Origin of the sequence: uncultured Sphingomonas sp., from assembly GCF_913777625.1 — a bacterium.
Taxonomy (GTDB): Bacteria; Pseudomonadota; Alphaproteobacteria; order Sphingomonadales; family Sphingomonadaceae; genus Sphingomonas.
Genome location: NZ_CAJYTI010000040.1, coordinates 1 through 56,275, shown reverse-complemented (window position 1 = coordinate 56,275; position 56,275 = coordinate 1). Strand labels below are relative to the sequence as shown.

The window sequence follows — 56,275 nt, the reverse complement described above, 5'->3', positions numbered from 1 at the left end:
CCGCTCTTGGTCTCGCGCTCGTCGCTCGCGCTTTCGGGCAGGCGATGGTCCTCGATGCCGAGCGTGCCGCCCTTCTTGAGCATCGCGTACATCTGCTTGAACGCTTCGGGCGAATAGTCCTTGCCGTCCTGCTGATAGCCCATCCGCCAATTGTGGACGTTGCGGAAGGTGAGCACCACATCGGCGCTGCCGTCCGGCACCTTGGCCTGACCGGCGGCGGCGGGGAAGCTGACGACGCGGATCGGGCCGTAGAGCGCCGCGTCCTTGGCCTTCAGCGCCTCGATGCCCTTGGCGTTGCCGCTCGGTACGGCGGCGTAGAGCGTGCCTTTGCCCTTGGTGAGCGGCGCCAGGATCTCGGTGTACCAGCCGCCGCTCGGCCAGATCTCGACCACCGTGTCGCTCGACTTCACGCCGAAAAAGGCGAGCGTGTCGGCAGGGTGGCGATATTTGTCGCGCGCGGTGTTGGCGGGCGTGCGGCTGGGCGCCGCGACCGCGTTCTCGATCGCCCGGCGTAGCGAGGCGGGCTGCTGCGCCGCCACGCTGGCGACGGCGGCGAGGGTAGTGACGGCGGCGACGGCGACAAGACGATGGCGCATTGACGATGGCTCCCTGCTATCGGTGCGCGACTGTGACGCAACAAGGTGACGATGCAACTAGAATTCTGGATCGGCGCAGGGGTTGCGCTGGGAATCGCGATCCTCGCGGGACTGGCCGAACATCGCCGCCGCAAGCGGCGCGACCTGGAGCGGGTGGGCTGGGTGCCGTGGATGGCGATCCAGATGGCCGGGCTGTTCGCCGCGCTGGTGCTGGTCAGCGTCGCGCTGCACCTGGGGTGAGGGGCCAATGATCCTCCCCCGGGAGGGGGGCGGGCTATCGCATATGCCAAAATACGCCGTCATCCCCGCGAAGGCGGGGATCCATTGGCGCTGATGTCGAGGTTCTTTCCCCAGCGCTCAGGGCAATGGATTCCTGCCTTCGCGGGAATGACGAAGGTTTTGAGATGCTGCTGGCCCGCGCTTCCTATCCGCTAGCCCGGTCCTTCGGGGGAGGATCTGGTTAGAGACACGCCTCGAGCAGCGCCTGGTCGAACCCGAACTGCCGCGCCTTGTCGAGCGTGTACGGGCGAAGCCCCATCGAGCGATATTCGCCGATGATCTTCCCGTCGGTGCCCTCGTCGAGATATTCGAACTTGAACAGCTCCTGGGTGACGATCACCGGGCCTTCCATGCCGATCACCTCGGTGATGTTGGTCACCCGGCGGCTGCCGTCGCGCAGGCGCTTCACCTGGATGATCAGGTCCACCGAATCGGCGATCTGGCGGCTGATCGCTTCCTTGGGCACCTTGATGTCCGACATCATCACCATGTTCTCCATGCGCGCCAGCGCCTCGCGGGGGCTGTTCGAGTGGAGGGTGCACATCGATCCGTCGTGACCGGTGTTCATCGCCGCGAGCATGTCGAAACACTCGGCGCCGCGGATTTCGCCGAGGATGATGCGGTCGGGCCGCATGCGCAGCGCGTTCTTGACCAGGTCGCGGATCGAGATCTCGCCCTGGCCTTCCAGGTTGGCGGGCCGGGTTTCCAGCGGCAGCCAGTGCGGCTGCTGCAGGCGAAGTTCGGCGGCGTCCTCGATCGTCAGCACGCGCTCGCCGGGGTCGATCATCTTCGAGATCGCGTTGAGCATCGTCGTCTTGCCCGAGCCGGTGCCGCCCGAGATGACGATGTTGAACCGGCTGGCGCCCGCGATCTTGAGCGCGGTCGCCATTTTCTCGGACATCGATCCGCCCTTGGCCATCATGTCGAGCGTGATCGGCTTGGCGGAAAACTTACGGATCGAGATGGCGGTACCGCGCAAGGAGAGCGGCGGCACGATCACGTTGACGCGGCTGCCGTCCTTGAGGCGGGCGTCGGCGAGCGGGGTGGTCTGGTCGACGCGGCGGCCGACCGAATTGCAGATCCGCTGGGCGATCTGGAACAGATGCTCCTCGTCGCGGAAATTGATGTTGGCGAGCTCGAGCTTGCCCTTGCGCTCGACATAGGTCTGCTCGGGGCCGTTGACCATGATGTCGCTGACTGCCGGATCGGCGAGCAGCTCTTCCAGCGGCCCGAGCCCCAGCAGTTCGTCGACCAGCACCTTTTCCAGCGCGAACTGCTCGCGCCGGTTGAGGGTGAGCTTGAGCTCGCCGAGCACCTCGCCGATGATCGGGCGGAATTCCTCGGCCAGCTCGTCCTTGGTCAGCGTCGCCGCGGCTTCGGGATCGACGCGCTCAAGCAGGCGCGGCAGCACCTGCTCCTTGATGCGGTGGATCGACGCCTCGAAGCCTTCGTTGCGCGCACCGCCAAAGTCGACCGGCGCCGCCTGGCGGTCGGCAAGCCGCTGCATCGCATCGGCGCTGGCGGCGCTGGGGCCCAGCGGGTCGCGCTCCAGCATCGGGTCGTAGGGGTCCTGGCCGGGGAGCGGCACCGAATCGAGCGGCGGGAACTGCTCGCCGCCCAGCGGCACGGGCTCGGCGCGCTGGAAGCCGCCGCCCTGCATCGGCCGCGCGACTCCGAAGGCCGGCCGGCCTCCGGTTCCGTTTCCTATGCCACCACGACGCCCGAACGCGCTCATCGAACCTTCAGTCCCCAAGGAAGTACCGAGGGGTAAAGGAAAAGCCTTGCGAATTGGCTAACTATGCGGGGGTGGAGCAGTGCTGCCTTGCCGCCAATCGTCATCCCAGCGCACGCTGGGATCTCCCGTTATACGCTATTCGGCGGCAGGGCGCTGCTACACGAGACCCCAGCTTTCGCTGGGGTGACGCATGCTGCGCGGTGCCGGGACTTCCGACGCCGGATCCGGCAACGCCAGCGCTCGAAACGCAAACAGCCCCGCATTCGCGAGGCTGTCTGACTAGCAGCGGCGCTTGCCGTTGGTTATTCGGCGCGTTCGGCCAGCACGGTGAGACCGAGCTCGTTGACCTCGGCGAAACCGCCCTCGACGCGGATGAGCTCCGGCGTGGTCGCGCCGGGCTTGTAGAGCTCGATATTGCCGTCGCGGATCGTCGACATGATCGGCGCATGGCCTTCGAGCACGCCGAAATCGCCCTCGCTGCCGGGGACGACGACCATATGGACCTCTTCCGAGCGGACGAGACGTTCCGGAGTGACGAGTTCGAAGTGCAGCATCTCGGTTCTTCCTAAGCCCCTCCCCTTTAGGGGAGGGGTTGGGGTGGGGGACACCGCCCCCGACGTCGGTATTCGCTGGGGTGATCGGACGCTCGCTTGCGCTCGCGCCCCACCCCGACCCCTCCCCTGAAGGGGAGGGGCTAGTAGTGGCTTACGCCTCGTCGGCGAGCTTCTTGGCCTTGGCGATCGCGTCGTCGATGCCGCCGACCATGTAGAAGGCCGCTTCCGGCAGATGGTCATACTCGCCGTCGACCACCGCCTTGAACGAGCGCACCGTGTCTTCCAGCTGCACGAAGGCGCCCGGAATGCCGGTGAACACTTCGGCGACGTGGAACGGCTGCGAAAGGAAGCGCTGGATCTTGCGGGCGCGGGCGACGGTCAGCTTATCCTCTTCGGAAAGCTCGTCCATGCCCAGGATCGCGATGATGTCCTGCAGCGACTTGTACTTCTGCAGAATGGCCTGCACCGCACGCGCCGTCTCGTAATGCTCCTGGCCGACAACGCGCGGCTCGAGCACGCGGCTGGTCGAGTCGAGCGGATCCACCGCCGGGTAGATGCCCAGCTCGGAGATGGCGCGGTTGAGCACGGTCGTCGCGTCGAGGTGGGCGAACGAGGTTGCCGGCGCCGGATCGGTAAGATCGTCGGCGGGCACGTACACGGCCTGCACCGAGGTGATCGACCCCTTGGTGGTCGAGGTGATGCGCTCCTGCAGCGCGCCCATGTCGGTCGACAGGGTCGGCTGATAGCCCACCGCCGACGGAATACGGCCGAGCAGTGCCGACACTTCCGCGCCTGCCTGGGTGAAGCGGAAGATGTTGTCGACGAAGAACAGCACGTCCTGGCCTTCGACGTCGCGGAAATATTCGGCGATCGTCAGGCCCGAGAGCGCGACGCGGGCACGGGCGCCCGGCGGCTCGTTCATCTGGCCGTAAACAAGGGCGACCTTCGAGCCTTCACTGATCGCGTTGCCGTCGGCGTCCTTGGCGATGACGCCGGCGTCGAGGAACTCGTGATAGAGATCGTTGCCCTCGCGGGTACGCTCACCGACGCCCGCGAACACCGAGGTGCCGCCATGGCCCTTCGCGATGTTGTTGATCAGCTCCTGGATGAGCACGGTCTTGCCCACGCCGGCGCCGCCGAACAGGCCGATCTTGCCGCCCTTCGCGTAGGGCGCGAGCAGGTCGATGACCTTGATGCCGGTGACGAGAATCGCGCTGTCGGTCGACTGCTCGATGAACTCGGGGGCCTTGGCGTGGATCGGCGCGCGCAGATCGGTGCTGACCGGGCCGCGCTCGTCGATCGGCTCGCCGACGACGTTGAGGATGCGGCCGAGCGTCGCCGGGCCGACGGGAACCTGGATCTGGTTGCCGGTGTCGGTGACGGTCTGGCCGCGGGTCAGGCCCTCGGTCGCGTCCATCGCGATCGTGCGGACGGTGTTCTCGCCCAGATGCTGCGCGACTTCCAGAACCAGGCGGTTGCCGTTGTTCTGCGTCTCGAGCGCCGAAAGGATCGCCGGCAGGTTGTTTTCGAACGTCACGTCGACGACCGCGCCGATCACCTGGCTGATGCGGCCGACATTGTTGGTGCCCGTGGTCGGGGTGGTGTCTACAGCGGCGGTTGCCATTGTTGCTTTCCTTGCTTCGTGCAGCTTTTAGAGCGCTTCGGCGCCCGAAATGATTTCCACCAGCTCGGTCGTGATCGCGGCCTGGCGGGAACGGTTATACTGGATCGTCAGACGGTTGATCAGGTCGCCGGCGTTGCGCGTGGCGTTGTCCATCGCGGTCATCGACGCGCCCTGCTCGCTGGCCTGGTTCTCCAGCAGCGCCTTGAAGATCTGCACCGTCAGGTTGCGCGGCAGCAGATCGGCGAGGATCGTCTCTTCGTCCGGCTCATATTCGACCGACGCACCCGCACTCGCCACCGTCGTCTCCGGCACAGAGACCGGGATCAGCTGCTGCTCGGTCGGCACCTGGGCCAGCGCCGAGCGGAAGTGCGAGTAGAACAGGGTCGCCACGTCGAACTCGCCCGCGAAGAAGCGGTCGGTCACGTCCTTGGCGATCGCACGCGCCTCGTCATAGCCCGGCGTCCGCACGGCAGTCGTGTCGAACTGGCCGACGATCATGCCGGGGAAGGTACGGGCGATCACCGCGCGGCCCTTGCGGCCGACGAGGTAGAACTTCACCGTCTTGCCCTCGGCGATCAGCGTGCGCGCCTTGAGGATCGCCGCCTTGACGATGTTGGCGTTGAACGCACCCGACAGGCCCTTGTCGCCATTGGCGACGATGAGCAGCTGGGTGTCCGCCTTGCCGGTGCTAGCGAGGAGACGCGGCGCATTGTCGCTGGCCCCTACCTTGCTGGCGAGGCTGGCGACCACGCCCTCAAGGCGCTGGGCATAGGGGCGCGCGGCTTCTGCGGCGGCTTGCGCCTTCCGCAGCTTCGCCGCCGCGACCATCTGCTTGGCCTTGGTGATCTTCTGGGTCGACTTGACCGAGGCGATCCGGCCCTTGAGTTCCTTGAGGTTGGCCATCCGGCGGCAGTCCCTTAGGCGAAGGTCTTGGTGAAGGCGTCGAGCACGGCCTTCACCTTGTCTCGCGTACCGTTCTCGAAGGCCTTGGTGTCGCGGATCTCGGCGAGCACCTCGGCATGCTGCGAACGGAAGTGCGCGAGCATCGCGGCTTCGAAGCGGACCACGTCCTTCACCGCGACATTGTCGAGATAGCCGTTGGTGCCGGCGAAGATCGAGATAGTCTGCTCTTCGAACGACAGCGGGCTGAACTGCGGCTGCTTGAGCAGCTCGGTCAGGCGCGCACCGCGGTTCAGCAGCTTCTGGGTCGAGGCGTCGAGGTCCGAACCGAACTGCGCGAACGCGGCCATTTCGCGATACTGCGCCAGCTCGAGCTTGATCGAGCCCGACACCTTCTTCATCGCCTTGGTCTGCGCCGACGAACCCACGCGCGACACCGACAGACCGACGTTGATCGCCGGACGGATGCCCTGATAGAACAGGTTCGTCTCGAGGAAGATCTGGCCGTCGGTGATCGAGATCACGTTGGTCGGAATGTAGGCCGAGACGTCGCCCGCCTGGGTTTCGATGATCGGAAGCGCGGTCAGCGAGCCCGAGCCGTTGGCGTCGTTCATCTTCGCGGCGCGCTCGAGCAGGCGGCTGTGGAGATAGAACACGTCGCCCGGATAGGCTTCGCGGCCCGGCGGGCGGCGGAGCAGCAGCGACATCTGACGATAGGCGACGGCCTGCTTCGAAAGATCGTCATACACGATCACGGCGTGCATGCCGTTGTCGCGGAAATACTCGCCCATCGCGCAGCCGGTGTACGGCGCGAGGAACTGGAGCGGGGCCGGCTCCGACGCGGTGGCGGCGACGACGATCGAATACTCCATCGCGCCATTCTCTTCGAGCTGGCGGACGATCTGCGCGACGGTCGAGCGCTTCTGGCCGATCGCGACGTAGATGCAGTAGAGCTTCTTGCCTTCGTCGCCCGAGCTGTTCGGGCCCTTCTGGTTGATGAAGGTGTCGATCGCGACGGCGGTCTTGCCGGTCTGGCGGTCGCCGATGATCAGCTCGCGCTGGCCACGGCCGATCGGCACCAGCGCGTCGATCGCCTTCAGGCCGGTCTGCACCGGCTCGTGCACCGACTTGCGCGGGATGATGCCCGGCGCCTTCACTTCGACGCGGCGACGCTCGGTATATTCGATCGGGCCCTTGCCATCGATCGGGTTGCCCAGGCCATCGACGACGCGGCCGAGCAGGCCCTTGCCGACGGGGACGTCCACGATCGTGCCGGTGCGCTTGACGGTGTCGCCTTCCTTGATCTCGGCGTCCGAGCCGAAGATCACGACGCCGACATTGTCGGCCTCGAGGTTGAGCGCCATGCCCTGCACGCCATTGGCGAATTCGACCATCTCACCGGCCTGGACATTGTCCAGCCCGTGGATGCGCGCGATGCCGTCGCCGACGGACAGCACCTGGCCGATTTCCGAAACCTGCGCTTCGGTGCCGAAATTGGCGATCTGGTCCTTGATGACCTTCGAGATTTCTGCGGCGCGGATATCCATCTTCTTAGCCTTCAGCCTTTCATCGCGTGCGCGAGGGAGTTCAGTCGGGTCTTGATCGACGAATCGATCATCTGGCTGCCGATCTTCACGACCAGGCCGCCGAGCAGCGAGGGGTCTACCGACAGGTCGACCGAGACCTCGCGGCCGATACGGGTGCGGAGCTGCTGCTTGAGCGCGTCGACCTGTTCGGCATCGAGCGGGTGTGCCGACGCCACTTCCGCGGTCGTCTCGCCGCGATGGCCGGTGGCCAGCATGCGGAACATGCGGATGATCGCCGGCAGCTGCGCGAGGCGACGGTTCTCGGCGAGCACGCCGAGGAACTTGGCCGTCGTCGCATCCAGCGCCATCACGCCGGCCGCCGCAGCGACGGCCTTGCCGGCGTCCTTGCGGCCGATCAGCGGGCTGGTGGTCAGCGCCTTGAACTCGGGCGATTCGTCGAGCGCCGCCCGCACGGTCGCAAGGCTGGCTTCGACGGCCTCGATGGCCTTGGCGTCACGTGCCAGCTCGAAGAGCGCGGTTGCGTAGCGTCCGCTTAGGCTGGCCTGAATACCGCCGGAATTCTCCACGCGATTCGTTTCCTCTCGGAGGGTCGGAAGTGACCCCATGCACAAAAGGGGGGCGACGCATACTGCGCCCCCGATGGGTTGCCGGGCTGCTAGCATCGCGGTTCGAGGGATGCAACCCGAGTCGCCGAAACGTCACACGTCCATTTCATCTTTGGATTTTCGGGCGCTGCGACGCACAAAAGAAAAAGGGCAGGCGAGCGACGCGCCTGCCCCGAAATCATGACGTTAGCTGCTGTCAGGCGACGCGATATGCCGCAGCGCGACGACGCCGGAACATGCCGCCGACCAGCGCGAAGCCGCCGATCATCGTCGCCCAGCTCGCCGGCTCGGGCACGGCGCTGAGGAAGACCTGGCTCTGCTGGTCGTTCGAGAACAGCACCTGCAGCTTGTGGCCGGCGATTGCGGTCCAGCCGCCGGTGGTGATCTGGGTCAGGTAGCTGTTGGCCAGGGCGCGCGCATCGTCGCTGTTGCCGCCGACGGTGTAGAACTGGCCGCTGGTGGTGTCGTAGCTGCCGCCATGCTCTTCGAGGATCTCCCACACCGCCAGCTGGGTGGCGGCGGAGATGGTCTTGCGGGCGAGCAGGTCGGTCTCGGCGCCGAGGAGCAGGTCCGAATGGGTGAGCAGGGTCAGCAGCTGCTGCTGGCGAGTGGTGTCGCTGAGCACCGACGCGATGTCGGCGCGCTCGAAGGTGCCGGTGTTCAGCTCGGTGAAGGCGGCGACGCAGTAGGTGAGGAACTCCACCGCCTTGCCATTCTCGGTGCCGGTGACGCGGAACCGGCTCATCCCGGGCCAATTGCCGACGAATCCGGTGGGGGTGTAGATCATCTGGTCCGCGGCGAGATAGCCGGGATCGTCATCGATGCCGGTGATGATCACCGAGGCATTGGCGGCGGCGGGCATCACGGCGCCGAGCGCCAGAGCAGCGGCCATCACAGCAGTACGCATCGTCATCCATTCCCACCCGTTGAGTGGGAAGAGCGCTACCGGACGCTCGCAGCGGCCGCTAGATTATTGAAATTGGTGAATGACCGGCTTTGGCACAGCCTGTGCCGGTGTGGGACGGGGCGGCATCGCCACCGTCCAAAAACCGTCATCCCCGCGCAGGCGGGGATCCATTTGCCAGGACGATTCAGCAAGCGCCGCGCCGTCTCCATCAATGGATCCCCGCCTGCGCGGGGATGACGATCGTAAAGGTGGACGCCGTCACCTGCAGCAGCAAGCGGTGGCGCCCGTTGTTCTCAGTTCAGCGCGCGCGCCCTGCGCCGCCGCCCTGGCCGCGATTGCCGCCGCCGGGGCGACCCTGGCCGCTGCCGGCGGGACGCGCGTTGAACTTGCGCTTCGGCGCACCCGGGCCGCGACCGGCGCCCGCACCGGCATGGCCGGCACCGTCCTGGCGACGCGGCTGGTCGCTGCGCGGACCGCCCTCGGCCCGGCGCTGCTCGCCACCACGCGGCGCATCGCTGCGCGGACCGCCGCGACCACGGCCGCCCGGCTGGCCGTCGCCACGACGGCCCGAGGCATGCTGCATCGCGCGGCCGTTGCGGCCGTTCTGCTCGTCGCGGCTCGCCGGCATCGGCGAGCGGGTCGACTTGATCTTGTCGGCCTCGGCCATGAAGTTCTCCGGCAGCGGCTGCACGGTGAGCTTCTGGCGGGTCAGCCGCTCGATGTCCTTCAGGTACGGACGCTCGTCATCGGCGCAGTAGCTGATCGCGATGCCGTCGGCGCCGGCGCGCGCGGTGCGGCCGATGCGGTGGACATATTGCTCCGGCACGTTCGGCAGCTCGAAGTTGAACACATGGCTCACCCCCGACACGTCGATGCCGCGCGCGGCGATGTCGGTCGCCACCATCAGCTTGACCTTGCCCGAGCGGAACTCGCCCAGCGCACGCTCGCGCTGCGGCTGGCTCTTGTTGCCGTGGATCGCGTTGGCGGCGATGCCGTTGCCGGCGAGCAGCCGCACGACGCGGTCGGCGCCATGCTTGGTGCGGGTGAAGATCAGCGCGCGATCGATCTCCGGGTTGCGCAGCTGCATGGTCAGCAGCGCCTGCTTCTCGGCCTGGGTCACATAGGTGACGAACTGCTCGACGCGCTCCGCCGTGGTGGCGACCGGGGTCACCTTCACTTCGACCGGATTGTGGATGAACTGGCTGGCCAGCTCGCGGATCGTCTTGGGCATGGTCGCCGAGAAGAACAGCGACTGGCGCTTGGCCGGCAGCTCCTTCACGATGCGGCGCAGCGCATGGATGAAGCCGAGGTCGAGCATCTGGTCGGCTTCGTCGAGCACCAGGATCTCGATGCCCAGCAGGATCATGTAGCACTGGTCGAGCAGGTCGACGAGGCGACCCGGCGTGGCGACGAGGATGTCGACGCCGCGGGCGAGGTCGGTCTTGTTCTTGTGGACCGAGGTGCCGCCGAACACGGTGGCGATGCGCAGGCCGGTGCCGCTGGCATAATGCTTGGCATTGTCGGCGATCTGCGCGGCGAGCTCGCGGGTCGGCGCGAGGACAAGCATGCGGCAGCCGCGCGGCTGGGCACGGCGGCCCGAGGCGACGAGTCGGTCGATCGACGGCAGCATGAACGCCGCGGTCTTGCCGGTGCCGGTCTGCGCGATGCCGAGCAGGTCGCGGCCTTCGAGCAGCGCGGGGATCGACTGCGCCTGAATCGGCGTGGCTTCAGTATAGCCCTTCGCCGCGAGCGCAGCGAGGACGGTCTCGGAAAGGCCGAGGTCTTTGAACAACATGGAAAACCCTTACAAATGGGCCGGCGCACGGCCGTCTTCGAAGGGCGCGTGCGTAGGCGGGGTCAACAAGTGACGCCCCGCGTGATTTGGGAAGCCGGTAAGGACGAGGCAGAGCCGAGCGGCGCTTTTTCCCCGGAAAGGGTGCGCGCCGCCGATCACGCTGCATGTAAATGCCTCGTCGTGGTGCGGCATATGGCAGCGATGCTGCGCCGCGTCAAGATCGGCACCGGCGTTGGTCCGGCGTTAACCCCGATTGTTCTACGGTCGTGTCTCTTGGGGCAAGGGAAGGTGCTGGTGCTCGTCGCGAGGCTGGAAGTGTGGGGAAGCATGGACGCGCGCGGCGCGGTGCGCTTCCTCGTGCAGAGCGAAACCACGGTGCGCGGCATGGACGGGCGGCCGTTCGACGCGGTGGTCGAGAATTTCTCGCGTACCGGCTTCCTGTTCAAGGCCGAGGTGGAACTGTCGCCGGGCACGCTGATCTGGATCGGCCTGTCGGGCGCCGGCGCGCGCGAGGCCAAGGTGGTCTGGCAGGACGGCCCGCGCCACGGCTGCGAATTCCTGATGCCGCTCGGCCGGCGCGACCTGCAGCATGCGTTCCGCAGTCGCGAGTCGATCGTCGAGGATCTGGAAGCCCGGCTGCGGCGGGCGAGCATGCTGCCGGAGGGGGAGTAGGCGGGGTCGGTGGCGAGCGACGGCTATCGCCCACTCGCGGACGTTCGCTTCCAGCTTAGAGTGCAGGGAAATGCACTTAGAGGATCAAACGGTGGAGCGATTTGAGCGAGACGCGCCGCTGCCAAACGAAATGCAAGGTCGTTGGCCTGAAATAGAGAACCCTTTTTCTGAGTTAATCATCGAAGGGGGCGAGGTCATTTGGTTCGGGCGGCCAGTCCTTTATGACTATAAGCTGATTGGTAATGATGATAACACTCTAACCGTCAGCCTTAAGGTCAATGACGAGGCGCTTGAGGACACGTTTCAAAGGTCTAACGAAACCGAGCTTGTCGTTACCCCGGAGGGTGAATTTCACGCTTACAACGTCAAGTTTGCCAGTCAGTTCGAAAGGGCTCGCACTCGGACGGACGGCAGCTAACCACCAGCTCTACCCATTGGTTAGGGGCCATTGATGCTGCCGTCGGACGGATCAGCCATGGTCTTGTGCGTTGCGCCGTGTTTCCTATATGTACCGCTCTACTGCCACGGGCGCGCGCTCTTTGACACCGTTCGGTACTGCGCCGACGCGCGCGATGCGATACGCTTCGCGCCTTCCCGATTCACCTCCGCTGGCCACGCGCGCGGCATTGCCGTATGCCTGATACGAGGTTGCGCTGATCCTGACTCATCCGCGGACTGCTTTGCCCAACCATCAGCCATCACCCCAGCGAACGCTGGGATCTCCTGAAGGCTGGGCAAAACGGAGGAGCGCTCCTGTCGGAGATGTCAGCGTTCGCTGGCCTGACGCTGGGCGGACCGATTTCCGATCACGCCGTACGGTATGAACTTCCTAAACTTCGCGTCCGTCCCGGGTCGCTTGCGATGGCTGCGGGAGACGCGCGAACGCCTAAACTTCCTAAACTTCGAGCCGCCACTTCCACCAGCGCGGCTATGCCCTGCCTGCGAAATTACCCCGCCGACGCGTCGGCCAAAAACGCCCGCTCGCGATAGTCGAACCAGTCGAAGTCCGCCGGTGTCCCCGTGCCGCCCATGTCCTGGCAGGCCATGCCGAGGAAGGCGCCGGTAAAGTTGGGCAGGCCCGGCGCGCTCGCCTCGTCGGAGAGGATCGAGGTGTCGAACAGTTCGGGGAGCCATTGCCACGCCTCGGTGCCGGCCATCCGCCAGCCGAAGCGCAGCCGCTCGTAATCGATCTCGCAGCGCAGCTCGACCGGGCCCGGCGGCAGCGGGATCGGCCCGGTGAACGCGTCGCCCTGCGGCGCGTCGGGCAGCGCGCTCATCACCCGCAGATGGCGCCCGACCGCCTCGTCGTGGCTGATGTGGAGATAGTGGAACTTGGCGCCGTTGTAATAGGCGACCAGCCCCGCCGCCTGCTGGAAGTCGGCGGGTTCGAAGTCGATGCGGCAGGACGCCGAGACGCAAAAGGCCTGCAGCCGCCGCGCGACCAGCGCCTGGGTGAAGACGCTACCGATCGTCTCGCGGCCATGGAGGCGGAGATGGCCGGGCCGGGCGGTGAGGCTGAAGATGCGCTCGGGCTCGGGGGTGCGCAGCCATTGCAGGTCGATCGGCAGGTCGGTGCCGTCGAAGTCGTAGCGCGCATGCGTGGCCCGCGCGGGCGAGGGCTCGCCGGGCAGCGCCCGCATTTCCAGCTCGGGCAGGCCCAGGCCGTTGCGGGTATAGAGCCAGCCATCCTCGCCCCAGCGCATAGGCTGGATCGCGGTCTCGCGGCCGAGCACGCAGCGCCCGCGGTTCGGCAGCGGGCGGCCGCAGAGATAGACCAGCCAGGGCTCGCCCTCGGGCGTATGCACCAGATCGGCGTGGCCGGCCCGCGCGAGCACCGCATCGGGCCGGGTGCGGCTGGAAAGGATGTAGGTGTCGGGGTGGAGTTCGTACGGGCCGGTGATCGCCCGCGATCGCGCCATGGTGACGGCATGGTTCCAGCCGGTGCCGCCCTCGGCGGTGAGCAGGTAATAATAGTCGCCGCGGCGATAGAGATGCGGTGCCTCGGTCAGCCCCAGCGCCGTGCCGGGGAAGATGGTGGTGCGCTCGCCGAGGAGCTGGCCTGTTGCCGCATCAACTTCCTGCAGCACGATGCCGGCGAAGCGGTTGCGCCCCGGGCGATGGTCCCAGAGCTGGTTGACCAGCCATTTGCGGCCATCGTCGTCGTGGAACAGCGAGGGGTCGAAGCCGCTGGAGTTGAGACGCACCGGATCGGACCAGGTGCCGTCGATCGTGTCGCAGGTGACGAGGTAGTTGTGGAAGTCGCGCAGCGACGCGCCGGAGGCGCCGCCCATCGTCGTGCGGCCATAGCGCTTCACGTCGGTGTAGCAGAGGTAGAAGCGGGTGCCGTCATGGGTGAGGCACGGCGCCCACACCCCGCAGCTGTCCGGATCGCCGCGCAGGTCGAGCTGGGAGGCGCGCACCAGCGGCCGGGCGACCAGCGTCCAGTGGGCGAGGTCGCGGCTGTGGTGGATCTGCACGCCGGGGAACCACTCGAAGGTCGAGGTCGCGATGTAATAATCGTCGCCGACGCGGCAGATCGACGGATCGGGGTTGAAGCCGGGCAGGATCGGATTGCGGATCATCGGGGGGCCTTGACGAGGGTCCAGAGCAGCAGGGCGGCGAGCAGGTCGAGCAGCCCGAGCGCCACGAAAAAGGGGCCATAGCCGAGCGAGGCGACCAGCCCGCCGATCAGCAGCGAGAAGATCAGGATGCTGGCATTGGCGCAGGTGCCGGCCAGCCCGGCGACGGTGCCGAGCTCGCTGCGGGGAAAGAGGTCGCTCGCCATGGTGATGACGGTGACCGAGAGGGTCTGGTGCGCGAAGCCGCCGAGGCAGAGCAGCGCCACCGCCGCCCAAGCGCTTTCGACGCGGGCGACGAAGATCATGCCGGTCATCAGCAGCGCGCCGACGGTAAAGGTCCAGCGGCGCGCGTTGATCAGGCTGATGCCCCGGCGCTGGAGGAACAGCGCCAGCGCCGGGCCGAACAGGCAGCCGAGATCGGCCGCGACAAAGGGCAGAAAGGCGGAGACGGCGATCTCGGTCAGGTTGAAGCCGCGCACCTTCACCAGATAGAGCGGCATCCAGAAGGTGAGCGTCCCCCAGGTCGGGTCGGCGAGGAAGCGGGGCAGGGCGATGCCCCAGAAATTGCGCTGGCCGAGCAGGCGAAGCAGCGACGGCCGCTCGGCGCGTTCCTGGATATGCGCTTCCTGGCCGCTGAGGATCAGGTCGCGTTCGCGTTCCGAGATGCCGGGATGCGTCTGGGGCGACCGATACTGGGCGAGCCAAAGCAGCGCCCAGAGCAGCGCCAGCACGCCGGTGACGACGAACGCCGCGCGCCAGTTCCACAAGGCGATCGATCCGGCGACCAGCGGCGCCGCGATCGCCGCCCCGGCCGAGGCGCCGAGATTGTAGATGCCCCCGGCCAGCCCCCGCTCGCGCGCCGGAAACCACTCGGAGACGACCTTCAACCCGCCGGTGTGCGAGGTCCCCTCGGCAAAGCCCAGCAGGCCGCGCAGCGCGAACAGCCATTGCCAGCTGAACGCCAGGCCGTGCGCCATGCTCAGCAGCCCCCAGCCGGCGGCGAACAGCGCCAGGCCCGAGCGCAGCCCGATCACGTCGAGAATATAGCCCACCACCGGCTGGAGCATGATGCCGCCCTGAAAGGCGGCGGTGATGTAGGAATATTGGCGCTCGTCGATATGGAGATCGGCCATGAAGCTGGGCGCGGCAACGGCCAGCGTGCTCCGCGTGAGATAGTTGAGCATCGTGCCGAGCATGACGATGCCGATGATCCACCAGCGCAGCGCGCCTGTGCGATGCCAGAAGGACATTCCCTCTCCCTTTCGCGCGCCACCACGCCTGTTAACGTTAACGGTGCCAGCAAAGCCTGCCGTCCGCAAGGTGGTAGACGGTTTTTGATCGCATGCGGCGGGATGTGAGGTGGCAGGAGGCGGCGTATAGCAGGGCCCATGAGCGATGCGCCTGCCCTGGAAGACCCCCGCTGGACCGCCTTCGTCGCCCGCGACCGGGCGCAGGACGGGCGGTTCGTCGTCGCGGTGACGACCACGGGCATCTACTGCAAGCCCAGCTGCCCGGCCCGCCGGCCGCGGCCGGAAAATGTCCGTTTCTTCGACGAGGGCGAAGAGGCAGCCGCCGCCGGGTTCCGCCCCTGCCTGCGCTGCAAGCCCGACGAAGCGGCGCGCGACGCGACGGCGGTGGCACAGGCCACGGCGCTGCTCGACGCGGCGGAGGAGACGATCGGTCTGGAAGCGCTGGCGGCGGCGGTCGGCTATGCGCCGCATCATTTCAACCGGCTGTTCAAGCGCGCGACCGGCGTGACCCCGGCCGCCTATGCCCGCGGCCTGCGCGCCCGGCGCGCGGCGGCGGCACTCGAGGAGGAGGCAAGCGTGACCCAGGCGATCTATGCGGCGGGCTATTCCGCCCCCAGCCGTTTCTATGCCGAGGCCGGTGCCCGGCTCGGCATGGCGCCGAGCGCGTGGCGCGCGGGCGGGGCAGGGGCGACGATCCGCTGGACGATCGCGGCGACCAGCCTCGGCCCGCTGCTGATCGCGGCGACGGATAAGGGCCTGTGCCGTATCGCCTTCGACGAGGATGCGGACATGCTCGCCCGCCGCTTCCCGGCAGCGACGGTGCTAGCCGGTGGCGAGGATTTCGCGGCGCTGGCGGCGGAGGTGGTGGCGCTGGTCGAGGATCCGAACCGCCAGCGCGACCTGCCGCTCGACGTGCAGGGCACCGCCTTCCAGGAGGCGGTGTGGCAGGCGCTGCGGACCATCCCGCCGGGCGAGACGCGCAGCTATGCCGAGCTGGCGGCGCTGGCCGGCAAGCCTGCGGCCGTCCGCGCCGCGGGCACCGCGTGCGGTGCCAATCCGGTCGCGCTCGCCATCCCCTGCCACCGCGCCCAGCGCGGCGACGGCAGCATGGGCGGCTACGCCTATGGACTGGACCGCAAGCGCGTGCTGCGGGCGCGGGAAGGCGTGCGCGAACGGAAATAGGCGCGGGCGCCGCCACCTCTGCGTCATCCCAGCGTACGCTGGGATCTCCATCCGTAACGCTGCGCCGGGTCAGCCCAGCCCCGGGGAGACCCCAGCTTCCGCTGGGGTGACGGCTATTTGGGAAGCCAAAGGAAGACCGCCTTACTGCCCCGAAGCCGGGGCGCAGTGATAGACCAGCTTCTCGTTATAGGCCGGCGGCAGGCTCGCCCGCATCAGCTGCTGCAGGCTGGCGAGGCTGGCGCGCTTGGCCTGGTCGGCGGTGCACTGGTTGACCGGCACCGGCGCCTTGGCGTCGCGCACCTTCTGCATGTCGGCGGCCGACAGATAATAGCGGGTGTCGGTGAGCGTCGCGCTGTCCGGGTCGAACTCGCGGACCGTCACGGTCTGTTCGTCGGCGGGCGCCAGCACGCGCTGCCAGCGGCGGCCGGATTCGGCGTACTGGGTGCCGCCGTCGAAACAGCCGTCCGGCCCCACGTTCAGCCGCACCGGCTCGCCCGGCGATACGGTGATCCGGCTGCGCTCGGGCTGGAGCGTGCAGAGCAGCGGCCCTTGCGCCGCATCGGCGGGCAGCTTGGCCTCGGCGGTGTCGTTGCCGGTGCCGGGTGCGGCGACGCTTGCCTCGTCGAAGCTCGGCCGCAACACGAACAGCGCGACCGCGCCGAGCAGCAGCACTCCGCCGCCCACCGCGCTCCAGATGCCCGGCCGCTGTTTGTCGCGCGAGAGCAGCAGCCCGGCCGCGCCCAGCGCCAGCGCGCCGAACACCAGCAGCACGGCGGCCCCTGCCATAAAGGTTTCGCGCGTCGATTCGTTCGCGGCGCGCGCCTTGTCGATCGCCGCTTCGCGGGCGCGGGCGGCGGCGCTTTCGGCCTGCGCGTTCCGGTTGGCCGCGTCGGCACGGTCCTTCTCCTCGGCCGCCTTGTCGAGCGCCATGCGCTGGTCGACGCTGATACAGGGGGCGGCGATCTGGACGAAAGGCTGCTTGGCCTGGGTGAGGAAGCCGGTCAGCTCGGTGTCCGAAATGGCGAAGGCGAAGGTCGCATCGCCTTCCTCGCTGTTGGTGATCGCGGAGTTGACGCCGAGCACCCGCCCGCAGGCATCGAGCAGCGGTCCACCCGAATTGCCGCGGGCGATGTTGGCGGTGTGGAGCAGCACCGAGATGCCCTCCAGCGTGCGGGTGCCGGCAAAGCCGCCCTGGGAGCGGACCGGCGACTGCGGCGTGATGAAGTCCGCCGCCGAGCGCGCCGTGGCGATGTCGACATTGCCCGGATAGCCGAGCGCGATCAGCATCTCGCCGTCGGTGACCGCGCCGTTGAACAGCGCGAGCGGCGCCAGCTTGGCGCCGCTGAATTCGATCAGCGCCAGGTCGCGCTTGGTGTCGATCGCGATCAGCTTGCCCTGGAAGGACTTGCTGCCTTCGGACGGCACCACGCCGATGACGACGTTGCCGGGATAGCGCGAGGCGAGCTCGACGACATGGGCGTTGGTGACGACGCGGTTCGGCGCCACGGCAAAGCCGCTGCCATGGCCGAAGCCGACCACTTCGTCATCGGCCACGGCGATGGTGACGATCCGCACCACGCCGCGCGCCGCGGCCGAGATGTCGTCCGCACGCGCAGGCGCACCCCAGGCGAGCAGCATCGCCACCAGCAAGACCAACTGCCGCATGCGCGGACCCACCCCGGTTGTAGCCATGGCCTGCGCTTTCGGCGAAAAGCGGCGGCGGTTCAAGCCGCGGCGGGTAAGGTTTGCCGCTATTTCGCCGGTACAGGTGTAGGCTGGGCGTTGATCTTCTTGGCATCGATCGTGTCGATCAGTTTCGACGCTGCCTCGCCCAGACCCGATGCATGCGGATCATAAGTGAGCGCGAGGAGCATCGAACGGGCAATCTCGGGCTCGCCATCGGCGATCAGCATGGCCGCGACCTGCAGGCGCAGGCCGCGATCCTCCGGCGCCAGCTGATAGGCGTGTCCGAGGCCGTCGCGCGCCATCTTGGGCGGCATCTGGCCGCGCTCGGCATAGCTTTGGAAATAGAGGATCAGCGGGCGCGGATCCTCGGTATCGAGCCGGTTGGCGCGGCTGATCGTGCGGCGGATCTCGGCCCAGGTCTCGGGCTTCTCGTCCTTGGCGGCCTGGGCGATCGCCATCAGCGCCATCGCCCGGTAGCAGAGCGCCTCGACGAACTGCGGGTCGGCGACGAGTGCCCGGTCCGCGGCGGCGCGTGCCGCGGGATAGTCCTTGGCGTCATAGGCGGCCTCCGCCAGCGCGCGCTGGACGGCGGGATCGTCGGGATAGCCGGCGGCGATCTTGACCGCGTCGGCATAGACGCCGGGCGCGGTCTTTCCGTTGACGCCGGAACGCGAGCGGACGATCACCGGCATCATCGCCGCCTGGCCGGGGCTCAGCGTGCGAACCGTCACCGGCGGTATCGCCAGCAAGTCGGTGCGGACGCGGAAACCGGCGATCTTCGGCTTGACGAGGAACCGTTCCAGTTCGCGGTGCAGCGCGCCGAGATCGCCGAACACGGCGGCGGCCGCCTCGGGCGATTTGCGCTCGATGGTGATCGCCTTCAGATACGCATCGAGCTGGCCGGCACGGCTCGGCTCGAAGCTCAGATAATGGACCAGCGCCCAGCCGCGGCCATACAGCGCCTCGCGCTGCTCGGGGCGCAGCTTGCCGGCGGCGCCCGCCAGAATCTGCTGGATCGGCAGTGGGTCGCCGGTCAGCAGGCCATAGGCGCGATAGGCGGGCGCGTCGCCGAACCGGAGGGTGCCCTCGCGATCGAAGGTCGCGGTGGCATGAAACTCCGCCCAGCCTTCCGAAAACCATGTCGGAAAGGCAGTGCCGGGCCAGCTGGAGAACATGAAATGATGGGCATATTCATGCTGCAGCACCTGCTGCGCATTGAGCGACAGCGGCCCGTCATTTGCTGCATCGCCGGGCACGAAGGCAACCGATCCGCCGGCACGCGCCTCGTAGAAGCCGGCGATGTCCGCGCTTCCCGCCAGGCTGGCGACGCGGTCCTGCGAGACGAAATAGACCGTCACTCGCCCGGCCTTGCTCACCGGCGTCTCGGCAACCCCGCGGACCAGCCGCAGCGCCTTGTCGAACTTTTCCAGCCGTTCGGCATAGCGGCGCAGCACGGATTCGCTGGTATTGGCGTAGACGACGAAATGGTTCGTCTCGGCGACGCGCCAGTCGGCATGGGCGGGCGCAGTGCCGAACCCGATAAGCAGCAGCGCCAGCGCGCGTACCAAGTGCATCAGGATCCCCTTACGGGAAGACCATGCTTCCCGAGGCCAGAATATCGCGGCAGTGAATGTCCGCAACGGCAAAAGCCGCGGAATCAGACGAAGCTGTACGGGTCCACATCCACCGCCACGCGCACCCGCGCGCTCCAGCCAAGCGCCCCCAGCCAGTCGCGGATCGCGTCCTGCACCGCGAAGCCGCGCTTGGCGTGGACGAGCAGGCGGAAGCGGTGCCGCCCGCGCAGCATGGCGAGCGGGGCGGGGGCGGGGCCATAGACGTGCATCTCGGCACTGTCGGGCGCCGAGCGGCCGATCATCCGGGCGGTCTCCTCCGCCGCCGCCTTGTCTTCCGACGAGACGATGATCGCGGCATAGCGGCCGAAGGGCGGCGCATCCGCCTCGCGCCGCGCCTCGGTCTCGGCGGCGTAAAAGGCCTCGGCATCGCCCGAGACCAGCGCCCGCATCACCTGCGCCTCGGGGGCATGGGTCTGGATGAACACCGTGCCCGGCTTCTCGCCGCGCCCGGCGCGCCCCGAGACCTGCATGATCTGCTGGAAGGTGCGTTCCGACGCGCGCAGATCGCCGCCGTCGAGCCCGAGATCGGCATCCACCACGCCGACCAGCGTCAGGTTGGGGAAGTGATAGCCCTTGGTGACGAGCTGGGTGCCGACGACGATGTCGATCGCGCCATGCTCCATCCGCGCGACGAACTCGGCCGCCTTGGCCGGCGACCAGAGCGTGTCCGAGGTGACGATCGCCGTCCTCGCCTCGGGCCACAGCGCCGCCACCTCGTCGGCGATCCGCTCGACGCCGGGGCCACAGGCGACCAGCGTGTCGTCGGACTTGCATTCGGGGCACATGCTCGGCGTCGGCATGGTGTGCCCGCAATGGTGGCAGGACATGCGGTGGAGCAGCCGGTGCTCGACCATCCATGCCGTGCAGTTCGGGCACTGGAAGCGGTGGCCGCAGTGGCGGCACAGCGTCAGCGGCGCATAGCCGCGGCGGTTGAGGAACAGCAGCGACTGTTCGCCGCGCTTCAGCGTCTCCTCGATCGCCGCGACCAGCCGGGGGGCCAGCCAGCGGCCGCGCTCGGGCGGCTCGCGGATCAGGTCGATCGCCTCGATCTTCGGCAGCTCGGCGGCGCCGTAGCGGCCCGGCAGTTTGAGCTCGGCATAGCGGCCGACCTCGACCTGGTGCCGCGTCTCGATCGCTGGCGTCGCCGAGGCGAGCACGACCGGGCAGCGCTCGAACATGCCGCGCATCACCGCGACGTCGCGGGCGTGATAGTGTACGCCCTCTTCCTGCTTGAAGCTGGTCTCGTGCGCTTCGTCGACCACGATCAGGCCGAGCCTGGGATAGGGCAGGAACAGCGCCGAGCGCGCGCCTACCGTTACCATCGCCTCGCCGCTGGCGATCGCCCGCCAGGCACGGCGGCGCTCGGAACTGCGCAGGCCGGAGTGCCACGCCACCGGCTCGCAGCCGAAGCGACCGGCGAAGCGGGTGAGGAAGGGTTCGGTCAGCGCGATTTCGGGGAGCAGCACCAGCGTCTGCTTGCCAGCGTCGATCGCGGCGGCGACTGCCTCGAAATAGGTCTCGGTCTTGCCCGATCCGGTGACGCCGTCGAGCAGAAAGGGCTGGAAGGCGGCTTCTTCGACCGCCGTGCGCAGCGCGCTCGCCACCGCCGCCTGGACGGGGTTGAGCTCGGGTGGGGCGAAGGCGGGATCGGGCAGCGGGTAGGGCGCCTGGGTGTCGACCGTCACCGCCTCGATCGCGCCGGTTTTCACCAGCCCGCGGATCACCGCGTCGGAGACCTCGGCGATGGCGGCGAGCTCGCGTACCAGTCCCTGGCGTTCGCCGATCCGCTCCAGCGCCTGGGCGCGCTGCGGGGTGAGGCGATCGGGCACCGCGCCGGTCGCGCGATATTCGGTGATCGTCGGCGCCGCCTCGAACGCCGCCGAGGTGCGCAGCGCCATCGCCAGCACGGCCGAGGGCGGCGCCAGATAATAGTCCGCCGTCCATTCGACCAGCCGCCGCACCGATGCCGGGATCGGCGGCGCATCGGCGACCGACAGGATCAGGCGCAGGCGATTGTCGCCGATCTCCTCGGTGGGCAGCCGCTCGGGCTCCCACACCACCCCGGCGAACTGGCGTGGGCCGATCGGCACGGTCACGATGCTGCCGGGCTCGACCGTCATGCCATGCGGCACGCGGTAGTCGAGCGGCCCCAGAGCCGGATGGAGGACGAGAATGCGCGCGCGGGCCATGATCGGCCCCTCATATGGGCATTCTCGGCGGAACGGGAATCCCCTATCACCGGTTGGTCGTTCCCAGGAGGCTCGCCGATGTTCATTCTTGCCCTGCTGCTCGCCCAGAGCGTCCCCGCCCAGGCGACCACGGCCTGCAAGGCGCCCGACGCCAGCCTGCCCGCACCGCTGGCCGGCTGGAGCACCCCCGGCGACAGGCTGGCGACCGACAAGGCGGTGGCGCTCGACACGGTGGACGGCGCGACGCTGAAGGGCTTGCCTGCCGGCACCAAGCCGGGGCGCGCGGCGATCGTCGCCTTCCGCGTCGCCAAGGCGGGCACCTATGGCATCGCGCTCGACCAGCCCGGCTGGATCGATGTGCTGCCGGGGGCGGAAGGCGGCGCGGCGCTCGCATCGGTCGCCCACGGCCACGGCCCGGATTGTTCGACGATCCGCAAGATCGTGCGCTTCCAGCTCGCGCCCGGCAGCTACCGCGCCGTGGTCAGCGGCCTGGGCCAGGCCAAGGCCAAGCTGATGCTGGTCGCGGACTGAAGATTCCACTTGTTGTGAAGATGGAACGAAGGTAGAACGCCGACTCGCTGAACAGGGGAGTCGGCGATGCTGATCTTCGTAGCCGCATTGATGCTGACGGTGCCGCCGCAATGCACCGAGCTTCCACGCAACGTCACGGGCTGGGACCAAATTGGCGAGGGGCTCGATACCCGCCATGCGACCAGGCTTGCAGCCAGGAGCGGCAAGGCGGAGACGCAGGTGACGATCCGCAAGGCGGGCACGTTCGGCATCGCCGCCGATCAGTCCGGCTGGATCGATGTTGCGCGCGGATCGGGCAAGCCGCTGCGCACGGCGTCGTTCGGCAAGGCGATTGCCTGCGCAGGGATCGCCAAGATCGTCTATTACCGGCTCGAGCCGGGCACCTACCGGGTGACGGTGGGCAAGCTGCAGAAGCCGCAGGTCAAGCTCATGCTGGTGTATGGCGATCGCGGCGACGGGACGCGCAATCAGGGGTTTGCCCGGCGCGCGCGCGTCGGCTAGGCGGGCGGCGAGATTCCACTGGAAGGTCCAGCTGCCATGAAGTTCTTCGCCGACACCGCCATCATCGACGACATTCGCGACCTTGCCGATGCAGGTCTGCTCGACGGCGTCACCACCAACCCGTCGCTGATCGCCAAGTCCGGCCGTAACTTCCTCGAGGTCGTGGCGGAGATCTGCGCGATCGTCGAGGGTCCGGTTTCGGCCGAGGTCGTCGCGCTGGATTACGAAGGCATGATGCGCGAGGCGGAGATCGTCCGCAAGATCGCCGACAATGTCGCGGTCAAGCTGCCGCTGACGATCGACGGCCTCAAGGCATGCAAGGCGCTGACCGACGACGGCACGATGGTCAACGTGACCCTCTGCTTCTCGGCCAACCAGGCCTTGCTGGCGGCGAAGGCGGGCGCGACCTTCATCTCGCCCTTCGTCGGCCGGCATGACGACATCGGCTTCGACGGCATGGACCTGATCGAAGACATCCGCCTGATCTACGACAATTACGATTTCGGCACCGAGATCCTGGTCGCCAGCGTTCGTCATCCCATCCACGTCCTGCAGGCCGCCAAGATCGGCGCCGACGTGATGACCGCCCCGCCGGCGGTGATCAAGCAGCTGGTCAAGCACCCGCTGACCGACAAGGGGATCGAGGCGTTCATGGCCGATTGGGCCAAGACCGGCCAGACGATCGGCTGAGGACTGCATTGCCCCTCCCGCTTGCGAGTTTCAGGTCGATCAAGCCCCCGGCTTGATCTAAACCATGCGGGGCATGGTTTACCTGAAACGGGGCGAGGGAGGGGCTGACGTGGAAGTTTCGAGCTCCGCTGCGGCCTCGCCGTTGCCCGATCGTGCAATGCAACCGCGTCCTGCCAGGTACCGTGCCATCCCCGCGAAGGCGGGGATCCATTGGCGCTGATGCAGCGGTTCTTTCCCCCAGTGCACGGGCGAATGGATTCCCGCCTTCGCGGGAATGACGACGGTCTCTTTGGAGCGCTTCCGCCCAACGCGGGGCCGCCGCACCCATGACCGACCTTCCCCTGCCGCGCCGGTTCGGCGAGCATCTCGGCCGCGACCGGCGGCGGTCGCCGCACACGATCCGTGCCTATGAGGCGACCGCGATCCGGTTGCTCGCCTTTCTCCAGCGCCATTGGGGCGGCCCGGTTGCCCAGGACGCGCTCGCCAAGGTCAGCGCGGCCGATCTGCGTGCCTACCTCTCGGTGCGCCGCGACGAGGGCCTGTCGAACAGCTCGGCCGCGCGCGAGCTTTCCGCCGTGCGCGCCTTCCTGAAATTTGCCGGGGGCGACGACGCCCAGATGCCCCGGGTGCGCGGCCCCAAGGTGAAGAAGGGCCTGCCGCGCCCGATCGCGCCGCACGAGGCGGTGGCGCTCGCCGAATGGGCGTCGGACGAAGCGAGCGAACCCTGGATCGCCGCCCGTGACTGGGCGGTGCTGCTGCTGCTCTACGGCGCCGGCCTGCGCATCGGCGAGGCGGTGGCGCTCACCGGCGCGGTGCTGCCGCTCGGCGCCACGCTCCGCGTCACCGGCAAGCGTGACAAGACCCGCGACGTGCCGCTGCTGCCGGAAGTCCGCGGCGCGATCGAGGCCTATGTCGCCGCCTGCCCTTGGGGCACCGCGCGCGACCTGCCGCTGTTCCGCGGCGCCAAGGGCGGGCCGCTGCCGCCGGGCGCGATCCGCAAGGCGGTGCGATCCGCCCGGACCAGCCTGGGCCTGTCGGATCGCACCACGCCGCACGCGCTCCGGCACAGCTTCGCGACCCATTTGCTCGGCCGCGGCGCGGACCTGCGGGCGCTGCAGGAACTGCTCGGCCATGCCAGCCTGAGTTCGACGCAGGTCTATACGGCGGTCGATGCCGCGCATCTGCTGGACGTGTATCGGGCGGCGCATCCGCGCGCATGATCGCCACCCCACCCGTCATCCCAGCGAACGTTGGGATCTCATGCAGTAGCGCCCCACCGTCGCAGCAACCAATGGGAGATCCCAGCGTTCGCTGGGATGACGGCCGGTGGCCGGATTGCGCTTACGCCCGCCGCGGCTTCCAGGTGAGCACGCGCCACACATAGAAGACCAGCATCGCGACCACGCCGATCACGATCACCGGCGTCACGAACCGGTCGATCTCCGCCACCGCCGCGCCCAGCCCATAGCCGACGCCGACCAGCGCCGCGTTCCAGATCGCGCTGCCCACCGCGGTGTAGAGGCAGAAGCGCCAGAACGGCATGTGCATCAGCCCCGCCGGCAGCGAGATGATCGTCCGGCCGAACGGCATGAAGCGGAACACGAAGATCGTCGGGCCGCCCCAGCGATCGAAATAGCCCTTGAACCGCTCGACATCGTGCCACTCGACCGTCAGCCAGCGACCCCAGCGCGCGACAAAGGGCTGCAGCCGCTCATAGCCGAGCCGCCGCCCGATCTCCCACCAGAAGAGATTGCCGACCACCGTGCCCAGCGTGCCGACCAGCACCAGCAGCACGGGATCGAAATGCCCGCGCGCCGCACCAATGCCCGCCATCCCCATGATCGCCTCGGACGGGACCGGGGGAATGACATTTTCCAGCACCATCAGCAGGAAGATGCCCCAATAGCCCCAGCCGAGTACCACTCCCATCGCGTCAGGACCCGATCAGCCGCGCGCGGCGACCCGGCGCTCGATCGCATCCCAGATCATGCCCGCCGTATCGGTGCCGTTGAAGCGGTCGATCGCGACGATGCCCGTGGGCGAAGTGACGTTGATTTCGGTCAGCCATTGTCCGCCGATAACGTCGATACCGACGAAAAGGAGCCCGCGCTTCTTGAGTTCCGGCGCGAGCACGGCGCAGATTTCCTGCTCGCGCGGCGTCAGCTCGGTTTTCGCCGCCGATCCGCCGACCGCGAGGTTGGAGCGGATCTCGCCCTCGCCCGGCAGCCGGTTGATCGCGCCGGCCACCTCGCCGTCGACCAGCACGATGCGCTTGTCGCCCTTGACGATGTCGGGAAGGAAGGCCTGCACCATGTGCGGCTCGCGATAGGCGGTGTTGAACACCTCGATCAGCGAGGAGAGGTTGGCGCCGTCGCGGCCGATCTTGAAGATCGCCTTGCCGCCATTGCCGTGCAGCGGCTTGACGACGATCTCGCCATGCTCGGCGAGGAACGCCTTGGCCTCGTCGACCGAGCGGGTGACCAAGGTGGGCGGCATGAACTGCGCGAAATCGAGCACCCACACCTTCTCGGGCGCGTTGCGGACCTGCGCAGGGTCGTTGACCACCAGGGTGCGGTCGGCGATGCGCTCGAGCAGGTGGGTGGCGGTGATGTAGCCCAGGTCGAACGGCGGGTCCTGCCGCATCAGCACGACATTGGCCTCGTCGCCGAGATCGAGCTTCACGGGCTCGCCGAAGCTGAAATGGTCGCCGGCGACGCGCTGCACCGTCACCGGGTGCGCCCTAGTCCAGACACGGCCGGCGCTGTAGTTGAGGTCTTCGGGCGCATAATGGAACAGCCGGTGGCCGCGCGCCTGGGCCGAAAGCATCAGCGCGAAGGTCGAGTCGCCCGCGATGTTGATCGAATCGAGCGGGTCCATCTGCACGGCGACGGTAAGCGACATGTAGCCTCCGAGAGTGTGTTGTCGGGCTACGTCACCCGATCCAGGCGTTCTCGATATGGCGAGGCAGCGCCCGCGGGGCAATGAGGATCACGTCGACTCGGATGTCATCGCCCGGCCCTGCATAGCGCGGCATCAGCAGTTCGGCGGCAGCGGCGACCCGGGCGAGGCGACGCTCGTCGATCGCGAAATCGAGTTCGGCGGCGGTTTTCCGCGTCTTCACCTCGACGAACGCGACGAGCTTGCCGCGCCGTGCGACGATATCGACCTCGCCCGCCGGCGTGCGCACCCGCTGGTCGAGGATGTGCCAGCCGCGCAGCCACAGCCACCAGGCGGCGCGGCGCTCGCCGTCGCGGCCGCGCAGCTCGGCGGCCTGGCGCCTGGGGCTTTTCATCTGGTCCCGCCCTTCGCCGCAAAATCCATCGTCATTCCCGCGAAGGCGGGAATCCGTTCGCCGTGACGCGGGGGGAAGGAACCGAGCCGGCGACCCCAATGGATCCTCGCCTTCGCGGGGATGACGATGGGGAGGGGAGGGCGGGAGGTCACCCCTTCAGCTCCATCGCCCGGGCGTAGAGTGCCTTGCGATCGAGCCCCAGCTTCTTGGCGACCTCGCCCGCCGCCTTGGAGGCGGGCAGGCGGGTGAGCGCTTCCACCAGCGCGGCCTCGCCGTCTTCGAGCGTCGCGGGCGGCGCCTCGCCCGGCGGGCCGACGAGGATGACGATCTCGCCCCTGGGCGGCGCCTCGGCATAGCGGGCGGCGAGGGTGGAGAGGGTGCCGGTGACGCATTCCTCGAACTTCTTGGTGATCTCGCGCGCCACGCCGGCCTCGCGGTCGCCCAGTCCCTGGGCGAGGGCCGACAGGCAGGCCGAGAGGCGCGGGCCCGATTCGTACAGCACCAGCGTCGCCTTGATCGCGGCCACCTCGGCAATCGCCTCGGCCCGCGCATGGGCCTTGCTCGGCAGGAAGCCGAGGAAGAAGAAGCGATCGGTCGGCAGCCCGGCCAGCGTCAGCGCAGCGATGGCGGCGCAGGGGCCGGGGATCGTCACCACCGTGTGGCCGGCGGCGCGGGCGTCGCGGACCAGCTTGTAGCCGGGATCCGAGATCAGCGGGGTGCCTGCGTCCGAGACCAGCGCCACCGCCTCGCTGCCCATCCGCGCGATCAGGCCGGGGCGCACCGCATCGGCATTATGGTCGTGATAGGGCTGCATCGGTCGCTTCACCCCGATGTGGCGGAGCAGGCCGGCGGTCACCCGGCTGTCTTCCACTGCAACCACATCGGCTTGAGAGAGTATCATGCTGGCGCGCGGCGACAGGTCACCGAGATTGCCGATCGGAGTGGCGACGATATAGAGGCCGGGCGCAAGTGTAGGTTCCATCGGGGAGAGTCATGGCAGAGGGCAGCGGCAGATCGCAACCGGGACGCTTCGCGTTCCTCCGTTTGGCCGTACCCGGTCTCACCCTGCTGGCCAGCGCCTGCGTCGCGCCGCGCGGCGGGCCGCCGCCGGCACCGCCGGCGCCGATCGAGCGCCCGGCCGAGAAGCCGAGCACGCCGATCACCCAAGGCCTGCCCCAGGATGTCGCCCGCCACCGCGTCGCGCTGCTGGTGCCATTGAGCGGCCCCAATGCCGGCGTCGGCCGCTCGCTGCAGAACGCGACGCAGCTGGCGATCCTCGACACCAATACCGATGCGATCCGCATCACCAGCTATGACACTGCCGGTCCGGGCGGTGCGCTGGCCGCGGCCGAGCGCGCCATCGCCGAGGGCAACAAGCTGATCCTCGGTCCCTTGCTGGCCGAGGACGCCCGCGCCGTGGCGCCCGCCGCCCGCAAGGCGCGGGTGCCGGTGCTCAGCTTCTCCAACGACGCCAGTGCGGCGGGCGGCGGCGTGTATCTGCTCGGCTATTCGCCGGCCCAGTCGATCGAGCGCGTCGTCGAGTATGCCAAGGGCAACGGCATCACCCAGTTCGCCGGGCTGATCCCCTCGGGCGTCTATGGGCAGCGTGCCTCCACCGCCTTCCTCCGCGCGGTGGAGAGCGCCGGCGGCAAGGTGCTGGCGATGCACAATTACGATGCCCGGCCGGGTTCGATGAACAGCGCGATCGCCAAGCTTTCGGGGGTGCCCTACCAGGCGATCCTGATCGCGGGCAGCGCCGGGTCGGCGACGGTCGCGGTGCCGGTGCTCCGCCGCTCGGCCGCCGGCAAGTCGGCGCGGGTGCTCGGCACCGAGCTGTGGAACACCGATTCGGCGATCGCCACCCGGCCGGTGCTCAACGGATCGTGGTTCGCCAGCGTGCCGGACAATGTGTATCGCCAATATGCGGTGAAGTACCGGACGCGCTTCGGCGCGGCGCCCTATCGCCTCTCGGCGCTGGGCTATGATGCGGTGCTGCTGACGGTGCGGATCGCCCGCGAGTGGAAGACCAACACCGATTTCCCGGCATCGATGCTGGTCGACCATGATTTCGGCGGGGTCGACGGTGCCTTCCGCTTCGGTCGCGACGGCATCGCCGCCCGCGCGCTGGAGGTGCAGGAAGTGCGCGACGGCACGATCGTGACGGTGTCGGCAGCACCTGCCAGCGCCGACTGAGCAACCTCCACCAGGCGTCACCCCAGCGCAAGCCGGGGTCTCCTTGGGGCCGGGCGACGCGGATGCCGCGCTTCTGCGAGAGATCCCAGCGTTCGCCGGGAGGACGGCAGGGGTTCAGGCCACCAGCTCGCGCAGGATGGCTTCCAGCACGGGCATGCCGGCTTCGGTGACTCGCAGCCGGCAGCCGTCGCGTTCGGCGAGGCCCAGGCGCACCAGCCGATTCAGCGCGGCGCCGTCGATCGGTGCGGTGCCGCCGCCCAGTTCCGCGACGCGGTCGAGGTCGATGCCCTCGGCGATGCGCAGCCCCATCAGCAGCGCTTCGGTCGCGCGGTCCTGCGGATCGAGCACGTCCTCGCGCTCCATGCCGTGGCCGTTGCGGTCGAGCGCGGCCAGCCAGTTCTCCGGCTTCTTGTGGCGGAGCGTGGCCAGCCCGCCGCGCCGTCCATGCGCGCCAGGGCCGATTCCCGCATAGTCGCGGTAGCGCCAATAGGTGAGGTTGTGCCGGCTCTCGGCGCCGGGCCGGGCATGGTTGGAAATCTCGTAGGCCGGCAGGCCCGCCGCCGCGGTGATCGCGCGCGTCGTCTCGAACAGGTCGGCGCCCGTATCGGCATCGGGGATGGTCAGCTCGCCCTTGGCGGCAAGCGTGGCAAAGCGGGTGCCCGGCTCGATGGTGAGCTGATAGAGCGAGAGATGCTCGGTGCCGAAGCCGATCGCGCGGCGCAACTCGGCTTCCCAGGCCTCCAGCGACTGGCCGGGCCGGGCATAGATCAGGTCGAAGCTCACCCGCCGGAACGCGGCCTGCGCCGTGGCGAGCGCCGCCAGCCCTTCCTCGACGCCGTGTGCGCGGCCAAGGAAGCGCAGTGCGTCGTCGTCCAGCGCCTGCAGCCCCAGCGATACGCGGTTGACGCCGGCCGCCGCGATATCGGCGAATCGCGCGGCCTCGACCGAGGAGGGGTTCGCCTCCAGCGTGATCTCGATGCCGTCCTCGAAGCCCCAGGCGCGCTCCGCCGCGTCGAGGATCGCCGCGACCGTGGCAGGCGGCATCAGCGAGGGCGTGCCGCCACCGAAGAAGATCGAGCCGAGCCGCCGCCCCGGCAGCATCGCCGCCTCATGTGCCAGATCCGCCAGCAGCGCATCGCGCCACCGCGCCTGGTCGACGCTTTCGCGGACATGGCTGTTGAAGTCGCAATAGGGGCATTTGGACACGCAGAACGGCCAATGCACATACAGTGCGAGCGGGGTGGAGGGATCTGTCATGGGATGCAAGGTGGAGCGGGTAGCGGGAATCGAACCCGCGTATTCAGCTTGGAAGGCTGCTGCACTACCATTGTGCTATACCCGCCCGATGCATCTGCGCCTGCCACAAGCAGGGGCGTGTGGTCAACCGCCTGTGCCTGCCCCGGTTCCGGGCGCGGCAGCCGGCTGCGGCCCCTGCGGCGTCACCTCCAGCTGCGAATCGCCGCCCAGCGCACGGTAGAGGTTCACCCGGTTGGTCGCAGCGGTCAGCTGCACCGTCACCAGCTGCTGCTGCGCGGTGTAGAGCGAACGCTGCGAGACCAGGCTTGCCAGGAAGGTATCGATCCCGCCGCGATAGCGCGCCTCGCTCAGCCGATAGGTGTCGAGCGCGGCGTCGGCCTGGAGCTGGGTGGCGCGCAATTGCGCGTCGATCGTGCCCCGGGTTGCCAGCGCATTGGCGACGTCGCGGAACGCGGTCTGGATCGCACGCTCGTAATTGGCGATCGCCGCCTGCTGCTGCGCTTCGCTCAACCGTACATTGGCGCGACCGGCACCGCCGCGGAAGATCGCATAGCTGGCGGTGCCGCCTGCCTGCCAGTTGAACGCGTCGCCGTCGAACAGGCTCGACAGCGCCGAACTGGCAAAGCCGAGCACGCTGGTGAGGCTGATCCGCGGAAACAGCGCGGCCCGCGCCGCGCCGATCTGGGCGTTGGCGGCGCGCAGCTGATATTCGGCCTGCACCACGTCCGGCCGCCGCAGCAGGATGCTCGATTCGAGCCCGGCGGGCACGGAGGCGATGGTCGGTGCCGCTTGCTCGATCGAGGCGGGAAGCAGAGCGGGGTCGATCTCCGAGCCGGCGAGCAGGCGCAGCGCGTTGACGTCCTGCGCGAGCAGCGTCGTCTGGCGCGCGATGCTGTTCTGCGCGGTGGCGAGCGTCTGCTCGGCCTGCCGCAGATCGGTGCGCGGGGCGATGCCGCCGTCGAGCCGGGCGCGGGTGAGCCGCACCGTGTCCTCGGCGCTCTTGGCGGTCTGCTGCGCGACGGTCAGCAGGCTCGCGTCCGAGGCATAGTTGAGCCAGGCGGTCGCCACGTCGCCGACCAGCGTCAGCCGCGTCGCGCGGGCGCCGGCCTCGGTGGCGAAATAGCTGTTCTGCTGGGCGCGGGTGAGCGAGGCGAGGCGGCCGAACAGGTCGAGCTCGAAGCCGGTGATCCCGGCCTGGGTGGTATAGTTGGTGCGCAGGGCGGTGCTGTTGCCGCCCACGGCCCCGGTGTTGCCCGTGGTGCCGCCGACGCTGCCGCTATTGCCGAGCCCGTTGGTGGTGGCCGTGCCCCGACGCTCGGTGACGCCGCCGCTGAGGTCCACCTCGGGGAACTGGGCGCCACGCTGGATCTGATATTGTGCGCGCGCCGCCGCGATGTTGGCGGCCGCCACGCGCAGGTCACGATTGTTGGCCAGCGCCTGTTCGATCAGCTTCTGCAGCCGCGCGTCGCGGAACACGTCGCGCCAGCTGAGCGCGGGCAGCGTCGCCTCGTTCTCGCGCAGGTAGGAATCCCCAGCCGGCCAGCTCGGCGGCACGGGCGCGGCCGGGCGCACATCCTTCGGCGCCATCGAGCAGCCGGCCAGCGCGGCGGTCGAAAGCAGGATCAGCGCGCGCTTCATGCCTGGGCCTCCGGGGTGTGGCGATGGCGGCGGTTGCGCAGCGCGGCCAGGCCGTCGCGCACGCCGCGGCGGACGAGCACGAAGAACAGCGGGATGTAGAAGATGGCGAGGATCGTCGCCGTCAGCATGCCGCCGATCACCGAGGTGCCGATCGCGACGCGGCTGTTGGCACCCGCGCCGGTCGAGATCGCCAGCGGCAGCACGCCGAAGATGAAGGCAAGGCTGGTCATCAGGATCGGGCGGAGACGGATGCGGGCCGCTTCCAGCGCCGCCTCGATCACCCGCTTGCCCTGCTTCTCGGCCTGTTCGGCGAACTCGATCATCAGGATCGCGTTCTTGGCGGCGAGGCCCATGGTGGTGAGCAGGCCGATCTGCAGATAGACGTCGTTCTGCAGGCCGCGCAGCGTCACCGCGAAGATCGCGCCGACCAGGCCCAGCGGAATGACCAGCAGCACCGCGATCGGGATCGACCAGCTCTCGTACAGCGCGGCGAGGCAGAGGAACACGACGAGCAGCGACACGCCGTAGAGCAGCGGCGCCTGGCCCGAGGAGAGCCGTTCCTGATAGGACAGGCCGGCCCAGGCGACGCTGGTGCCGGGGATCTGCGCGGCGAGTTCGGCGATGCGCTTCATCGCCTCGCCCGAGCTCTTGCCCGGCGCCGCCTGGCCGCTGAACTCGAACGACTGCACGCCGTTGAACCGCGCCATCGAGGTCGGCGCCGTCGCCCAGCTGGTCGAGGCGAAGGAGGTGAACGGCGCCATCTGGCCGTTGCTGCTACGCACGAACCACTGCGCCAGGTCGCTCGGTTCCGAACGATAGGGGGCGTCGCCCTGCACATAGACGCGCTTGACGCGGCCGCGGTCGATGAAGTCGTTGACGTAGCGGCCGCCCCAGGCGGTCGACAGCGTCGAGTTCACATCCGCCTGGCTGAGGCCGAGCGTGGCCAGCTTCTGCTGGTCGAGATTGACCTTCAGCGTCGCGACGTCGGGAAGGTCGGTCAGGCGGACCGCCGCCAGTTCCGGGTCCGCCATCGCGGCGGCGAGCAGCTTGTCGCGCGCCGCGAGGAACTGGTCGCGCGGCATGCCGCTCGAATTGAGCAGTTCCATGGTGAAGCCGGTCGACTGGCCGAGGCCGCGGATCGCCGGGGGCACCAGCGCGAACACCTGCGCGTCGCGGAAGTTGCGGAACGCCGCCGTCGCGCGATTGACGATGCCGTCGGCGCTGTTCTCCTGGCCCTTGCGGTCCGACCAGTCGGCGAAGTTCAGGAAGCCCTGGCCGGTATTCTGGCCGGCGGGGCCGCCGCCACCGCCGCCGCCCGCGACCGAGAACATTACCGAGACGTTCTTGGCTTCCTTGGTCAGGAAATATTTCTCCACCGCCAGCTGCACCTCGCGAGTGCGCGACATGGTGGCGCCGGCGGGCAGGCGGATCTGGAGCGAGGCCGCACCCTGGTCCTCGGTCGGCAGGAAGCCGGTGGGCAGGCGCACGAACATCAGCACCAGCACCGCGCAGACCGCGAGGTAGATCAGCAGGAAGATCCACTTGCGATCCACCACCGCCTGCACGCCGCGAACATAGCGGTTCACGCCGCGGTCGAAACCGTTGTTGAACTTGGTCTTGGCGGTGGTCAGCCCGCGGCCGATCCACGGGAACCGCCGCGCCACCCACGTCTCCTCGACGTCCTTTTCCTGGCTCTTCTGCTTGAGCAACGTGGCGGTCAGCGCCGGGCTCAGCACCAGCGCGACGAGCACCGACAGCACCATGGCGGAGACGATCGTCACAGAGAACTGGCGATAGATCACGCCGGTCGATCCGCCGAAGAACGCCATCGGCAGGAACACGGCCGACAGCACCAGCGCGATCGCGACCAGCGCCACCTGGATCTCGTCCATCGAGCGGATCGTCGCCTCGCGCGGCGTCATCTCGGGATTTTCTTCCATCAGCCGCTCGACATTCTCGACGACGACGATCGCGTCGTCGACGAGCAGGCCGATGGCGAGGACGAGCCCGAACAGGGTCAGCGTGTTGATCGAGAAGCCGAGCGCGTAGAACACGCCGAAGGTGCCGAGCAGCACCACCGGCACCGCGATCGCGGGGACGAGGGTCGCGCGCCAGCTCTGCAGGAACACGAACATCACGATGACGACGAGGACGATCGCCTCGAGCAGCGTCTTCACCACCTCCTCGATCGAGAGCTTGATGAAGCCGGTGGTGTCGTTGGCATAGGCGTATTTGAAGCCGGGCGGGAAACCCTTCGAGGCGGCCTCGACCTGCGCCTTGACCAGTTCGGCGGTCTTGAGCGCGTCGGCACCGGGCGACAGCGAGATGGCGAGGCCGGCGCCCGGATGGCCGTTGATCCGGCTGGACGAGTTGTAGTTATCCGAACCGAGCTCGACGCGGGCGACATCGCGCAGCTTCACCGCGGCGCCGGTCGAATCGGTCTTCACGATGATGTTGGCGAACTGCTCGGGCGTCTGCAGCCGCGACTGCGAGGTCACCGTCGCGTTGAGCATCTGCTCCTGCGGCATCGGCTGGCCGCCCAGCTCGCCGGCGGCGATCTCGGTATTCTGGTTCTGGATGGCGGTGATGATGTCGTTCGGGATCAGCCCGTAGCTCGAAAGCCGCGCCGGGTTCAGCCAGATGCGCATCGCATAGGGCGCGCCGAACACGTTGGTGTCGCCGACGCCCTCGATCCGCGACAGCGGATCCTGGAGGTTGGAGGCGAGCCAGTCCGAGACGTCGAGATTGCTCTTCTGGTCGGTCGAATCGTAGACGCCGACGATCATCAGGAAGTCGGGGTTCGACTTGGTGACGGTCAGGCCCTGCTGCTGCACCTGGCTGGGCAGGCGGGAGAGCGCCTGCTGCACCTTGTTCTGCACCTGCACCTGGGCGATGTCCGGGTTGGTACCCTTCTGGAACGTCGCCGAAATCGTCACCTGGCCGCGCGAGGTGGACGAGCTACTGAAATAGAGCAGACCGTCGATGCCGCTCAGCTGCTGCTCGATCACCTGGGTGACGCTGTTCTGCACCGTCTCCGCCGAGGCGCCGGGATAGGTCGCGCGGATGTTGACCTGCGGCGGGGCGATGTCCGGATATTGCGCGATGGGCAGCGCGAAGATCGCGCCCAGGCCCATCAGCATCACGATGATGGCGAGCACCCAGGCGAAGATCGGCCGGTCGATGAAGATGCGCGACATGGGGGCTCAGCCCGCCTTGGCCTGGCTGCCGCCCTTGGTCTGGGCACCGCCTTGCCCCTGGCCCTTCTTGGGCGGTTCGATCTTCTGCGGCGTGTCGGCAGGTACCGGCTTGATGTCGATATCCGGCTTCAGGTTCGCGGTGCCCTGCACGATCACCTTGTCGCCGGGGGCGAGCCCTTGCGTGATCACCCAGTTCTGCCCGATCGTGCGATCGGCGACGACGGTCCGGGCCACGGCCTTGTTGCCGGCGCCGACCACATAGACGGTCGCATTGCCCTTGGGGTCGCGCGAGACGCCGGCCTGCGGCACCAGATAGGCCTGGGTGTCGATCGCCTGGGCGAAGATGGCGCGGGCGAACATGCCCGGCAGCAGCACGCCCTGCGGGTTGGGGAAGCGCGCGCGGAGGGTGACGGTGCCGGTATTGGCGTTGACCATCACCTCGGCAAACTCGACGGTGCCGGCAAGGTCATAGTCGCTGCCGTCTTCCAGCTTCAGCCGCACCGCGGCGCTGGCCGGGGCGATGCCGTTCTGGGTCAGCGCCTTGCGCAGCGCGAGCATGTCTGCGCTCGACTGCTGGATGTCGACATAAATGGGGTCGAGCCGCTGGATCGTGGTCAGCGGATCGGTCTGGTTGGTGGTGACCAGCGCGCCTTCGGTGACGAGGCTGCGGCCGATTCGCCCGCTGATCGGGGCGGGCACCTTGGTGAAGCGCAGGTTGATCTGGGCGGTCTGCATCGCGGCGCGGTATTGGGCCACCTGCGCCGCCGCCTGGCGCGAGGCGGCCAGCGCGTCGGTATAGTCCTGCTGGCTCACCGCCTGCATCGCCGCGAGCGGCTTGTAGCGTTCCGCCTTGATGCGCGCCGCTTCCAGGTTGGCCTGGGCGTTCTGCAGGTTGGCCTGCGCCTGGGCGACGCTCGCCTGATAGAGGCTGGGGTCGATCTGGTAGAGGGTCTGGCCCTGCCGGACGATCGCGCCTTCGGTGAAGAAGCGGCGCTGGACGATGCCTGCCACCTGCGGCCGGACCTCGGAGGCCTGATAGGCGGTGACCCGGCCGGCGAGCTCGGTCGTCATCGGCACGCTGGTCGGCTGGACCACGACATAGCCGACCTGCGGCGGACCCGCATTTCCCTTGCGACCGCCCTGCTTGCCGCCGCTGTCGCCGGCGCTGCACGATGCGAGGAGCAGGGCCGATGCAACGAGGATCAGGCCCGAACGGCGATAGCTGGTCGGTGCGTTCAAAATGTCAGAACCCGTTTAGGGGTGGTTCGAGGAATGCCGAAGCCACCGGTCACTGCCAAACTCGGCATTAGATGCCACGTTTCCGCACTGCCACAAAAGAGTTGTCGCAAAATATGTCGAAAGGGGCGGACGCGGGTCCCGTCCGCCCCTTTTCCAACGTCCTCAGAAGGCGAAGGATTCCCCGATCGCGCGTTCGCCGACGAGAAATGCATCGGCTACCAGCTGCAACGGGCGGACATCGACGTCGCTCTCGCCTGCCGCCACCAGTTCGGCGAAGCGCGCATAGAGCCGCGCATATTCGCGGTCCGGCGCCTTCTGCTCGTCCTCGCCCGGCAGCTGCAGGACGCTGCCGCCCATGCCGAGACGCAGCGTGCCGGCATCGGTATCGACCTCGATGTCCCAGGTCTGCGGGCCGGTCTGGAGGAAATCGAAGTCGGCGGTCACGGTCGCACCGCCGCTGCGCATGTGCAGCTTGGCGCGGAGCGGCGAGGCGCGGCCCTCCGGCACTTCCATCCAGGCGGAATCGAGCAGCAGCGCGTCCGGCAGGATCTTGGTCGCGATCGACAGCGCGTTGATGCCGGGATCGAACACCCCGAAGCCGCCCGCCGCCAGGATCCACTCCTGCCCCGGGTGCCAGCGGCGGATATCCTCGCGCCAGGTGATCCGCGCGGCGGTGATCGTCTTGCCGTCGAGCCAGGCCTTGGCGGGCTCCACGCCGGCGGCCTCGCGTGAGTGCCAGGTGGTGAACAGCGTCACGCCACGCACGCGGGCGCGCTCGGCGAGGTCGGCGATCTCGGTCAGCGTCGCGGCCGGCGGCTTTTCGAGCATCACGTTGAGGCCCGCCTCAATCGCCGTGCGCGCCTGGTCGTAGCGACCGTCCGGGGGGGTGCAGAGCGAGACGGCGGTGAGGTCGTGCCCGCCGGCGATCAGCGCTTCGATATCCTTGTGCGCCGGCACACCATCGACCTGCGCGTGGCGGCTGGCGGTGGCGACCAGATCGAAGCGGTCATCCCCTGCCAGCGCCGGCAGATGCTGATCGCGCGCAATCTTGCCGATCCCGACGAGTCCCAGACGTATCCGCTCCGACATTATCCACCGTCCTTTTGTAAGATATATATGCTTCCTATTGGCGCGTACCGCGGTTATCAAGCCGCGGTACGCATACCCAATTCGCCCCGTAGCGGAGGAATCATGACGGAAGAAGCTGGAACTCGCCGCGCGCCGCTGCGCTCCAGGGCCTGGTTCGACGACCCGAATAACCCCGACATGACGGCGCTCTATGTCGAGCGCTATCTGAACTTCGGGCTGAGCCTGGAGGAGCTGCAATCGGGCAAGCCGATCATCGGCATCGCCCAGACCGGCAGCGACCTTTCTCCGTGTAATCGCCACCATCTCGAACTCGCCAAGCGGGTCCGCGAGGGGATTCGCGACGCGGGCGGCATCGCCATCGAATTCCCGACCCATCCGATCCAGGAAACCGGCAAGCGCCCGACCGCGGGGCTCGACCGCAACCTCGCCTATCTCAGCCTGGTCGAGACGCTGTACGGCTATCCGATCGACGGCGTGGTGCTGACGATCGGCTGCGACAAGACGACCCCGGCCTGCCTGATGGCTGCCGCCACCGTGAACATCCCCGCGATCGCGCTGTCGGTCGGGCCGATGCTCAATGGCTGGTTCAAGGGGGAGCGCACCGGCTCCGGCACCATCGTGTGGAAGGCGCGCGAGCTGCTCGCGGCGGGTGAGATCGATTACAAGGGCTTCATCCAGCTCGTCGCCTCGTCGGCGCCGTCGACCGGCTGGTGCAACACCATGGGCACCGCGACGACGATGAACTCGATGGCCGAGGCGCTCGGCATGTCGCTGCCGGGCTCGGCGGCGATTCCCGCGCCCTACCGCGACCGCGCCGAATGCGCCTATCGCACGGGCCTCCAGATCGTCGAGATGACGCTCGCCGATCGCAAGCCCAGCGACGTGCTGACCCGCGAAGCCTTCCTCAACGCGATCCGCGTCAATTCGGCGATCGGCGGCTCGACCAACGCGCCGATCCACTTGAACGCGATCGCCCGTCACATCGGCGTCGAGCTCACGCTGGAAGACTGGGAATCCTACGGCGCCGACGTGCCGCTGCTGGTCAACCTCCAGCCGGCGGGCAAGTATCTCGGCGAGGACTTCTACCGCGCCGGCGGCGTGCCCGCGGTGATGGGCGAGCTCTATCGCGCCGGGCTGCTCCACAACGATGCGCTGACCGTCAACGGCCGCACCATCGGCGAGAATATCGGCACGGCGGAGATCGAGGACGCGGACGTGATCCGTCCGCTCGCCACGCCGCTGCGGCCGGCGGCGGGGCTGACCGTGCTGTCGGGCAACCTGTTCGACAATGCAGTGATGAAGCTCAGCGTGATCTCCGACGAGTTCCGCGCCCGCTACCTCTCCAACCCCGACGATCCCGGCGCTTTCGAAGGCACCGCCTTCGTGTTCGACGGGCCGGAGGATTATCACCACCGCATCGACGATCCCGCCCTCGGCATCGACGAGAACAGCATCCTGATCATGCGCGGCGCGGGGCCGGTCGGCTATCCCGGCGGCGCCGAGGTGGTGAACATGCGCCCGCCGGTCGCGCTGATCCAGGCGGGTGTCCACGCGCTGCCGTGTCTGGGCGACGGCCGCCAGTCGGGCACCAGCGGCAGCCCCTCGATCCTCAATGCAGCACCCGAGGCGGCGGTGGGCGGCGGCCTTGCGCTGGTCCGCACCGGCGACCGCATCCGCATCGACCTCAACACGCGCAGCGCCAACATGCTGGTCAGCGACGAGGAACTGGCGCAGCGCCGTGCCGAGCTGGGTATCGATTACGTGCCCGAATCGCAGACGCCGTGGCAGGAAATCCATCGCGGGCTGGTTGGCCAGTTCGACGGTGGCGCGGTGTTCGAGAGCGCGGTCAAGTATCAGCGCATCGCCCAGACCAAGGGCCTGCCGCGCGACAGCCACTGATTAGTCGCCGCGACCAATCAAGGTCGTCATTCCGGCGAAAGCCGGAATCCATTGGCACCTCCGTCGAGGCGCTTGCTGCAGCCGAGCGGCGAATGGATCCCGGCTTCCGCCGGGATGACGACTGAGGGGAGGGCTTCCGCGCCCCACTTTCACGCGCGACGAGCGGTGGGCCGGCTGCCGAGCTGATCGAGCGCATCGGCATTGTCGCGCCCCCAGGCATAGAGCAGCTCGACCGGCTCGACGAAGCGGTCGCCCAGCGGTGACAGCCGGTATTCCACCGCCGGCGGCACCGCGTGCTGCACGATCCGGTCGATCAGGCCCACATCCTCCATCTCGCGCAGCGTCTGGGTGAGCATCTTCTTCGAGATGCCGGGGAGGCTGCGCAGCAGCACGCCGCTCCGCGCGGCGCCGCCATGGCGGGCGTGGAGCGTATGGAGCACCATGCTCGTCCATTTGGTGGCGAACAGCGCCAGCACCCGCCGCGGCGCGCAATCCTCGCGCCATTCCGAATCCGCCGTTCCTGGTCGCATAGGTGGGTACCTTCCGGTGCCTAGGTTCCGATTTGGTGCCGTCTAGAAGCCGCTCGCGCCGCTGCCTAGCTCGCGGTCCAACGCTTTATGGAGGCAGAAATGGCCAAGACGGCTTTGGTGGTAGGCGCAAGCGGCATCGTCGGCAGTGCCACGGCGGACCTGCTGGTGGCGGAAGGCTGGACGGTGCACGGGCTGGCACGACGCCCGATGACGCAGGCGGGTGTCGCGCCGATCGCGGCGGACCTCACCGATGCGGCGGCTACGGCCGAGGTGCTGGCGGGCGTGAACCCCGACGCGGTGTTCCTCACCACCTGGTTGCGGCAGGACAGCGAGGCCGAGAATATCCGCGTGAACTCCGCCATGGTGCGCAACCTGCTCGACGGGCTGCCCAAGCCAACGGGTCTCCGGCACGTCGCGCTGGTCACCGGGCTCAAGCATTATCTCGGGCCGTTCGAGGCCTATGGAAAGGGCATCCTGCCGCAGACGCCGTTTCGCGAGGAGCAGGGCCGGCTCGACGTCGAGAATTTCTATTACGCCCAGGAGGACGCGGTGTTCGCCGCGGCAGAGCGCGACGGCTTCACCTGGAGCGTGCATCGCCCGCACACGGTGATCGGCAAGGCGGTCGGCAATGCGATGAACATGGGCACGACGCTCGCCGTCTATGCAACCCTGTGCCGCGAGACCGGCCGGCCGTTCCGCTTCCCCGGCTCGCCCGCGCAGTGGAGTGGCCTCACCGACATGACCGATGCCGGCCAGCTTGCCCGCCACCTGCTCTGGGCGGCGGAGACGCCTGCGGCGGCCAATGAAGCGTTCAACGTCGTCAACGGCGACGTCTTCCGCTGGCAATGGATGTGGGAGCGGATCGCCGCGTGGTTCGGGCTGGAGGCGGCGCCGTTCGACGGCACCATTCTTCCGCTCGAGGTGCAGATGGCGGAGGATGCCGGGCTCTGGCAGCGGATCGCCGAGCGCGAAGGGCTGGCCGAGCCGATCCTCGCGCGTCTCGCCTCGCCCTGGCACACCGATGCCGATCTCGGCCGACCGATCGAAGTGGTGACCGACATGTCGAAGAGCCGGCGCCTGGGCTTCACCGCCTATCAGCCGACCGACGATGCCTTCTTCGCGCTGTTCGCGCGGCTGCGGGCCGATCGGCTGATCCCCTAAGCTGCGGCTTCGCTGCCCGCCGAGGTTTCGATCAGCTCGACCACGTCGCCGATCAGCGTCTGCATCGCGGTGCGGGCGCGGGCGGGGTCCTTGGCGGCGATCGCGTCGCGCACCGCGGCATGATCGGCGACGCTGGCGGTGCGGCCCTTGATCCGGTTGGTGAAGCGGATCGAGGTGCGCAGCGCGGTCGCCACCATGTCGCGGAACTGCGCGTAGAAGGGATTGCCCGAGGCGCGCAGCACCGCGACGTGGAAGGCGATGTCCGCGTCCAGCGTATCGTCCTGTCCGCGCTCCGCCGCCTCCATCCGGGCGAGCCCGGCCGAGATCTGGCGCAGGTCCGTCTCCGTGGCGAACTGGGCGGCGAGCGCCGCGGCTTCCGGCTCGATGGCGATGCGCAGCTGGCTGAACTGGCGGAGCAGCTCGACCGAGAATTGCCGCTCGAGCAGCCAGCGCAGCACGTCGGTATCGAACAGGTTCCACGACGACGCAGGCTGTACCACCGTGCCCTGGCGCGGCCGGGCGCTGAGCAGCCCCTTGGCGGTGAGCATCTTCACCGCCTCGCGCGTCACCGATCGGCTGACGGCATGCTGCTTGGCCAGCTCCGCCTCGGTCGGAAAGGCTTCCTTCTCGTACCGACCGGTGACGATCGCCCGGCCCAGCGCGTCGAGCATGCCGTAGGTGAGGTTGCGGCCCAGCCCGGAGCGGATCTCGTCGGCGGGAAGGGGAAGGGAGGTGGACATCCTCGCGATTGCTTTCCTGTTCTTGTCCATGCGATGGAGCGCACAGACGCATTGTTGCGCCATCGTACTCCAGCGGCGGCGCTGGACAACCCCGATAAATAAGATAAATGAACGTTCGAACCTTGCCATGGGGCGGGGAGGGCAAGACGTGCGGGCCATGCCGCCCGCGCCGGGGCCGGCAGGAGTGGGCATGAGTCTATCCAACATCGATCTGATCGTGGTGATCGTCTATGCGATCGGCATCTTCGGCCTCGCGCAATGGGTGAGCCGCGACAAGGCGGGCGCTACCAAAGATTCGAGCGACTATTTCCTCGCCTCGAAGAACCTGCCCTGGTGGGCCATCGGCGCCTCGCTGATCGCGGCGAACATCTCCGCCGAGCAGATCGTCGGCATGTCGGGCTCCGGCTACGCCATCGGCCTCGCCATCGCCTCCTATGAGTGGATGGCGGCGCTGACGCTGCTGATCGTCGGCAAGTTCTTCCTGCCGATCTTCCTGCGCAACGAAATCTACACGATGCCGCAGTTCCTGGAGCAGCGCTTCGGGCCGACCATCCGCACCGTGATGGCCGTGTTCTGGCTGATCCTCTACGTGTTCGTGAACCTCACCTCGATCATCTGGCTGGGCTCGATCGCCGTCACCCAGGTGGCGGGCGTCAACCAGGATGTGGCGCTAGTCGCGCTCGGCGCCTTCGCGCTGCTCTACCAGCTGCGCGGCGGCCTCAAGGCGGTGGCGCTGACCGACATCGTCCAGGTGACGCTGCTGGTGCTGGGCGGCCTGGTCGTCGCGTATCTGACGCTGACCAAGATCGGCGGCGACAGCGGCGTGATCGGCGGGTTCGAGGAGCTGACGCGGCGCGTGCCCGATCATTTCGACATGATCCTCTCGCCCGACAATCCGCACTACAAGGACCTGCCCGGCATCGCGGTGCTGGTCGGCGGCATGTGGATCGCCAATCTGAGCTATTGGGGCTTCAACCAGTATATCATCCAGCGCGCGCTGGCGGCGAAGAGCCTTGCCGAGGCGCAGCGCGGCGTGGTGTTCGCCGGCTTCCTCAAGCTGCTGATGCCCGTCGTCATTGTGCTGCCGGGCATCGCCGCGGTGGTGCTGGCGCCCAACCTCGCCAAGCCCGACCAGGCCTATCCGACGATGATGGCGCTGCTTCCCACCGGGCTGCTCGGCCTCGTCTTCGCAGCGCTGATCGCAGCGATCATCGCGTCGACCGCCTCCAAGATCAATTCGATCGCGACGATCTTCACGCTCGACATCTACGCCAAGCTGAAGGGCGTCCAGAGCCGTGTCGAGGATGGCGCGGACAAGGCCGGCTATGAAACGCACCTCGTGCGCGTCGGCCGGATCGCCGCGGTGGTCTCCATCATCATCGCGATGTTCACCGCGCGGCCGTTGCTCGGCAGCCTCGACCAGGCGTTCCAGTATATCCAGGAATTCTCCGGCTTCGTGACGCCGGGCATCACCGTCATCTTCCTGCTCGGCCTGTTCTGGCCGCGCGCGACCGAGGCGGGCGCGCTGGTGGGTGCCGTCGCGTCGGTGGTGCTCAGCTTCGTCTTCTGGTTCCCGGCCAAATGGGGCGGGATCGAGGCGCTGAACGCGGTGCCGTTCATCAACCGCATGGGCATCGTGTTCCTGGCTTCGCTGGCGCTGGCAGTGATCGTCTCGCTCGCCCGGCCCGCCGCCGGCGGCAGCAACCGCATCCGCATGGAAGGCGTGCGCTTCCACACCACTGCCGGCTTCAACATTGCCGCGGCGGTGATCGTCCTCATCCTCATCGGGCTGTACGCGACATGGTGGTAAGCTTTTCCGGTTCCTTCCTCGCGGTCGACTGGGGCACGACCAACCGGCGTGTCTTCCTGGTCGAGAACGGGGCGGTCACCCACACCGAGCGCGACGACAAGGGCGTCACCGCGGTCACCGACTTCGCCGCCGAGGCCGCCGGCATCCGCGCGCGCCACGGCGACCTGCCGCTGCTGATGGCGGGCATGGTCGGCGCCAATATCGGCTGGGCGCCCGCGCCCTATGTCGCCGCACCCGCCGGCCTTGCCGAGCTGGCCGCCGGGCTGCTCTGGGTGGAGGACCGCAGCGCGATCGTGCCGGGCGTGTCGACGCTGGTCACCGGCCGGCCGGACGTGATGCGCGGCGAGGAAGTCCAGCTGCTCGGCGCGGTGCATGCGGGCCTCGCGCCTGCGGACGCGCTGCTCGTCCAGCCGGGTACCCACTGCAAATGGGTGGAGATGGCGGGCGGCCGCATCGCCGACTTCACCACCGCGATGACCGGCGAGTTGTTCGCCACGTTGCGCAAGCACGGCCTGCTCGCCGCGCAGCTCGGCGGCGAAGTGCATGTCGGCCCCGCCTTCCTCGCCGGCGTGGAGGAGGGGCGCAAGCGCGACCTCGCCGCCTCGCTGTTCGGCATCCGCGCCGCCAAGATGCTCGGCGTGCGCGACGATGCCGATGCCGCCGCCTTCGCCAGCGGCCTGCTGATCGGCAGCGATGTCGCGGCGCGGCTGGAACATGCCGGGCACGACACCGTCCATATCCTGGCCGACCCGATGCTGGGCGGCCTCTACGCTGCGGCGATCGGCGCGCATGGTCGCGAGGCGGTGATCGCCAGCAGCCATGACGCGTTCGTCGCCGGAATCCTCGCCCTTGCGGAGCAGATTGCATGAGCCACCTTGCCGAATTCGACGCCGCCTTCGCCAAATGCCCGCTGATCGCGATCCTGCGCGGGGTAAAGCCCGACGAGGTCGAAGCGATCGGCGACGAACTGGTCGCGGCCGGCTTCACCCTGATCGAAGTGCCGATGAACTCGCCCGAGCCGCTGGACAGCGTGTCGCGCCTCGCCAAGCGCTTCGCCGGCCGCGCGGTGATCGGCGCGGGCACGGTGCTCAAGGTCGAGCAGGTGCAGGCGGTGGCGGACGCCGGCGGCACGATGATCATCTCGCCCAACGCCAATCTCGACGTGATCCGCGCCAGCACCGCGGCGGGCCTCGTCTCGCTTCCGGGCATTATGACGCCGAGCGAGGCCTTCGCCGCGCTCGACGCGGGTGCAACCGCGCTCAAGCTGTTCCCGGCCGAGGCGGCCAGCCCCGTGGTGCTCAAGGCGATGCGCGCGGTGCTGCCGAAGGAAACGCGCGTCCTGCCGGTCGGCGGCATCGCGCCGGACAATATGGGCCCGTGGCAGGCCGCCGGTGCACCGGGCTTCGGCCTGGGATCGGCGCTGTACAAGGTGGGGCTGAGCGCGGCGGAAGTCGGCGCCAACGCCCGGGCGTTCGTGGCGGCGCTGTAAAAACAAGATCCTCCCCGGAACGGGGAGGGGGACCGCCGCCGAAGGCGGTGGTGGAGGGGGGGCTCCACAAGGGGCATCCTTCGCTGCGGTCCCCCTCCACCAAGCCGCTGCGCGTCTTGGTCCCCCTCCCCGTGCCGGGGAGGATCCAAGGGCACATTGCCCCCCGCTCGAAACCGGCCTAATAGCCGCGCCCAAATGGCACGTATCCAGACCCCCCAGCGCATTCGGGGCACCCAGGACATTTTCGGTGAAGACCAGCGGCGTTTCGCCGCGGTGCTCGAAACGTTCGACCGGGTGCGCAAGCTCTATTGCTTCCAGCGGCTCGAGATCCCGATCTTCGAGGCGACCGGCGTGTTCGCCCGCTCGATGGGCGAGACCTCGGACGTCGTCTCCAAGGAGATGTACACCTTCGAGGATCGCGGCGGCGATTCGATCACGCTGCGCCCGGAGTTCACCGCCGGCATCGCGCGGGCCTATATCAGCGAGGGCTGGCAGCAGTTCGCGCCGCTGAAGCTGGCGACCTCGGGCCCGGTGTTCCGCTACGAGCGCCCGCAAAAGGGCCGCTATCGCCAGTTCCACCAGATCGACGCCGAGATTCTCGGCGCGCCCGAACCCGCCGCCGATGTCGAGCTACTGGTGCTGGCCGACCAGCTGCTCAAGGAGCTGGGCATTGCCGACGGCGTGACGCTCCAGCTCAACACGCTCGGCGATGCCGCGACGCGCGACGCCTGGCGCACTGCGCTGGTCGCGCATTTCGAGGCGCACAAGGGCGAGCTTTCCGAGGACAGCCTGGCGCGGCTTGAGAAGAATCCGCTGCGCATCCTCGATTCGAAGGACCCGCGCGATCGCCCGATCGCCGACAGCGCGCCGGACATCGACGCGTACCTCACCGATGAGGCCGCCGCCTTCTTCAAGGCAGTGACCGACGGGCTCGACGCGGCCGGCGTCGCCTGGACGCGCAATGCGCGGCTGGTGCGCGGGCTCGATTACTATCGCCACACCGCGTTCGAGTTCGTCACCGATCGTCTCGGCGCGCAGGGTACGGTGCTGGCCGGCGGTCGCTATGACGGGCTGATCGGCTCGCTCGGCGGCCCCGAGACGGCGGGCGTGGGCTGGGCGGCGGGTGTCGAGCGGCTCGCGATGCTGATCGAGGAGCCCAAGGCGGCAGCCATCCAGGTTTATGTCGTGGTCGAGGACGATCGCGTGCAGGCGGACGGCGTGCGTGCGGTCTCGGCGCTGCGCCGCGCCGGGCTGGCGGCCGAACTCCTCGCCACCGGCTCGCCGCGCAAGCGGTTCGACAAGGCGGTGAAGAGCAACCCCGACGCGCTGCTGTCGCTGGGCGTCGCCGATGGCGTCACGTCGAAGCGGCTCAAGGTCAATGCCGGCGACGCCGCTGCGATCGATACGGTGCTGGCGACGGTCGCCTGGGCCGGGCCGAGCGCATGAGCCACGCCGTCATCCCAGCGAACGCTGGGATCTCCCGCAGCATGTCCCGCCCGAACAGCCCGCTTTGGGAGACCCCAGCGTTCGCTGGGGTAACGGACAGGGCATGACCCGCATCCCCCCGGATCGCATCGCGGCGATCGAGGCGCGGCGCGACGAGTTGCAGGCGCTGATGGCGTCGGGCGAGCTCGCCGGCGATCGCTTCGTCCAGGTCTCGAAGGAATATGCGGAGATCGAGCCGGTCGCCAATGCGGCCGGTAACGTCCGGCGGCTGCGCGCCGAAGGGCAGTCGCTCCAGCAGATGACGCAGGACGCCGATGACGAGCTGCGCGCGATGGCGGTGGAGGAGCTTCGCGCCAACGAGGGCACGCTCGCCGAGGCCGAACGCAAGCTCGCGCTCGCCCTGCTCCCCAAGGACGCGGCCGACGAGCGGCCGGCGCTGCTCGAAATCCGCGCCGGCGTGGGCGGGGACGAGGCGGCGCTATTCGCCGGCGACCTGCTGCGCATGTACCAGCGCTATGCCGACCGAGTCGGCTGGCGGACCGAGCTGATCTCCGCCAGCACGTCCGAAGCCGGCGGCTACAAGGAAGTGGTGATCGGCATCACCGGCACCGGCGTGTTCGCCAAATTGAAGTTCGAGAGCGGCGTCCACCGGGTGCAGCGCGTCCCCGCCACCGAGGCGGGCGGGCGCATCCACACCTCCGCCGCCACCGTCGCGGTGCTGCCCGAGGCGGAAGAGGCCGACGTGCAGATCGACGACAAGGATTTGCGCATCGACATCTATCGCGCCTCTGGCCCGGGCGGGCAGGGGGTCAACACCACCGACAGCGCGGTGCGGATCACCCACCTTCCCACCGGCATCGTCGTGATCCAGCAGGACGAGCGCTCGCAGCACAAGAACAAGGCCAAGGCGATGAAGGTGCTGCGCACCCGCCTGTACGAGGCCGAGCGCGAGCGGCTGGCGGCCGAGCGGGTCGGCGCGCGGCGCTCGATGGTCGGCTCGGGCGATCGCTCGGAGCGGATCCGGACCTACAACTTTCCGCAAGGCCGGGTGACCGACCACCGCATCAACCTGACGCTGCACCGCCTGCCCGAAATCCTGGAAGGCGAGCTCGACGAACTGGTCGGCGCGCTGGTCTCGCAGGACGAGGCCGACCGGCTTGCCCAGCTGGATGGCTGAGATCCTCCCCGGCACGGGGAGGGGGACCATGTGCGCCAGCACATGGTGGAGGGGGATCGCCGCGAGGGATGCCCTTGTGGAAGCCCCCCTCCACCAAGCCGCTACGCGCCTTGGTTCCCCTCCCCGTGCCGGGGAGGATCTTGGGGCGGCCGCGTCGTGACCACCCCTCCCGTGCGCGCAGCCCTTGCGGACGCCGCCCGCCAGCTGGAACCCGTCTCCGACACCCCCCGCCTCGATGCCGAACTGCTGATGGCGCACGCGCTCGGCACCACCCGCGACCGGCTGCTGCTCGGCCGGCTGGACGATCCCACGCCCGAGGCCTTTGTCGCGCTCGTCGCCCGTCGCCTGACTCACGAGCCGATCGCCTATATCACCGGCACCCGCGCCTTCTGGACGATCGACCTCGCGGTCGGCCCCGGCGTGCTGATCCCCCGCCCGGACAGCGAGACGCTGATCGAGACCGCGCTCGCCTGGTTCGGCACCCGCGCGCCGCGCCGCATCCTCGATCTCGGCACCGGCCCCGGCACGCTGCTCCTCGCCGCGCTCGCCGAATGGCCGGCGGCGGAAGGGCTGGGGATCGACGCCTCCGAGGCGGCAGTCGGCTATGCCCGCCGCAACGCCGAGGCGCTGGGCATGGCCGCGCGCGCCGACTTCCGCCTCGGCGACTGGACCGACGGCGTCACCGGCCCGTTCGACCTGATCCTCGCCAACCCGCCCTATATCGGCGCGCAGGAGCCGCTGCCGCCCCAGGTCCTCGACCATGAACCGGCGGAGGCGCTGTTCGCCGGCAGCGACGGGCTCGACGATTATCGCCGCATCGTCCCCGCGCTGCCCGGCCTGCTCGCCCCCGGCGGGGCGGCGGTGCTCGAGATCGGCTGGATGCAGGCCGACGCAGTTTCTTTGCTCGGACAGGAACAGGGGCTCGCCCCAAGCGTCTATAACGATATGGGTGGACGGCCGCGCGTGGTCCGGCTGACTTGAAACTACGCGCAAACGTCACATATTTCTGCTTGGAGAATGGTACGCCAGCGGCTAGAAGAAGGCCGGGGCGAGGCACCTTCAACCAAGTTGTTGAGATAAAGGGCTGAGGCCCGACTCCATGGTCATGTGTGCCGCTGCAGTCCGGCGGCCGTGGCAAGCGGAAGGTTCTGGGTGCGCCCGGAACCCGCTGCGAATGTAACCCTGCATCCGGAACCTCGATGGATCGACGGACGGCTTTGTAAAGACAGGACAACCAGACCTTGATGAACAATCGTCAGGCCGGCCGCCGTCGCGGCCGGGGCGGCCAGCAACAGCGCCAGGGCGGAGGCTCGAACAACCAGGGCAACGGCAGTCGGATCGATAACCGTGCCCGTGGGAACGCCGCGCAGTTGCTTGAGAAATACAAGAACCTCGCTCGTGACGCGCAGATGCAGGGGGATCGCGTCAACGCCGAATATTATCTGCAGTTCGCCGATCATTATTTCCGCGTATTGAACGAGAACCGTTCGCGCTTCGAGGAGCAGAACCAGCAGCGCCGCCCGCGCGAAGACTTCGACGGTGACGAAGAAGAATTCGAGATGGAAGGCGAAGCCGGCCGCGACGACGAGGGCGAGGCGCCCCGCCAGCAGCAGCCCCGCCGCGAGCGCGAACCGCGCTTTGAGCGCGAAGCGCGCGAGCCGCGCGGCGATCGGGAACCCCGCGCCGAGCGCGAACCGCGTGCGGATCGCGAGCCCCGTGAGGGCCGCGAGCAGCGCAGCTACCGCGAGGATCGGCCGGAGCGCCAGGATCGTCGCGAGCGCGCCGAGCGCAGCAACGGTGCCGCGAACGGCCACGCCGTAGAGGCATCGGCACCGGCACCGGCGGAATCCGCTGCCCCGATCGACACTCCGGTCGCCGCGGAAGCCGCCGAAGCCCCCCGCCGCCGCGGTCGCCCGCGGCGCGAGACGCCGGTCGAGGTCGAAGCGAACCACGGCATCGATGCCGCGATCCTGCCCCCCGCCATCGGCGTCGATCCGGCGCCGGCTGCGGACGCAGAAGCGGAGGACGCGCCGAAAAAGCCCCGCCGCCGCCGCGTCGCCAAGAGCGACGAGGCCGAGGCGCCCGCCGCCTGAGGCTTCGGGAACCCGACAAGGAAAAGGCCCGCTTCCGATGAGGAGGCGGGCCTTTTTGTTTTCGGCTCCCCATTGCGGTGGCCGTCGCGGCTAGAAGCGTGCTGCCATCCGCGTACGATCCTCATCAAGAAGCCAATCTGAGAAGGTCGCGTGCAATCCGCGCAGCCGCTCGGCATCCTCCGCGATGACGTCCATCCCCCGATCATCATAGGCATGCAGCAGCAGCGCTGCCTTGGGATCGTGCAGAAAGAGGATCAGCGGCACGCTCGGAGATACTGGCAATTCCAGCGCGACGGCATGCCACAGCAGCGTGTCGCGAAGCGCCTTGCTCGTGCCGAGATCGTACGCGCGCACTTCCCAAGGATCGACCTCGTCTTCCATGTCGGCGTAGAGATTTTCGTGCCATGTAGCGACATGCGGCGCGTCGAAGCCCGTGGCATGCAGGGCGGTGAAACCGTCCGCGACATCCTCCTGCAAACCAATGCTATTGGGCGGAAAGCCGTTCCATGCGGCGATAGCAAAACAGGTGCCGCCAAACACGCTGTCGGCAATGGTCGATGCGCGTCGATGCGCCTGTAGGAATCGGGGTACCAGCGCATCCTGCCCTTCCCCAAGCGCGAAGCGCAATCGAGCGGTGTCGTCCTCAAACCTTGCGGCCCAGAGGCGCTTCCAGGATTCTCGGAGAGAAGCCACTTGCATAACGCGTTTGTGCGCGACTTGCGCGCACAAGGGAAGCAGCGCAGCGTACGCGAATGAAATGTGCGGCCCTGATGCGTTGCCTGATCGCGCCGCTGGCATTGTCTGCCTGCAATCCACCGACGGCGCAGCCGCTCGCGCTCTTTCGAAATGTAGAAAAGCCGGAAGCGTGGGACGATGAGATTTCGACCGCGTATCCGCGTGTCCGGGATATCCCGCCGTTCGTCCGAAACGCGGGGCATATCTACCTGCTGGTACAAGTCACGCAAGCGCGCGCCTTGTCGACGGAGGTGGTTTTCCAAGAACCGATCACCCGGTCGCGAATCAAAAGCCTGAAGCTGCAGCATCCCGAACTCGGCTCGCTGCTTGTGCATGCGGTGCCCGAGGAGGATCGCGGGCCCTGAAACCCCTGGCCCAACCCGCTGAACCTGCTACCATCGCCGCGACAATCCGGTTTCGGGGGAGGATCGGCATGCGGCATGTGGTGTGGCTCTTGGCGGCGGCATGGCCGCTCGCGGCGCAGGCGCAGCAGATTCCGGCGCCCGACCAGACCGCGCAGGGCGATCTCGCCATCACCATCTACCAGAACAACCAGGCGCTGGTGCAGGACGTGCGCACGCTCAGCCTCGCCGCCGGCCGCGTCCGCCAGGAATTCCCCGACGTCTCCGCGCAGATCCGCCCGGCGACGGTCACGCTGTCCGGCCCCGGCATCGGCATCGTCGAACAGAATTTCGACTACGACCTGCTCACCCCCTACAAGCTGATGGAAAAGGCGGTCGGCTCGGTCGTCACGCTTGTCCGCACCAATCCCGCCACCGGCGCCGAGACGCGCGAGCAGGCGCGGGTGCTTTCGGCCAATGGCGGCATCGTCCTCCAGATCGGCCCGCGCATCGAGGTGCTGCGCGACGACGGCCTGCCGGTGCGGGTGATCTTCGACAAGGTGCCGGAAAATCTGCGCGCGCGGCCCACCCTCTCGGTCACGCTCCAGGTGGCGAGCGGGGGCCGCGTGCCGGCGACGCTCAGCTATCTCACCCCCGGCCTCGGCTGGACCAGCGACTATGTGATGCTGTTCGACGAGGCGAAGAGCACGATAGACCTGCAGGGCTGGATCACGCTCACCAACAATACCGGCACCACCTATACCAATGCGACCGTGACCCTGGTCGCGGGCGCACCGAGCGGCAATGCCGGGTTTGGCCGGCTTAACGACACGACCGTCGACACGCCGGGCACCGAGACCGGCCCGCGCGAGCGGCTGGGCGACTATGTCTTCTATCCGCTGGCCCAGCGGACCACGATCGCCAACGCCCAGCAGAAGCAGGTCGGCTTTCTCGACGTGAAGGGCACGCCCGCGCGCAAGACCTATGAATGGACCAATGGCTGGCTGGGCGCCGACAGCGATCCCCGCAGCGCCGCGACCGTCCTCAAATTCTCGACCGCGAAGAGCGGCGGCCTGGGCGACCAGCTGCCGAGCGGCACGATCCGTGTCTATATGCGCGATCGCAAGGGCGAGCCCCAGTTCATCGGCGAGAGCCGGGTGGAGGCGGCGCCAATGGGCTCGGCGATGTCGCTGCGCACCGGCGAGGCCTTCGACGTGAAGGGCGCGGCGGTGGTGGTCGAGCGCAAGAAGCTTTCCGCCAAGCGGTGGAAGACGACGATGCGCTATGACTTCACCAACGCCCGCGCCGATGCGGTGACGGTGGACCTGGCCCAGACCGGCCTGTGGGGCGATGTCCGCGTGCTGGAGCAGAGCCTCACCGGCGAGCGCATCTCGGCCGATCGTATGGAGTGGAAGGTGCCGGTGCCCGCCAATGGCAAGGCATCGGTGACCGTGGTGTTCGACAGCCGCTATTGATCCGATGCTCGGCCGCATCGCCTTCGGCATTCTTGCCTTGCTCGCTGCCACGCCGGCGGCGGCGCAGGCGCTGGTCGTGTCGGAGAAGCCCGATGCGGTGGCGGTGACGCTCTATCGCGGCACCGGCGCGGAAATCCGGGGCGGCTGGCCGCGCGGCTATGCGCTGGTCACCGAGACGCGGACGATCACGCTGCCGGCGGGCCCGTCGGTGATCCGCTTCGTCGGCGTGTCCGAAGGGATGATGCCGGAAACCGCGATCGTCACCGGTCTGCCGCACGGGGTGGGCGAGAAGAATCGCGACGCCCGGCTGCTCGGCCCGGCGACGCTGGTCGACGCCTATCTGAAGCGCAGTGTGATCGTTCGCCGTACCGATCGCGCGACCGGCAAGGTCAGCGAGAGCGAGGCGGTGATCCAGTCCGGCCCCAACGGCGGCGTGCTGCTCAGTTCGGCGCAGGGCGTGGAGGCGCTCGGCTGCTCCGGTCTGCCCGAGGCGATCCGCTATCCCGGCGTTCCCGAAACGCTCGCTGCCAAGCCCACCCTGTCGGTGACCAGCGATGCGACGACGGCGCAGACGGTGACGGTCCAGCTCTCCTATCTGGCGCAGGGGTTCGACTGGTCGGCCAATTATGTCGCGCGGCTGGGGGAGGGCGATAGCCTCGACCTGTTCGGCTGGATGACGGTGATCAACGGCGGCAGCCAGGGCTTTGCCGATGCGCGGACCAGCGCGGTGGCGGGCAAGCTCAACAAGGGGCGGGCGGCGCCGCTGCCGCGCGGGGAGCCGACGGAGTTGCGCCTGCAATGCTGGCCCTTGGGCAATACCTCGATGGCCGGCCCGCCGCCGCCCGCCCCGGCGGTCGCGACGGAATATAGCGAGAGCATGGAGATCGTCGTCACCGGCAATAAACTTCGACGGATGGTCCAGGCCGCACCATCGCCGCCGCCCCCGCCTCCACCGGCGCCGGTCATGATGGCCGAGCAGGAGGAACTGGGCGACCTCAAGCTCTACCGCGTGCCGGAGCCGGTGACCGTCGCCGCGCTGTCCACCAAGCAGGTGGCGCTGCTGCACCGCGAATCGGTGAAGGTCGCGCGGCTCTATCGCGGCAGCTTCACGCCCTTCCGGTACAACGAAGGCGAGGCGCGCCCGCCCAGCCGCCCCACCCAGATCGTGCTGCGTACCGAGAACCGCACCAGCGAGGGGCTGGGCCTGCCGCTGCCCGCCGGCAAGCTGGCGCTGTTCGCCGATCGCGGCGGTGCGCCGGTGCTGCTCGGCGAATCGGATCTCGCCGATCGCGCGGTGGGGGACGAGGTGGAACTGCTTCCCGGCACCAGCAGCGATGTGCGCTTCACCGTGATCGGCCGTCCCGGCGGCAAGCGTCGCGAGGCGTTCGCGGTCGAGGTGAGCAACGCGCACGACGCGCCCGTCACCTTCGAGCTGCCGATTCCCTATCCGATCGCCGATGCCGATGCGCCGCTCATCGAGCGCAAGGGCGTGAAGACCTGGCGCGTCACCGTGCCCGCCAACGGCACCGCCACGCTGCACGTTGCCCGCAAGCTCGAACGCTGAACCTTCAGTCGAGGTCGATTTCGTCCTTCAGCGGGTCTTCCACCTGGGCGTCATGGCCGCTGCCGGAACTGAGGAACATCAGCCCCATCAGCGCCGCCGCCATCATGATCGTGAAGAACACGCCGAGGAAGGTGGCGATGGCGGTGACGATGTGCAGCTCGCCCATCCATGCCCAAAGCCAATAGTCGGCGGCCACGGCGGCCAGAATCGCGACCGCGCCCATCCCCCACAGGATGCGGCGGAACCGACCCCAGGCGAAGGCGGCATAGGTGGGATCGTCGAGTCCGTCTGGTTGCTCCATGGTTTTGCAACTTGGGCCGAATCGTGGGATACACAACGCCTAAAAAACGAACGCCAAGGAGAGAATGCGATGACTATCGCGGCAATCCTCGAAGGCAAGGGGCGCGACATCGTGTCGATCGCCTCTACCAGCACCGTCGCGGAAGCGGTGGCGCTGCTCGCGGCCCGGCGCATCGGCGCCGTGCCGGTACTTGAAAACGGGCAGGTGACCGGAATCTTTTCCGAACGCGACGTGATCCACTGCATCGAGCGCGAAGGCGCGATCGGGCTCGAACTGCCGGTCGGCCGGGTGATGACCGCCCCGGCGATCACCGTCGGCCCGGAAGAGACGGTGCTCGGCGCGCTCGCGCTGATGACGCAGCGGCGCATCCGCCATCTCCCGGTGATCGACGGGCAGGCCTGTATCGGCTTCATCTCGATCGGCGATCTGGTGAAGTACCGGATCGATCGCATCGAGTCCGAGGCCGAGGCGATGCGCGCCTATATCCAGGCCGCCTGAACGCTCAGCCGGCGCGGTTGCGCACCAGCGCGATCGCGCCCGCAAGCGTCTCGCGGGCAACGCCGAACAACAGCGCGCCATAGCTCGCGCCACCCACCGCGACGAGCACCGCCAGCCGGGGCAGGGGGGCGAGCGGCGGTAGTTCGCGGTCGACCAGTGTCACGACCAGCCCCATCGCCAGCGCGGCGAACACTGGCGGCGCAATCGCGTGGATCAGTCGCGACCAGGAGACGCCGATTGCCGGCAGCGTCCGGTGCGCGGAAAGCGCCAGGTACAGCGGATAGGCGACGTACCAGGCCGCGACGAGACCCGGGATGCCCCAATGCACGCCGACCAGAAACGCGATCGGCAGGCAGAGCGCGCCGGTCGCGCCGTTGCGCGCGCTGATTCCCGGGCGTCCGCGTGCGTCGCTCGCCGGCGCGAACAGCACCTGCAGCGTCATCAGCGGCATGACGAGGGCGAGGCCGTGCACCACCGGTGCCGCCTCGGCCCATTTCGGCCCGAGCACCACCGCGACGAGCGGCTCGGCCGTCGCGGCGAGTCCGATATAGAAGGGCATCGCGGCGAGCAGGATCAGCTGCGCGCCCCGCACGAAGGCGGCCGCCACCGCCGCAGAATCGTCGCGCATCTTGGCATAGGCCGAGAACGCCACCTCGTTGAGCGGCGGTACGAACTTCGAGACGAAGATCTGGGTGAGGAACAGGCTGGTCGTATAGATGCCGAGCAGATGCGGGTCGAACATCCGGCCCGCGATGAACACGTCGGCCTGGCTCTGGAGAAACCAGAAGACCTGCCCCGCCGCCATCACCCCGCCATAGCGCGCCATGTCGCCCGCGCCGCGAAAGTCGAAGCTCGGCCAGACCAGCGCGCGTGCCGCGATCGTCATGCCGATCGCGCGGGCGGCGAAAAGGACGAGAGGCGCGGCAACCAGCGTCCACACGCCCCATCCGCCATAGGCCCCGGTCAGCGCGGTCAGCGCGCCTGCCAGTGCGGAGAGGAAGTTGACTTGCGCCTGCTTGGCGAAATCCATCGTGCGGGCGAGGAGCGCATAGGGCAACGCGATGAAGGGCGTTGTCAGGTAGAGAATGGCCTGGACCCGCAGCAGCTCGGTCACCATCGGCTGGCGATAATAGGCCGCGGCCAGCGGCGCGGCCACGAACTGCAGCAGCGCCAGCCCGCCGTTGAGCAGCAGCAGCATCCCGAACAGCTGGCGCTGCGCGCGGGGCCCGGCATCCTCGCGCTGGATGAGCGCGCTCGCCAGGCCATAGCCGTTGAGCATGTTGAGCAGCACCAGCACCACCTGGGTCATCGCGAACAGCCCGTAATCGGCGGGCGCGAGAATGCGGATGACGAGGAAGGTCGACGACCAGGTGAGCAGCTGCCCCAGAATCTGGGTGCCCGAACGCCAGATCACGGCCTTCCGCACCTGATTCCGGAGCGATTCCTGGGCCTGATTCGGCGATTCGAGCGTTGATTCGGTCACCCGATGGCTATCGCATGCCCCGATTGAGAAGCCGTAAACCGCAGTTTTCCGGGGGTTTCAGGGGTGTCTGTCACGAAAACGACAGAAAGTTTCATTTTCTCGTTGACGGGTGGGGGTGTCGGGCATAGAAGCCACTCCACCGACGCGGTGCTCTTCACTGAGGCAGCGGCGG

At 68.3% G+C, this 56,275-nt stretch carries 50 protein-coding genes and 1 tRNA gene (1 of these 51 cut by a window edge); 22 read left to right on the top strand and 29 right to left on the bottom strand.

The annotated features are described in order from the left end of the window. Positions 1-596, bottom strand: partial view of a methyltransferase gene (locus tag QZ814_RS18200; protein ID WP_294334926.1) — the 5' portion only. It extends 217 nt beyond the left edge of the window; 596 of the gene's 813 nt are visible here — the first part of the coding sequence; it begins with the start codon at positions 594-596; its stop codon lies off the left edge, out of view. A gap of 51 nt (positions 597-647) precedes the next feature. On the opposite strand from QZ814_RS18200, the gene QZ814_RS18195 reads away from it, so the two are divergent. Further along, a complete protein-coding gene (locus tag QZ814_RS18195) occupies positions 648-836 on the top strand; it encodes a hypothetical protein (RefSeq protein ID WP_294334923.1) in 189 nt (62 codons plus the stop codon). A gap of 220 nt (positions 837-1,056) precedes the next feature. On the opposite strand, the gene QZ814_RS18190 is transcribed toward QZ814_RS18195, so the two are convergent. From QZ814_RS18190 to QZ814_RS18155, 8 genes are all read right to left on the bottom strand, one after another. Beyond that, complete coding sequence (locus QZ814_RS18190) at positions 1,057-2,610, bottom strand: CpaF family protein (protein ID WP_294334920.1); 1,554 nt, start codon at positions 2,608-2,610, stop codon at positions 1,057-1,059. 302 nt (positions 2,611-2,912) lie between these two features. Next, positions 2,913-3,164, bottom strand: coding sequence for an ATP synthase F1 subunit epsilon (locus QZ814_RS18185; protein ID WP_141988115.1), 252 nt, complete (start codon positions 3,162-3,164; stop codon positions 2,913-2,915). Positions 3,165-3,315: 151 nt separating this feature from the next. After that, positions 3,316-4,788 (bottom strand): F0F1 ATP synthase subunit beta, encoded by a 1,473-nt coding sequence (gene atpD, locus QZ814_RS18180; protein WP_294334916.1) that lies wholly within the window; start codon positions 4,786-4,788, stop codon positions 3,316-3,318. A gap of 27 nt (positions 4,789-4,815) precedes the next feature. Further along, complete coding sequence (locus QZ814_RS18175) at positions 4,816-5,691, bottom strand: F0F1 ATP synthase subunit gamma (protein WP_126000590.1); 876 nt, start codon at positions 5,689-5,691, stop codon at positions 4,816-4,818. A gap of 14 nt (positions 5,692-5,705) precedes the next feature. Continuing rightward, on the bottom strand, positions 5,706-7,235 hold the full coding sequence (gene atpA / locus QZ814_RS18170; RefSeq protein WP_294334913.1) for a F0F1 ATP synthase subunit alpha: 1,530 nt from the start codon (positions 7,233-7,235) through the stop codon (positions 5,706-5,708). Between the two features lie 11 nt (positions 7,236-7,246). Next, positions 7,247-7,801, bottom strand: coding sequence for a F0F1 ATP synthase subunit delta (locus tag QZ814_RS18165; RefSeq protein WP_294334911.1), 555 nt, complete (start codon positions 7,799-7,801; stop codon positions 7,247-7,249). A gap of 235 nt (positions 7,802-8,036) precedes the next feature. Next, the gene (locus QZ814_RS18160) at positions 8,037-8,747 is read right to left on the bottom strand and encodes a PEPxxWA-CTERM sorting domain-containing protein (protein ID WP_294334910.1); all 711 of its coding nucleotides are present in this window, start codon (positions 8,745-8,747) and stop codon (positions 8,037-8,039) included. A 298-nt stretch (positions 8,748-9,045) separates the two neighbouring features. Continuing rightward, the gene (locus QZ814_RS18155) at positions 9,046-10,542 is read right to left on the bottom strand and encodes a DEAD/DEAH box helicase (RefSeq protein WP_294334908.1); all 1,497 of its coding nucleotides are present in this window, start codon (positions 10,540-10,542) and stop codon (positions 9,046-9,048) included. A 69-nt stretch (positions 10,543-10,611) separates the two neighbouring features. On the opposite strand from QZ814_RS18155, the gene QZ814_RS18150 reads away from it, so the two are divergent. Beyond that, positions 10,612-11,214 (top strand): PilZ domain-containing protein, encoded by a 603-nt coding sequence (locus QZ814_RS18150; protein ID WP_294334906.1) that lies wholly within the window; start codon positions 10,612-10,614, stop codon positions 11,212-11,214. A gap of 91 nt (positions 11,215-11,305) precedes the next feature. After that, positions 11,306-11,632, top strand: a complete 327-nt coding sequence (locus QZ814_RS18145) for a hypothetical protein (protein ID WP_294334903.1) — start codon at positions 11,306-11,308, stop codon at positions 11,630-11,632. 529 nt (positions 11,633-12,161) lie between these two features. Here QZ814_RS18145 and QZ814_RS18140 read toward each other — a convergent pair. Beyond that, a complete protein-coding gene (locus QZ814_RS18140) occupies positions 12,162-13,796 on the bottom strand; it encodes a glycoside hydrolase family 43 protein (protein WP_294334900.1) in 1,635 nt (544 codons plus the stop codon). Beyond that, positions 13,793-15,043 (bottom strand): MFS transporter, encoded by a 1,251-nt coding sequence (locus QZ814_RS18135; protein WP_294334898.1) that lies wholly within the window; start codon positions 15,041-15,043, stop codon positions 13,793-13,795. Before QZ814_RS18135 ends, QZ814_RS18140 begins: the two co-directional genes overlap by 4 nt. A 138-nt stretch (positions 15,044-15,181) precedes the next feature. Between QZ814_RS18135 and ada the strand changes: the two genes are divergently transcribed. Further along, positions 15,182-16,225 carry a bifunctional DNA-binding transcriptional regulator/O6-methylguanine-DNA methyltransferase Ada gene (gene ada / locus QZ814_RS18130; RefSeq protein WP_294334896.1) on the top strand — a complete coding sequence of 348 codons (1,044 nt, stop codon included), beginning with the start codon at positions 15,182-15,184 and terminating at the stop codon, positions 16,223-16,225. Positions 16,226-16,366: 141 nt separating this feature from the next. Here ada and QZ814_RS18125 read toward each other — a convergent pair whose 3' ends face one another. The 3 genes from QZ814_RS18125 to QZ814_RS18115 all read right to left on the bottom strand — a co-directional run bounded on the left by QZ814_RS18125 (position 16,367) and on the right by QZ814_RS18115 (position 21,734). Beyond that, positions 16,367-17,917: a serine protease gene (locus tag QZ814_RS18125; protein ID WP_294334893.1), complete on the bottom strand. Its 1,551-nt coding sequence runs from the start codon at positions 17,915-17,917 to the stop codon at positions 16,367-16,369. Positions 17,918-17,976: 59 nt separating this feature from the next. Then, the gene (locus QZ814_RS18120; protein ID WP_294334891.1) at positions 17,977-19,485 is read right to left on the bottom strand and encodes a hypothetical protein; all 1,509 of its coding nucleotides are present in this window, start codon (positions 19,483-19,485) and stop codon (positions 17,977-17,979) included. Positions 19,486-19,568: 83 nt separating this feature from the next. Then, positions 19,569-21,734, bottom strand: a complete 2,166-nt coding sequence (locus QZ814_RS18115) for a primosomal protein N' (RefSeq protein ID WP_294334890.1) — start codon at positions 21,732-21,734, stop codon at positions 19,569-19,571. Between the two features lie 78 nt (positions 21,735-21,812). On the opposite strand from QZ814_RS18115, the gene QZ814_RS18110 reads away from it, so the two are divergent. From QZ814_RS18110 to QZ814_RS18095, 4 genes are all read left to right on the top strand, one after another. After that, positions 21,813-22,265: a hypothetical protein gene (locus tag QZ814_RS18110; protein WP_294334889.1), complete on the top strand. Its 453-nt coding sequence runs from the start codon at positions 21,813-21,815 to the stop codon at positions 22,263-22,265. A gap of 66 nt (positions 22,266-22,331) precedes the next feature. After that, positions 22,332-22,766, top strand: a complete 435-nt coding sequence (locus QZ814_RS18105) for a hypothetical protein (protein WP_294334888.1) — start codon at positions 22,332-22,334, stop codon at positions 22,764-22,766. Between the two features lie 36 nt (positions 22,767-22,802). Beyond that, a complete protein-coding gene (fsa, locus tag QZ814_RS18100) occupies positions 22,803-23,456 on the top strand; it encodes a fructose-6-phosphate aldolase (RefSeq protein WP_294334887.1) in 654 nt (217 codons plus the stop codon). A 326-nt stretch (positions 23,457-23,782) separates the two neighbouring features. After that, entirely contained in the window at positions 23,783-24,676 is an 894-nt protein-coding gene (locus QZ814_RS18095) for a tyrosine recombinase XerC (RefSeq protein WP_294334884.1), read from the top strand. 121 nt (positions 24,677-24,797) lie between these two features. Here QZ814_RS18095 and QZ814_RS18090 read toward each other — a convergent pair whose 3' ends face one another. The 4 genes from QZ814_RS18090 to rsmI form a co-directional block, all read right to left on the bottom strand. Then, the gene (locus QZ814_RS18090) at positions 24,798-25,385 is read right to left on the bottom strand and encodes a DedA family protein (protein WP_294334882.1); all 588 of its coding nucleotides are present in this window, start codon (positions 25,383-25,385) and stop codon (positions 24,798-24,800) included. 15 nt (positions 25,386-25,400) lie between these two features. Further along, positions 25,401-26,357: a glutathione synthase gene (gene gshB / locus QZ814_RS18085; RefSeq protein ID WP_294334874.1), complete on the bottom strand. Its 957-nt coding sequence runs from the start codon at positions 26,355-26,357 to the stop codon at positions 25,401-25,403. Positions 26,358-26,388: 31 nt separating this feature from the next. Continuing rightward, positions 26,389-26,748 (bottom strand): YraN family protein, encoded by a 360-nt coding sequence (locus tag QZ814_RS18080; protein ID WP_294334872.1) that lies wholly within the window; start codon positions 26,746-26,748, stop codon positions 26,389-26,391. Positions 26,749-26,896: 148 nt separating this feature from the next. After that, positions 26,897-27,730, bottom strand: a complete 834-nt coding sequence (rsmI, locus tag QZ814_RS18075; protein WP_294334871.1) for a 16S rRNA (cytidine(1402)-2'-O)-methyltransferase — start codon at positions 27,728-27,730, stop codon at positions 26,897-26,899. An 11-nt stretch (positions 27,731-27,741) separates the two neighbouring features. On the opposite strand from rsmI, the gene QZ814_RS18070 reads away from it, so the two are divergent. Then, positions 27,742-28,941 (top strand): penicillin-binding protein activator, encoded by a 1,200-nt coding sequence (locus tag QZ814_RS18070; protein ID WP_294334870.1) that lies wholly within the window; start codon positions 27,742-27,744, stop codon positions 28,939-28,941. Between the two features lie 114 nt (positions 28,942-29,055). On the opposite strand, the gene hemW is transcribed toward QZ814_RS18070, so the two are convergent. From hemW to QZ814_RS18040, 6 genes are all read right to left on the bottom strand, one after another. Then, on the bottom strand, positions 29,056-30,198 hold the full coding sequence (gene hemW / locus QZ814_RS18065; RefSeq protein WP_294334869.1) for a radical SAM family heme chaperone HemW: 1,143 nt from the start codon (positions 30,196-30,198) through the stop codon (positions 29,056-29,058). Positions 30,199-30,209: 11 nt separating this feature from the next. Beyond that, positions 30,210-30,283: transfer RNA gene (locus QZ814_RS18060), tRNA-Gly, on the bottom strand. A gap of 38 nt (positions 30,284-30,321) precedes the next feature. Next, the gene (locus QZ814_RS18055) at positions 30,322-31,836 is read right to left on the bottom strand and encodes an efflux transporter outer membrane subunit (RefSeq protein WP_294334867.1); all 1,515 of its coding nucleotides are present in this window, start codon (positions 31,834-31,836) and stop codon (positions 30,322-30,324) included. After that, positions 31,833-35,033: an efflux RND transporter permease subunit gene (locus tag QZ814_RS18050; RefSeq protein ID WP_294334866.1), complete on the bottom strand. Its 3,201-nt coding sequence runs from the start codon at positions 35,031-35,033 to the stop codon at positions 31,833-31,835. The genes QZ814_RS18055 and QZ814_RS18050 overlap by 4 nt, the downstream gene beginning before the upstream one ends. A gap of 6 nt (positions 35,034-35,039) precedes the next feature. After that, positions 35,040-36,272, bottom strand: coding sequence for an efflux RND transporter periplasmic adaptor subunit (locus QZ814_RS18045; protein ID WP_294334863.1), 1,233 nt, complete (start codon positions 36,270-36,272; stop codon positions 35,040-35,042). Positions 36,273-36,434: 162 nt separating this feature from the next. After that, a complete protein-coding gene (locus QZ814_RS18040) occupies positions 36,435-37,361 on the bottom strand; it encodes a Gfo/Idh/MocA family oxidoreductase (RefSeq protein WP_294334861.1) in 927 nt (308 codons plus the stop codon). A 102-nt stretch (positions 37,362-37,463) separates the two neighbouring features. Between QZ814_RS18040 and QZ814_RS18035 the strand changes: the two genes are divergently transcribed. Beyond that, the gene (locus QZ814_RS18035) at positions 37,464-39,260 is read left to right on the top strand and encodes an IlvD/Edd family dehydratase (protein WP_294334858.1); all 1,797 of its coding nucleotides are present in this window, start codon (positions 37,464-37,466) and stop codon (positions 39,258-39,260) included. 149 nt (positions 39,261-39,409) lie between these two features. Here QZ814_RS18035 and QZ814_RS18030 read toward each other — a convergent pair whose 3' ends face one another. Continuing rightward, positions 39,410-39,790 carry a helix-turn-helix domain-containing protein gene (locus tag QZ814_RS18030; RefSeq protein ID WP_294334856.1) on the bottom strand — a complete coding sequence of 127 codons (381 nt, stop codon included), beginning with the start codon at positions 39,788-39,790 and terminating at the stop codon, positions 39,410-39,412. Positions 39,791-39,889: 99 nt separating this feature from the next. Between QZ814_RS18030 and QZ814_RS18025 the strand changes: the two genes are divergently transcribed. Continuing rightward, positions 39,890-40,951, top strand: a complete 1,062-nt coding sequence (locus QZ814_RS18025) for an SDR family oxidoreductase (RefSeq protein ID WP_294334854.1) — start codon at positions 39,890-39,892, stop codon at positions 40,949-40,951. Here QZ814_RS18025 and QZ814_RS18020 read toward each other — a convergent pair. After that, positions 40,948-41,691, bottom strand: a complete 744-nt coding sequence (locus QZ814_RS18020) for a FadR/GntR family transcriptional regulator (RefSeq protein WP_294334852.1) — start codon at positions 41,689-41,691, stop codon at positions 40,948-40,950. The two genes, QZ814_RS18025 and QZ814_RS18020, sit on opposite strands and share 4 nt — an antisense overlap. Before the next feature lie 190 nt (positions 41,692-41,881). Here QZ814_RS18020 and QZ814_RS18015 point away from each other — a divergent pair, with 190 nt between their 5' ends. From QZ814_RS18015 to QZ814_RS17985, 7 genes are all read left to right on the top strand, one after another. Continuing rightward, entirely contained in the window at positions 41,882-43,501 is a 1,620-nt protein-coding gene (locus QZ814_RS18015) for a sodium/sugar symporter (RefSeq protein WP_294334851.1), read from the top strand. Further along, on the top strand, positions 43,492-44,370 hold the full coding sequence (locus tag QZ814_RS18010) for a 2-dehydro-3-deoxygalactonokinase (protein ID WP_294334850.1): 879 nt from the start codon (positions 43,492-43,494) through the stop codon (positions 44,368-44,370). Before QZ814_RS18015 ends, QZ814_RS18010 begins: the two co-directional genes overlap by 10 nt. Further along, the gene (locus QZ814_RS18005) at positions 44,367-44,990 is read left to right on the top strand and encodes a 2-dehydro-3-deoxy-6-phosphogalactonate aldolase (protein ID WP_294334848.1); all 624 of its coding nucleotides are present in this window, start codon (positions 44,367-44,369) and stop codon (positions 44,988-44,990) included. The genes QZ814_RS18010 and QZ814_RS18005 overlap by 4 nt, the downstream gene beginning before the upstream one ends. Positions 44,991-45,185: 195 nt before the next feature. Further along, the gene (gene hisS, locus QZ814_RS18000; protein WP_294334844.1) at positions 45,186-46,436 is read left to right on the top strand and encodes a histidine--tRNA ligase; all 1,251 of its coding nucleotides are present in this window, start codon (positions 45,186-45,188) and stop codon (positions 46,434-46,436) included. 103 nt (positions 46,437-46,539) lie between these two features. Then, on the top strand, positions 46,540-47,613 hold the full coding sequence (prfA, locus tag QZ814_RS17995; protein WP_294334841.1) for a peptide chain release factor 1: 1,074 nt from the start codon (positions 46,540-46,542) through the stop codon (positions 47,611-47,613). Positions 47,614-47,769: 156 nt separating this feature from the next. Then, the gene (gene prmC, locus QZ814_RS17990; protein ID WP_294334839.1) at positions 47,770-48,594 is read left to right on the top strand and encodes a peptide chain release factor N(5)-glutamine methyltransferase; all 825 of its coding nucleotides are present in this window, start codon (positions 47,770-47,772) and stop codon (positions 48,592-48,594) included. Between the two features lie 263 nt (positions 48,595-48,857). Further along, on the top strand, positions 48,858-49,706 hold the full coding sequence (locus tag QZ814_RS17985) for a DUF4167 domain-containing protein (protein WP_294335176.1): 849 nt from the start codon (positions 48,858-48,860) through the stop codon (positions 49,704-49,706). 90 nt (positions 49,707-49,796) lie between these two features. On the opposite strand, the gene QZ814_RS17980 is transcribed toward QZ814_RS17985, so the two are convergent. Then, positions 49,797-50,405 carry a DUF3885 domain-containing protein gene (locus QZ814_RS17980; protein WP_294334837.1) on the bottom strand — a complete coding sequence of 203 codons (609 nt, stop codon included), beginning with the start codon at positions 50,403-50,405 and terminating at the stop codon, positions 49,797-49,799. 53 nt (positions 50,406-50,458) lie between these two features. Between QZ814_RS17980 and QZ814_RS17975 the strand changes: the two genes are divergently transcribed. From QZ814_RS17975 to QZ814_RS17965, 3 genes are all read left to right on the top strand, one after another. Beyond that, positions 50,459-50,806 carry a hypothetical protein gene (locus QZ814_RS17975; protein ID WP_294334834.1) on the top strand — a complete coding sequence of 116 codons (348 nt, stop codon included), beginning with the start codon at positions 50,459-50,461 and terminating at the stop codon, positions 50,804-50,806. 68 nt (positions 50,807-50,874) lie between these two features. Beyond that, positions 50,875-52,257, top strand: coding sequence for a DUF4139 domain-containing protein (locus tag QZ814_RS17970; RefSeq protein ID WP_294334832.1), 1,383 nt, complete (start codon positions 50,875-50,877; stop codon positions 52,255-52,257). A 4-nt stretch (positions 52,258-52,261) separates the two neighbouring features. Then, positions 52,262-53,821, top strand: coding sequence for a hypothetical protein (locus QZ814_RS17965; RefSeq protein ID WP_294334829.1), 1,560 nt, complete (start codon positions 52,262-52,264; stop codon positions 53,819-53,821). A gap of 4 nt (positions 53,822-53,825) precedes the next feature. Here the strand turns inward: QZ814_RS17965 and QZ814_RS17960 are convergent, their stop codons facing one another. Then, entirely contained in the window at positions 53,826-54,122 is a 297-nt protein-coding gene (locus QZ814_RS17960) for a hypothetical protein (protein WP_294334827.1), read from the bottom strand. Between the two features lie 69 nt (positions 54,123-54,191). Here QZ814_RS17960 and QZ814_RS17955 point away from each other — a divergent pair, with 69 nt between their 5' ends. Beyond that, complete coding sequence (locus QZ814_RS17955; RefSeq protein WP_294334824.1) at positions 54,192-54,620, top strand: CBS domain-containing protein; 429 nt, start codon at positions 54,192-54,194, stop codon at positions 54,618-54,620. Positions 54,621-54,624: 4 nt separating this feature from the next. Here QZ814_RS17955 and QZ814_RS17950 read toward each other — a convergent pair whose 3' ends face one another. Further along, entirely contained in the window at positions 54,625-56,046 is a 1,422-nt protein-coding gene (locus QZ814_RS17950) for a lipopolysaccharide biosynthesis protein (protein WP_294334822.1), read from the bottom strand. Between the last annotated feature and the right edge of the window lie 229 nt (positions 56,047-56,275).

Excerpts from the sequence above, each read along its gene's own strand:
- QZ814_RS18195 (WP_294334923.1), top strand. The coding sequence starts at position 648 with ATGCAACTAGAATTCTGGATCGGCGCAGGGGTTGCGCTGGGAATCGCG.
- QZ814_RS18190 (WP_294334920.1), bottom strand. The coding sequence starts at position 2,610 with ATGAGCGCGTTCGGGCGTCGTGGTGGCATAGGAAACGGAACCGGAGGC.
- QZ814_RS18185 (WP_141988115.1), bottom strand. The coding sequence starts at position 3,164 with ATGCTGCACTTCGAACTCGTCACTCCGGAACGTCTCGTCCGCTCGGAA.
- atpD (WP_294334916.1), bottom strand. The coding sequence starts at position 4,788 with ATGGCAACCGCCGCTGTAGACACCACCCCGACCACGGGCACCAACAAT.
- QZ814_RS18175 (WP_126000590.1), bottom strand. The coding sequence starts at position 5,691 with ATGGCCAACCTCAAGGAACTCAAGGGCCGGATCGCCTCGGTCAAGTCG.
- atpA (WP_294334913.1), bottom strand. The coding sequence starts at position 7,235 with ATGGATATCCGCGCCGCAGAAATCTCGAAGGTCATCAAGGACCAGATC.
- QZ814_RS18160 (WP_294334910.1), bottom strand. The coding sequence starts at position 8,747 with ATGCGTACTGCTGTGATGGCCGCTGCTCTGGCGCTCGGCGCCGTGATG.
- QZ814_RS18155 (WP_294334908.1), bottom strand. The coding sequence starts at position 10,542 with ATGTTGTTCAAAGACCTCGGCCTTTCCGAGACCGTCCTCGCTGCGCTC.
- QZ814_RS18140 (WP_294334900.1), bottom strand. The coding sequence starts at position 13,796 with ATGATCCGCAATCCGATCCTGCCCGGCTTCAACCCCGATCCGTCGATC.
- QZ814_RS18135 (WP_294334898.1), bottom strand. The coding sequence starts at position 15,043 with ATGTCCTTCTGGCATCGCACAGGCGCGCTGCGCTGGTGGATCATCGGC.
- ada (WP_294334896.1), top strand. The coding sequence starts at position 15,182 with ATGAGCGATGCGCCTGCCCTGGAAGACCCCCGCTGGACCGCCTTCGTC.
- QZ814_RS18125 (WP_294334893.1), bottom strand. The coding sequence starts at position 17,917 with ATGGCTACAACCGGGGTGGGTCCGCGCATGCGGCAGTTGGTCTTGCTG.
- QZ814_RS18120 (WP_294334891.1), bottom strand. The coding sequence starts at position 19,485 with ATGCACTTGGTACGCGCGCTGGCGCTGCTGCTTATCGGGTTCGGCACT.
- QZ814_RS18115 (WP_294334890.1), bottom strand. The coding sequence starts at position 21,734 with ATGGCCCGCGCGCGCATTCTCGTCCTCCATCCGGCTCTGGGGCCGCTC.
- QZ814_RS18110 (WP_294334889.1), top strand. The coding sequence starts at position 21,813 with ATGTTCATTCTTGCCCTGCTGCTCGCCCAGAGCGTCCCCGCCCAGGCG.
- QZ814_RS18105 (WP_294334888.1), top strand. The coding sequence starts at position 22,332 with ATGCTGATCTTCGTAGCCGCATTGATGCTGACGGTGCCGCCGCAATGC.
- fsa (WP_294334887.1), top strand. The coding sequence starts at position 22,803 with ATGAAGTTCTTCGCCGACACCGCCATCATCGACGACATTCGCGACCTT.
- QZ814_RS18095 (WP_294334884.1), top strand. The coding sequence starts at position 23,783 with ATGACCGACCTTCCCCTGCCGCGCCGGTTCGGCGAGCATCTCGGCCGC.
- QZ814_RS18090 (WP_294334882.1), bottom strand. The coding sequence starts at position 25,385 with ATGGGAGTGGTACTCGGCTGGGGCTATTGGGGCATCTTCCTGCTGATG.
- gshB (WP_294334874.1), bottom strand. The coding sequence starts at position 26,357 with ATGTCGCTTACCGTCGCCGTGCAGATGGACCCGCTCGATTCGATCAAC.
- QZ814_RS18080 (WP_294334872.1), bottom strand. The coding sequence starts at position 26,748 with ATGAAAAGCCCCAGGCGCCAGGCCGCCGAGCTGCGCGGCCGCGACGGC.
- rsmI (WP_294334871.1), bottom strand. The coding sequence starts at position 27,730 with ATGGAACCTACACTTGCGCCCGGCCTCTATATCGTCGCCACTCCGATC.
- QZ814_RS18070 (WP_294334870.1), top strand. The coding sequence starts at position 27,742 with ATGGCAGAGGGCAGCGGCAGATCGCAACCGGGACGCTTCGCGTTCCTC.
- hemW (WP_294334869.1), bottom strand. The coding sequence starts at position 30,198 with ATGACAGATCCCTCCACCCCGCTCGCACTGTATGTGCATTGGCCGTTC.
- QZ814_RS18055 (WP_294334867.1), bottom strand. The coding sequence starts at position 31,836 with ATGAAGCGCGCGCTGATCCTGCTTTCGACCGCCGCGCTGGCCGGCTGC.
- QZ814_RS18050 (WP_294334866.1), bottom strand. The coding sequence starts at position 35,033 with ATGTCGCGCATCTTCATCGACCGGCCGATCTTCGCCTGGGTGCTCGCC.
- QZ814_RS18040 (WP_294334861.1), bottom strand. The coding sequence starts at position 37,361 with ATGTCGGAGCGGATACGTCTGGGACTCGTCGGGATCGGCAAGATTGCG.
- QZ814_RS18035 (WP_294334858.1), top strand. The coding sequence starts at position 37,464 with ATGACGGAAGAAGCTGGAACTCGCCGCGCGCCGCTGCGCTCCAGGGCC.
- QZ814_RS18030 (WP_294334856.1), bottom strand. The coding sequence starts at position 39,790 with ATGCGACCAGGAACGGCGGATTCGGAATGGCGCGAGGATTGCGCGCCG.
- QZ814_RS18025 (WP_294334854.1), top strand. The coding sequence starts at position 39,890 with ATGGCCAAGACGGCTTTGGTGGTAGGCGCAAGCGGCATCGTCGGCAGT.
- QZ814_RS18020 (WP_294334852.1), bottom strand. The coding sequence starts at position 41,691 with ATGTCCACCTCCCTTCCCCTTCCCGCCGACGAGATCCGCTCCGGGCTG.
- QZ814_RS18015 (WP_294334851.1), top strand. The coding sequence starts at position 41,882 with ATGAGTCTATCCAACATCGATCTGATCGTGGTGATCGTCTATGCGATC.
- QZ814_RS18010 (WP_294334850.1), top strand. The coding sequence starts at position 43,492 with ATGGTGGTAAGCTTTTCCGGTTCCTTCCTCGCGGTCGACTGGGGCACG.
- QZ814_RS18005 (WP_294334848.1), top strand. The coding sequence starts at position 44,367 with ATGAGCCACCTTGCCGAATTCGACGCCGCCTTCGCCAAATGCCCGCTG.
- hisS (WP_294334844.1), top strand. The coding sequence starts at position 45,186 with ATGGCACGTATCCAGACCCCCCAGCGCATTCGGGGCACCCAGGACATT.
- prfA (WP_294334841.1), top strand. The coding sequence starts at position 46,540 with ATGACCCGCATCCCCCCGGATCGCATCGCGGCGATCGAGGCGCGGCGC.
- QZ814_RS17985 (WP_294335176.1), top strand. The coding sequence starts at position 48,858 with ATGAACAATCGTCAGGCCGGCCGCCGTCGCGGCCGGGGCGGCCAGCAA.
- QZ814_RS17980 (WP_294334837.1), bottom strand. The coding sequence starts at position 50,405 with ATGCAAGTGGCTTCTCTCCGAGAATCCTGGAAGCGCCTCTGGGCCGCA.
- QZ814_RS17975 (WP_294334834.1), top strand. The coding sequence starts at position 50,459 with ATGAAATGTGCGGCCCTGATGCGTTGCCTGATCGCGCCGCTGGCATTG.
- QZ814_RS17970 (WP_294334832.1), top strand. The coding sequence starts at position 50,875 with ATGCGGCATGTGGTGTGGCTCTTGGCGGCGGCATGGCCGCTCGCGGCG.
- QZ814_RS17965 (WP_294334829.1), top strand. The coding sequence starts at position 52,262 with ATGCTCGGCCGCATCGCCTTCGGCATTCTTGCCTTGCTCGCTGCCACG.
- QZ814_RS17960 (WP_294334827.1), bottom strand. The coding sequence starts at position 54,122 with ATGGAGCAACCAGACGGACTCGACGATCCCACCTATGCCGCCTTCGCC.
- QZ814_RS17955 (WP_294334824.1), top strand. The coding sequence starts at position 54,192 with ATGACTATCGCGGCAATCCTCGAAGGCAAGGGGCGCGACATCGTGTCG.